The following is a 55,530-nucleotide window of genomic DNA, read 5'->3' as shown; positions in this document are numbered from 1 at the left end:
CCCAGCGCCTCGGCGTGAAGCGTTTCGGCGGTCAGTCCGTCTCGGCCGGCGAGATCCTCATCCGTCAGCGCGGCACCAAGTTCCACCCCGGCGCCAACGTCGGCCGCGGTGGCGACGACACGCTGTTCGCTCTGGTCGCCGGGCAGGTCAAGTTCGGCAACTTCCGCGGCCGCAAGGCCGTGAACATCGTCCCTGTCGCCGCCGAGTAGGTTCGCGCACGGACGTTGTGGTTTCGAGGCGGGCCAGGGAACACTGGCCCGCCTCTCGCGTTGTCACTGAGTGACACGCGTGTTCCACCAGGTCACCCGTACGGGGACCGACAAGCAACGGGGAGAGCTATGCCTGACTTCGTCGACGAGGCGGTCTTGCACGTCAAGGCCGGGAACGGCGGGCATGGCTGCGCCTCCGTGCACCGTGAGAAGTTCAAGCCTCTGGGCGGCCCGGACGGCGGCAACGGCGGCCGGGGCGGCGACATCGTCCTGGAGGTCGACGCGCAGGCCGCCACCCTGCTGGACTACCAGCGCCGCCCGCACCGCAACGCCCAGAACGGCACGCCCGGCCAGGGCGGGCACCGGTCCGGGGCCAACGGGGACGACCTGGTCCTCACCGTCCCCGACGGCACGGTGGTCACCCGCGCGGACGGCGAGTTCATCGCCGACCTCGTGGGACACGGCACCCGCCTGGTCCTCGCCCAGGGGGGCCACGGCGGCCTGGGCAACGCCTCGCTGGCCTCCAAGAAGCGCAAGGCGCCCGGCTTCGCCCTCAAGGGCGAGGAGGGCGAGGCCTTCGACGTGCGCCTGGAGATGAAGACCATCGCCGACGTCGGCCTGGTGGGCTTCCCCAGCGCCGGCAAGTCGTCGCTGATCGCCGCCATGTCGGCGGCCCGGCCCAAGATCGCCGACTACCCCTTCACCACGCTCGTCCCCAACCTGGGAGTGGTGGAGGCGGGCACGACCCAGTACGTGATCGCCGACGTGCCCGGGCTCATCCCCGGGGCGAGCGACGGCAAGGGCCTGGGCCTGGAGTTCCTGCGCCACATCGAGCGGTGCTCGACCCTCCTGCACGTCCTGGACTGCGCCACCTACGAGCCGGGCCGAGACCCCGTGAGCGACCTCGACGCCCTGGAGGCGGAGCTGTCCGCCTACGGCGAGCGCGCCGGGGTGGACCTGTCCGACCGGCCGCGCATCGTCGCCCTGAACAAGGTCGACGTGCCCGAGGCCCGCGAGCTCGCCGAGCTCGTCACCCCGATGCTCGTCGAGCGCGGGTACAAGGTGATGGAGGTCTCCGCCGCCTCCCGTGAGGGCCTGCGCGAGCTGTCCTTCGCCCTGGGCGAGCAGGTCGCGGCCGCACGCGGGGCCGCCCCCGCCGCCGAGCCCACCCGGATCGTGATCCGTCCCAAGATGATCGGGGACACCCCCTTCGAGGTGGTGCCGCTGGGCAACAACGCCTTCCAGGTGCGCGGGGACAAGCCCGCCCGTTGGGTGGCCCAGACGGACTTCAGCAACGACGAGGCGGTCGGCTACCTGGCCGAACGGCTCAACCGCCTCGGCATCGAGGAGCAGCTGGCCAAGGCCGGGGCCACCGAGGGCGCCGAGGTGCACATCGGCACCGAGGAGGACTCCGTGGTCTTCGACTGGGACCCGTCCATGGACGCCGAGGTCGTCCCGTCCGGCCCGCGCGGAAGCGACGCCCGGCTGGGCTGACCCGCGCGGGGACCGACGGCCCGGCCGAACAGGAACGTGCGCGGCGCCCGACCCGGGCGCCGCGCCCTGGATGGAAAGCCCCACACGGTGCACAGCGCAGAACTCGAGAAGTCCGACCGGGCGGAAACCGCAGGACGGGCGGCGGTGGCCTCGGCCCGCAGGGTCGTGGTGAAGGTGGGGTCGTCGTCCTTGACGACCCCCGAGGGCCGGATCGACTCCGGGCGCATCCGCGACCTGGTCGAGGTGCTGGCGGCCCGCCGGGCCCTCGGCCAGGAGGTGATCCTGGTCTCCTCCGGCGCGGTCGCCGCCGGGATGACCCCGCTCGGCATGGCCCGCCGGCCCCGCGACCTCGCCTCCCAGCAGGCCGCGGCGAGCGTCGGCCAGGGGCTGCTGCTCGCCGCGTACACGGCCGAGCTGGCCGGACACGGGCTCAACGCCGCCCAGGTCCTGCTCACGGTCGAGGACATGATGCGCAGGGTCCAGCACCGCAACGCGCAGCGCACGCTGCGCCGCCTGCTGGACATCGGAGCGGTCCCCATCGTCAACGAGAACGACACGGTGGCCACCCACGAACTGCGGTTCGGCGACAACGACCGGCTCGCGGCCCTGGTCGCGCACCTGATGCGCGCAGACGCGCTGGTCCTGCTGTCGGACGTGGACGCCCTCTACGACGGGAACCCGTCCGACCCGGGGGCGTCCGTGGTCAGCCTGGTGCGCGGGCCCGAGGACCTGGACGGCATCGACATCGGCAGCTCCGGCAGGCGCGGCGTGGGCACGGGGGGGATGGTCACCAAGGTCGCCTCCGCGCGGATCGCCACGGAGGCCGGCGTGCACACGATGCTGACCTCCGCGGCCAACGCGCGGGCAGCCCTGGCGGGCGACAGGGTCGGCACCCTGTTCGCCGCGGGGGGCGGGCGCCGTCCCTCGGCCCGCCAGCTGTGGCTGGCGCACGCGACCGCCGGACGGGGCAGCCTGGTGCTGGATCCGGGCGCGGTCGCGGCGGTCGTACGGGAGAAGGCGTCGCTGCTCCCGGCCGGTGTGGTGCGGGTGAGGGGGGAGTTCAGCGCGGGGGACCCCGTCGACCTGTGCGACGAGCAGGGCACCGTGGTCGCGCGCGGGCTGGTCAACTACGACGCGGCCGAGGTGCCCGACCTGATGGGCAGGTCCACGCGCTGGCTCGCCCGTGAGCTGGGGCCCTCCTACGAGCGGGAGCTCGTGCACCGGGACGACCTCGTCGTCCTCTAGGGAGTGCGGCGGAAGGGCCGGGCCGGAGGGCCCTCCCGCGCCGTCCGCACGTTCTGTGAGACCCCTGTGGCAAGGTCGGGGGACATCCCCGAGGAGAGAAGCGAAGACATCCATGCCTAGCCTGGTGGCGAGAATGCTCGCGGTGGCGTTCCGGGTGGCGCGCAAGCGCCCGATGGAGACCGTGGAGGGCGCACGGGAGCGCATCGAGGAGGCCAAGGACGACCCCGAGCCGCCGCACTGGGTCGCCAAGCGGCACGAGATCACCCTGCGCGAGGTGGGGGGGTTCCGGAGTTACACCGTCCTGCCCCGTGAGCGGGAGGACGCACCGGACAAGGCCGTCCTGTACCTGCACGGGGGCTCGTACATCAGCGAGATCTCCCCGTGGCACTGGGTGCTGATCTCCCGCATGGCCGACACGGGGTGCCGGGTCGAGGTGCCCGTCTACGGGTTGGCGCCGGAGCACACCTACCGCGAGGCCTTCGGGTTCCTCCACGCGGTCTACCGCGAACTCCTGGAGCACGCAGACCCGGGGCGGACCGTCTTCGCGGGCGACTCGGCGGGCGCCGGGCTGGCACTGGCCCTCGCCCAGACGCTGCCCGGGGAGGACCTGCCCCGGCCCGCCCGGCTGATCCTCGTCTCACCGTGGGCGGACCTCACCATGTCCAACCCCGACATCGCCGAGGTGGAGGGGAGGGACCCGTGGCTCAGCCCGGTCGGCCTCAGGGAGGCCGCCAAGGCGTGGGCGGGCGGCGACGACCTCTCCGTGCCCAGGCTCAGCCCCATCAACGGGCGGCTGGTCGGGCTTCCCCCCATCGACCTCTACATCGGCACCCGTGACGTGTTCCTGCCCGACACCCGCCGCCTGCGCGACCTCGTCACCGAGGCGGGCGGCGAGGTGGAGCTGCACGAGGAGGCGGGCGCCTTCCACGTGTATCCACTGGTCCCGGTGCCCGAGGGCAGCCGGGCGCGTGCGGCGATCATCGGTACCGTCCAGGACCTGTGAGACCGTCCGCGGGCGCGGACACCCAGGGCCGCCACCCCGCGCGGACGCCGCGGAGCAGACCGTGCCGGAGGGCTCGGGCGAGGTGGAGCCGCCCCCCGCGCGCGGACGCCGCCCCCGGCCCCGCGGGGAGCGCTCAGGCCAGCCTGCTGACGACCGAGAGCGGCAGCACCCGCATCGCGAAGCCGATGGGGACCCAGGGCCAGGCGGGCACGTACGCCTTCACGCGCCGCCGCTCGATGGCGGCCACCATGGAGCGGACGCCGGGCACGGTGTCCACCATGAACCGCGTCCTCTGCTCCACGCGCTCGTTCATACCGGTGCGGATGTAGCCGGGGTGGACGACGGACACGTCCAGGCCGGGCACACGCTCCGCGCGCAGGCCCTCGGCGATGGCGGAGACCCCCGCCTTGGTCGCGGCGTACACGGTCATGGACCTGCGCATGCCGCGCAGGGCCGACATGGACGAGATGAGCACCAGGTGGCCGTGCCCCTGGGCGCGGAAGATCCCCATGGCGGCCTCGGTCTGGGCGAGGGCGCCCATGAAGTTGGTCTCCGCCGTCCGGCGGTTGGCGTCGTGGCGCCCCGTCCCGAGGGCCGCGCCCTTGCCGAGGCCGGCGTTGACGATCACGCGGTCCATACCGCCGAAGGCGTCGGCCAGGTCGCCGAACACCGAGAACACGGCGTCGGCGTCGGTGACGTCGAGGGCGCGCAGTTCGACCCGCCGTCCGGGGTGGGCCGCGGTGATCTCCTCGCGCAGCGCCTCCATCCGGTCGACGCGCCGCGCGCACAGGGCCAGGTCGTAGCCGAGGGCGGCGAACTGGCGCGCCATCTCGGCTCCCAGACCGGCGCTGGCGCCGCTGATCAGGATCGTTCCCTTGCTCATACCTGCTTCTCCGTGGTGTTCGTCGTTCCGGTGTCCCGTGCCCGGCGGGGTGTGGCCGGGCACCGGCCGCCGCGGGGGCCGGAGGGGGCGGGACCGGCCGCGTCGACACTACGGTCCCGTCGGGCGGCGTGCGACGGCGCGGGGCGCCGTCCTCCTGGGCCGACACACCCGTCGCGAGGTCCTAGGATGCGGGGCGTGAGCGAACGAACGATGCGACGCGGCGACGACCACCCCCACCGGGGCGAGGTCCGCGAGATCCCCACCTCAGAGAACGCCACCCGGCTGGCGTACGCCCCCGAGCGCGACGGCCTCGCCGACACGGGCGAGATCGTGTGGACGTGGGTGCCCTACGAGGAGGACCCGAAGCAGGGCAAGGACCGCCCGCTGCTGGTCGTCGGCCGCAGGGGCAGGCGCCTGCACGGCCTGATGCTGTCCTCGCAGCGCCCCGAGGAGTGGGAGCGCCAGGACTGGCTGCCGATCGGCTCGGGGCCCTGGGACCGGGAGGGGCGCGAATCGTTCCTCCGCGCGGACCGGCTCTTCGAGTTCGACGAGGACGACATCCGGCGTGAGGCCGCGGTCATGGACGAGGAGATGTTCTGGCTGGTCGCGGACGTCCTGCGCAGCCGCTACGGCTGGACCTGACCCGCGGGGCCGCCCGGGACCCGGTCCCGGGCGGCCCGCACCGGCGGCGCCCTCAGAGGGCGCTTCCCCCCGTTGCGTCGATGACCTGTCCGGTGGTCCACCCGGCCTCGGGCGAGGCCAGGTAGCGGACCAGGGCCGAGATGTCCTCCGCCTCGCCGACCCTGCCGAAGACGGAGAGGCCGGCCGCCCTCTCCCGGGCCCCGGGTTCGCCGAGCCAGCCCGCGTTCATGTCGGTGTCGACCACCCCGGGCATGACCGCGTTGACCGTGACCCCGCGTGGCCCGAAGGCCGGCGCGAGCGCCAGGGTGAGGGCGTTGAGGGCCGCCTTGGACGCGGAGTAGACGGGGTGGGTCGGGGCGGCGACACGGGTGTATCCGGTGGAGATGTTCACGATGCGACCGTTCCGGCCCATGCTCGGGGCCAGCCGCTGGATGAGGAACAGCGGCGCGGTGAGGTTGACGTCCATGACCCGGTGGTAGGTGGGCGCGTCGATCCTTCCCAGTTCCTGGGGTTCGCCGATGCCCGCGTTGTTGACCAGCACGTCCACCTCCCTCCGGCCCGTGGTTCTCTCGGCCTCTTCCAGGAACGCGCCCGCGGTGGCCTCCACCGCGTCCAGGGTGTCGGCCCCGAAGTCGGCGCGGATCGTGACCGCTCGCGCGCCCCGCTCCTCGATCAGCTCCGCGGTACGGGCGGCGGACTCCCCGTCACCGCGGTACTGCACCCCCACGAGGGCGGCGCCGTCCTCCGCGAGGGCCAGTGCTATCGCCCGTCCGATGCCGCGGGTACCGCCCGTGACCAGTGCTGTCCGGCTCATCCCGTCCTCATTTCATAGTGATCGCTACAGAATGAAGATTACTATAGTGGTCACTATGGAAAAAAGGCGGGCTGAGGGGCGCGGCCGACCGCGCGAGTTCGACGAGGAGCGGGTCCTGGACCGGGCGATGACCGTCTTCTGGCGGCACGGTTTCGAGGGGGCGAGTCTGAGTGAGCTCCAGCGGGCCACGGGGCTGACGCCGCCGAGCCTCTACAACGCGTTCGGGTCCAAGCTGGGGCTGTACGAGGCGTGCTTGGACCACTACGCCCGGGGCGTGGGAGCGGGCACGGCGAAGGTGCTCGACGAACCCGAGGCGTCCCGTGACGGCATGAGGCGGCTGCTGGCGAACGCGGCGCGTGACTTCACCGAGCCGGACCGGCCGCACGGGTGCATGATCTCCACCGCGGCCCTGGCCGTGGGCGAACGGCACGCGGAGGTCGGGCGGGCGGTCGCCGCGCGACGGGCCCGGACGATGGAGGCGGTGGCCGCCTACCTGGGGCGCGCCAAAGACGCGGGGGAGCTGCCGCGGGGAGCCGACACCGCGGCTCTGGCGCGGTACTTCGGCGCCCTCATCCAGGGGATGTCCGTCCAGGCCGGGGACGGGGCGGACCGTGCCGACCTGGAGGCGCTGGTCGGGGTGGCCATGGAGGCGTGGCCCCGGGGGTGAGCGCGCCCTGCGGAGGCCCGGCCCCGGCGCGCGGGCGGGCCGGCCGCCGGAACGCGCGGGGAGACGGGACGCCCCGGGCCGGCGCGCGGGGAGCGGGGCCGGGGCCCGCGGAGGGCCCCGGCGCGGACCGTCGCGTCAGGTGAGGGCCAGCAGGCGGACGGGGCCGCCCGAACCGCCCCTGATGTTGGCGACGCCCACGACCGCCATCGCCCCGTTCTCCGGGGCGGTCTCCAGGTGGGCGACCATCTCCACGGCGTACTTGTTCTCGCCGAGCAGGAACACGTGCCCCTCGGGGTTGGACGCGGAGTCGGGCCCGTAGTCGAAGCTCGGGGTGTCCACGGCGACCCCGGCGATGTCCCGCTCGGACAGCAGCCAGGCGAGCGCCTCGAGCTCGAACCCGGGGAAGTGGGCGATGCCGTCGCTGCCGCGGTTGAGCATCGCCTCCTCGCTCTGGAGGACCCGCGCGCTCCAGCCGGAGTCCATGGCGACCAGGGCCCCCTGGGGGATGCGTCCGTGGCGCCGTTCCCAGCGGCGCAGGTCGGCCACGCCCACCTGCGCGTCGAAGTCCCGTGCGGCGCGGTCGGAGATGCGGATGACGACGAGGGGGCAGACCAGGTCGCGCGGATCGACCTCGTGCGTGTGCAGGGCGTCGGGGCTGTCGTTGAAGTGCCACGGCGCGTCGAAGTGCGTCCCGGTGTGCTCGTCGATCTCCAGCTTGAGCGCGTTGAACCCGTCGTCCGCGATCGACGCGAACTGGAAGATGTTGGGGTCGAGGATGTAGGGCCGGTAGATCGGGAAGTCGTTGTGGAGGACGTGGGTGAGGTCCGTGACCCTCAGCCGCGAGGGGCTGATGTCCGCGATGGTCTGGGCGTGGGCGGACTCCACCGGACCCCCGAGGGCCCCGATCCCCGTCAGCACCGCGCCGACGGCGGCCGATCCGGTCAGCATGCGGCGCCGGTTCACCCCGCTGCTCACCAGGCGTGCGGACGGGTCCGGGCGCTCGGCCGTGATCGTGCCCCCGGGCGTTTCCGGGGTGTGTCCCGAGGCGGTCATGAAAGTCTTTCGGGCCTTGTGGATCACGTGGGGTCCGCACATCGCAGTGTTCCTCTTCCAGGTCTGGCTGATCGAGCTAGGAGGAGTATACGATCTCTTATGCAAAAGAGAAGACTGATTTGCATAAGATATCTTTTGTTGCCGACGGGGTCGCTCCGCGGGGGGGCTGGGCCGGGGCGTTCCCGATGCGGGCGGTGATCCGGCGGACACGCAGACGGAGGGCCGACGGGCCGGGCGGAGCCCCGTCCGGGCGTGCGCGGGCCGCCCGGGAGGGGCGGGTGAGAAGGCGTGAGGGGCGCGGGCGCGGACCTTGCGCGGTTTTCTCCGGACTTTCATGTTCTCGTTCGGAAAAACACCTCGTGCCGTGCGGGCCGGACCGCGGCGTCCGACCCCCGCGCCGAAATGAGGGAATTCCCCTCGCGGGACACCCGGTTCCCCGGGGTATTTCACGGGATTTTCACGCGACCCGCGTCCGGAATTCCCGTGCGACCCCGCCCGCCGGGCCGGACGGCCCGGCGCGGGTCACGCGGAGTGACGGCTCCGGTCCGCGGACCGGACGACCGTCGCCGGGGCCGAGCCGTCCGAGGACTGGTCCAGCAGCCTCCGCGAGACGGTCACCTCGAAGGTCTCGGGTGATTCCGCGAGGACCTCTGACAGGGCCAGGCAGCCGGACACCACGTGGTGCCGTATCCACTCGACGGTGTACAGGTCCGCCTCCGTCCCCGGGCGGAGCCTGACGCGCAGGCGCAGTCGTTCGTCCTTGGTGTGGGGGGAGGTCAGGACCACCTGGGCGGCCTCCACCGAGTCGAGCTGGAGGGCGAGCGACGCCAGGTCGGCGGGGTCGACCAGGCTGCTGAGCGGCCCGTAGGGTGCGTCGATGCGGCTGTGGGTCCGCAGGGCCCGCCCGGGGCGGCCGCAGGAGCAGGACGTCCACTCGGCCCCGGTGCCGGTGTCGTAGCGCAGCAGGGGGACGACCGACTTCCTGTGCGTGACGGTCACGAGCATGCGCCCGCCGACGATCTCCGTGTGCTGGTAGGGGAGCGGGTGGAAGGTGTCGACCGCGCAGTCGGGACCGCTGTGGCCGATGATCCAGGTCTCCGCGGACCCGAACAGCGACCACGTGCGCAGGTGTGGGAAGTACGTGCGGATCAGTGAACGCGTCTCCGCGTCCATCGCGGGTCCGCTCCAGAGCACCTTGCTCAGGAAGTCCAGGCGCCGGCCCGATGCGGCGCAGAAGCGGAGGATGCGCTGGACCGTGTCCAGGGTGGTGGCGACGGCGGTCACGCCGTGCTGCTCGAAGAGGTCGAGGCACGGTTCGATCATCTGGTCCGTCGGGGCGTCGAGCGACAGCGTGGGGATCCCGGCCCGCGCGGCGAGCGCGTTGTGGAGGTCGTGCGACGCGCGCAGGTGGAACGGGGTGCTCAGGCTCGCGAGCAGGTCGCCCGGGGCGAAGGGGCGAAGGTGGGGGAAGATCTCGTCCACGTGCAGGTCGGAGGGGAGAGCGCCCATGCGGCTCGTGGACGTCGTGCCGCCCATGAGGTGGAGCGAGGCGCGGGAGAGCTCGGCCGGGTTCTCCCTCATCATCGCGTCGACGGCCTCGCCGAGCTCCTCGCGGGTGAGGGGCGGCAGGTCGACCAGGCGGGGCCGCCTGCCCAGGCCGAGGTAGCGGCCGTACTTGTGCCGCATGGACGGGATCCTCGTGAGGCGCTGCAGCGCCTGGGCCAGGGGGAGTGGCCCCTCCACCATTCCTCCGATATTCATCGTCATTCTCGTGCTCGCATCTCTGGGTGTTAGGGATTGCGTTCAGCCCGCCGGGGACAGCTGCGGTGACGTAAATGAATCTGAAATTCTTGTTAAGTCTTCTCGGGGGAATGCCTTCGGTGGCGGCATGGCTGGTTCGTGGCCGTTCGGACAGTAAAGCAGATTCCTTCACGGCGGGACATGGCGAAGATTTCCGCCGATAGTGAGCGCGCGATCACCGCAGGTCATGTTCACTTGTTGGGAGATGTCTCGGAGCGTGGTCCCTCCGTGGCCGGATGTGGTCGGGTGATCTTGCTCACCGCGAACGGTCGGAAGGGGAACACCTGTGCGGAGCCGCCCGGTTCCCGGGAGGCCGGCGGACGCCCTCCGGGACCACGCGGAGGGGGTCGGGGGCGCGGCGCGCCGACGGAGGCCGGATCCTCTCCCCGGGGCGGCGAGGGCCGCGCATCCGGTCGGGAGGGGACGGCGGGCCGGTTCCGCACATGCGTCGGCCGGCCTCCGGTGCGAGGAGGAGGGGGCCGCACGCCCGGGCACGGAGGGGCCGGGGCCGCCCGGGACGAGGGGCCCCGGCCCCGGTCCGGCGCCCTGCCCCGGGGCCCTGCCGGTTTCCGGCGGCGCGGGGCGGACGGGGCGCGGGCGGGGCCGCTCGCGCGTTCTGCGTGAACCCGGCGGGACAGGGCGCGCCCTCCGCGCGTCACCGCGCCCGCGGAGGGGCGGGCCGTTCCCGGGCACGGCCGTCACCACCGAGCCGCGCGCCCGCGGGGAGCCGCGGCTTCAGCGAATGCTCGACGCGGCCGGGGAGCACCGAGCCGTGCGCCCGCGGGGAGCCGCCGCCGGGGCGGCGGAGCTCTGGGGGGGCACCGGCGCCCCCGGTGCGCGGTCGGCCGGGGAGCGGCCGGCCGACCGCGCTGGAGGGGGTCCTCAGGCGAGGCTCGGCGCCACCCGTCCGGCGTCCTCGGACGGGCGGAGGCGGCCGCGGGCCCGGCCCAGGTGCGCGGCCAGTTCCACGCGGAGCCGGGCGTGGTCCCCGGCGTGGCCGTGGGCGGCGACGTAGCCGTCCGGGCGGATCAGGTGGTACCCCGGGGCCGAGCACAGGCGGTGCTCCGAGGCCTGTGCGGCCGACAGCGTCACCGTCCGCACCTGCGGCCGGTCGGAGGCGAGCGCGGAGAACGGCTCCCCGGGCCGGGCCCGGGACCGGTCCGGGGTGACGGCGAGCGTCCAGCCGGGCAGCTCCGGCCCGCCGCCGGCCCGCCCGTGCCCCGTCTCCGTGTTCCGCGGCGCGGTGACCCCCAGGGACACCGCGAGGGAGCGGGGGAGGGCGTGCCCGGTGCGGACGGCGCCCGCCAGCCGCCCGGTGAGCCGGCACAGGGACGGCCAGGCGGGGTCCTGTGTGAGCCGTGCGGGTGTGTACCGGAACCGGTATCCGGCCATGACGGGCAGGTATCCGCGCTCCATGACCGGCTCCAGGAGCCGGAAGGCCGCGTCCCGGCCCGCGGTCTGCAGGGGGTGCTGGAGCATCCACCCGCGCGTCTGGATGTCGGTGTCCCGCACGACCTGGCGCGCCACGTCCTTGCGCTCCGGGCCGTAGGTGCCGAGCAGTTCCGGAGGTGCCTCGCCCCCGACCACCGCGGCCAGTTTCCAGGCGAGGTTCTGCGCGTCCTGCATCCCGGTGTTGAGCCCCTGGCCCCCGGCGGGGCTGTGCACGTGCGCGGCGTCCCCCGCGAGGAAGACCCGGCCCCGCTGGAAGTCGTCCGCGTGCCTGCGGTGCACGCGGAACACGGACTCCCACACGGGGTCGACCAGGCGCACGCCGCCCGGCCCCTGCTCGTCGGTGATCCGCTGGAGCAGGTCGACGCCGGCCTTCTCCCCGGGCGGGAGGCTCGCGAAGAACCGGAAGACGCCGTCGGGCAGGGCGACGATCACCAGGGCGCCCTGGGGCGACTGGTAGTAGAGCGCCTCGTCGGTCGGCAGCTCCCCCTCGATGCGGCAGTCCACGAGGGCGAACGCCGACTCGTAGGTGCTTCCGACGAAACCGGTGCCGATCTGGGCGCGCACCGCGCTGCCCGCGCCGTCCGCGCCGATGACGAAGGGCGCGTGGTAGCGCTCGACGGTCCCGTCGGAGTGTTCGAGGATCGCCGTCACCCCCTCGGTCGCGGTGATGTCGCCGGAGAAGTCCAGCCCGTCGAGGGCGAGCAGCCGCACCCCCCGTTCGATGCGTCCGCCCAGGGCGTGCAGCCGCTCGGTGAGCACGCGCTCGGTCTCGTTCTGGGGCAGGCACACGGGGGCCAGGTGCTCGGGGAAGGCGAACGAGGCCAGGGGCTCGCCGGAGGAGAAGTAGCGGAACCTCCGGATGTCGATGCCGGCGTGCCGGGTCGGCTCCAGGGCCCCCAGGTCGTCCAGCAGGTCGAGGGTGCGGGGCCAGAGCAGCAGAGCCTTGGGGAAGGGGGACGCGGTCTCGGCGCGGTCGATGAGCCGGACACGTGTTCCTCGTCTCAGAAGCTCGCACGCGGCGGTCAGGCCGACGGGTCCGGCGCCGACGACGAGCACGTCGGCGGGCGGGGCGGCTGTGCGGGTGGAAGGTGTGTCGTCACTGGTCAACGGCATCTCGGGGAGCTCCGATCGATCCTGTTGCGGTGGTACGTCCCGGGTCCGCCCACCGCGTACCCGGCCAGGTCTATAAGATTGACGATGAGCATAAGATACCTTATGTTCATCCACGAATGGATGATCATAAGAATCCGAATCATGAGGTGTGGGAATGGCGATAGACGCAACGGATCGGCCGGGCGCACAGCTCGCTCCCGCCCCGTTGACCAGAGGGCAGGCGGTGGCCACACTCGTCGCCGTCGCCCTGTCCAGCGTGATGCTGCCGCTCGCCGTCACCGCTCCGGCAGTGGCGCTCACCCAGCTCGCGGCCGACCTGAACGCCACGGTCGGCGAGGCCCAGTGGGTCCAGAACGCCTACAACGTGACCTTCGCGGCGTTCATGCTCGCCGCGGGCGGGCTCGCCGACCGGTTCGGCAGGCGCCGGGTCCTCGTCATCGGCCTCGTCGTCTTCACCGCCATGGCCACGGTGATCGGCCTCTCCTCCAACATCGTCGTCATCGACATCGCCAGGGCGGTCCAGGGCATCGGCGCCGCGGGCATCATGACCAGCGGGTCGGCGATCCTCGCCGACTCCTTCCGCGGCGTGGCCAGGGCCAGGGCCTTCGGCCTCCTGGGCACCTCGTTCGGCTTCGGCCTGGCCATGGGACCGTTCGTCGCCGGACTGATGGTCAACTTCGCGGACTGGCGCATGGTGTTCCTGATGAACATCGCGTTCGCCGCAGTCGTCCTGCTCCTGGTGCGCTCGATCCGGGAGTCGAGCGACCCCAACTCCACCTCGGTGGACTGGGGCGGTGTCATGACCTTCAGCACCAGCCTGTTCCTGCTCTCCCTGGCCTTCGTCCAGGGGGCCGAGGCGGGCTGGCTCAGCCTGAGCGCGATCGGTTCCGCGGTCGGGTTCGTCGTCTTCCTCGCGGCCTTCGTCCTGGTGGAGTCGCGGGTCCGGCGCCCGATGTTCGACCTCTCGCTGTTCAAGCGGCCCACGTTCGTCGTGGTGGTCTGCCAGCCCTTCACCATCACCTTCGGCTTCGTTGTCCTGCTCGTCTACCTGCCGCCCTTCTTCCAGGGCGTGGGAGGGTTCGGCGCGGCCGAGGCCGGAGCCCTGCTCCTTCCCCTGACCCTGCCCGTGCTCGCCCTGCCGATGCTGGCCGGGCAGCTGGCCGCCAGGCTCCCCCTGCGGGTCATGCTCGCCACCAGTTCCCTGCTCATCGCGGGCGGGTCCCTGTGGCTGATGACCCTCCAGCCGGGTCAGCACTGGACGGCGCTGGCCGCGCCCCTGGCGCTGTTCGGCACGGGCGTGGGGAGCGCCTTCGGCGTCATGGACAACGCCGCGCTCAGCTCCGTGGAGGTCGAGCGGGCCGGAATGGCCTCGGGCATCTTCAACACCATGCGCATCACCGGGGAGAGCGTGGCGATCGCCGGCGCCGGATCGGTGCTGGCGACCCTCTCGCTGAGCACGCTCGACCTCTCCTTCGCCAGTCCCGAGCAGGAACGGACCCTGGCGGGTGAGGCCACCCAGGGCCGGCTCGAGACGGCGCTGGGCCAGTTCGCCGCAGGAGACCGCCAGACCGCTCTGGACGCGGTGTCGACCAGCCTCACCTCGGCGATGCACACCACGTTCCTCGGACTGGCGCTCCTCGCCCTGGCCGGCGCGGTGGTCACCTTCCTCGTCGTCAAGGAACGCGAACTCCGCTAGCCGACCCCGGACCGCCCCCACTGGGAGGTCCCCGCCGGACCCCGCCACCAGACCCCCGCCGGCCCCCACCACCGGACCCCGCCCCGTCCGCCGACGCTCCCCGGGAGGCACTCCCCGCTCCGCGGCCTCCCCGCCAGATCAGGTCCCCGAGCCCGAGGAATGCGAGACAGACCATGCAGATGCCCGTGCGCCACCTCCTCAACGGCGACACCGACACCGCGACAGCCCACCCGGACGGTCCGAACCTGGACTACGAGCGGACCCTCGACCGCACCGTCGTCCACCGGGAGTCGCTGGCGGAGGTCTTCGTCACCGACACCCAGCCCCTGGGCGGCGACGCCCACGCGGCCGCCGCCCAGCTCCCCCGGTCGCACGCCTACTACGGCGACCACCTTCTCCGCCCCCGCCTCCACGACCCGGTGCTGCTGCTCGAGGCGTGCCGGCAGGTGGGCCTGGCCATCGCCCACACCCACTACGGGGTCCCCTTCGACCACAAGTTCGTGCTCACCACCCTGGGCATCAACATCACGCGCCCCGAGCGGATGGCGGTGGGGACCGCCCCGTGCGCCCTCCGGATGCTCTGCTCGGTCGAGGACAAGAGGGTCAAGGAAGGCCGCGTCGTCGGCTACGACGCCAGGTTCCGCCTGTTCGTCGACGGCACCGAGGTCGGCAACGCCGTCGTCGGCCTGCGCTTCAAGTCCCCGGCGAGCTACGGGGCGCTGCGCCTGAGCAACCGCTCGGGAGCCCCGGTCCCCTCCACGGAGACCTTCGACTTCGCCGTCACCGGGGAGGTCCCCGCCCCCTACCTCGTCGGCCGGTCCAACGGCGACAACGTGGTCCTGACCGGGCTCGCGGGGGACGGGGACGCGGTGTCGGCCTCCCTGCGCGTGCTCCCGCAGCACCCGAGCCTGTTCGACCACGCCCAGGACCACCTGCCCGGCATGGTCCTGATCGAGGCCGGGCGCCAGCTGGCCCTGAACACGCTCATGGAGGTCCAGGGGACCTCGCCCGCCAAGGCCTACCCGGCCGAGATCACCGCCACCTTCACCAGCTTCGGCGAACTGGAGCCCCGGACCGAGGTGCGGGCCCGCACCGCTCCGGCGACCGCGGAGGAGGGCGAAGGGGTCTACTACACGCAGGGCGGGATCGTGGAGTTCATCGCGCCCACCGGCGGCCCGGAGCAGTCCCCGGCCTCCGTCGAGGTGGACGTGCTCCAGCGGGGCGCGTCGATCTGCCGGATCGACGTCGGCCTGGTCCGCCTCCCCGCATGACGCGGACCCCACGGACCCCCTACAGGCAGGAGACCCCATGACCACCCCGAACGAAGAATCCGGCCCCCGGGGACGCGGCATCGCGTTCTTCGACGTGGACGAGACGCTCATCGGACCGAAGAGCATGTTCTCGTTCCTGGAGTTCCACTTCGGGGACGGCTCCAGGGAACCGGGCTCCTACGAGCGCGCCGTCGCCCACCTGCGGGCGGCGGCGGCCCGGGGAGTGCCCCGCCAGGACGTGAACCGCCTCTACTACCGCCTCATGGCGGGGGAGTCCGTCGAGGGGCTGAGAGCCGCCGGACGGAAGTGGTTCTCCGAGGCCGCGAGGGCGCCGGGCTTCTGGCACACCCCGGTGCTGGAGCGGCTGCGCCGCCACAGGGCCGGGGGCGACCTGGTCGTCCTGCTGTCGGGCTCCTTCTTCGCCTGCCTGGACCCGATCGCCGAGGCGGCCGGAGCCCATTGGGCGCTGGGCACGAGGCCCGTCGTGCGCGACGGGCTCCTGACGGGCGAGGTCCTCGTCCCGATGATCGGAGCGACGAAGGGAGTCGCGGCCAGGGCCGCCGCAGCGGTGAGGGACGTCCCCCTGTCCGACTGCACCGCCTACGGGGACCACTCCAGCGACCTGGCGCTGCTCTCGTCCGTCGGCAGCCCGGTGGTCGTCGGCGAGGACTCCGTGCTCGCGGCGCACGCCGAGGCCCACGGGTGGGAGCGCGTCACCGCCGGCTCCGGGCACCCGGTCCCCGCCTCCCGGGGAGAGGAGCCCCGGCCTTCCCGCCGGTGAACGCGCGAAGCCCGCGGACCGCGCCCGGCGCGCGCAGTCCGCGGCAGGGGCCGGCGCCCCCTCCGGGGCCCGCGGCCCCGGGCGACTCCGGAAAGCGCCTCCGCCCGGAGCGGCGGCGGCCCCGAACCCCTCCCGCAGTCCAGCAAGAAGGAGACAGCACGATGACCATCGCCATCCTCGGCACGGGCTCGTACCTGCCGGCCGAAGTGGTCGGCAACGACCCGATCGCCCAGACCGCCGGTGTCACCGACGAGTGGATCCGCCGCAAGACCGGGATCCGTGAGCGCAGACGCGCGGCACCGGACCAGGCCACCTCCGACCTCGCGGCCGAGGCCGGCCGCCGGGCCCTGGCCCAGGCGGGCGTCCCCGCGGACCGCCTGGCCTACGTCATCGTCGCCACGTCCACCCCGGACCACCCCCAGCCCGCCACGGCGAGCATCACCCAGCACCTGCTGGGCGCCTCCTCCGCGGCGGCGTTCGACGTCAACGCCGTGTGCAGCGGGTTCGTCTACGCGCTCTCCGTGGCCGAGCACCTGCTGCGACCCCACGGAGAGGCCTACGCGCTGGTCATCGGCGCCGACATCTACTCCCGCATCCTCGACTACGGCGACCGCAAGACGGCGGTCCTGTTCGGCGACGGCGCGGGGGCGGTCCTCCTGGGGCCCGCCCGGGACCGCGGCGGGGTCGTCGGGACCCAGCTGCTCACGGACGGGGACCACCACCACCTGATCAAGGTCCCGGCCGGCGGGTCGCGGCTGCCCGCGTCCCCGGCGACCCTGGAGCAGGGCGAGCACTTCTTCACGATGGAGGGGCGCGGCGTGCGGGAGTACGTCACCCGGCGCCTGCCCGAGGCGATCCACCGGATGCTCGACGGGATGGGCGTGGGACGGGAGGAGATCCGCCACTTCGTGCCCCACCAGGCCAACGGCGCGATGCTCGCCGACGTCTGGCCTTCCCTGGGCCTGGACCGCGCCCGCCTCCACCTCACGGTGGAGACCCAGGGCAACACCGGGTCGGGGTCGGTGCCCGTCGCCCTCGACACCGTGCACCGGGCGGGCCTGCTCGAACGGGACGACCTCGTCCTGCTCGCGGGGTTCGGCGGCGGCATGAGCGTGGGGCTGGCACTCGTGAGGTGGAGCCCCGTGGCCGCGCAGGCGTCCTCCGTCCTGGCTCCGGCCCGTTCCGGAGGGGCGGTCCCGGTGCACGTCCCGGCGTGACGCCGTCGCCCCCGGGGGGCGGAGACGGAGTCGTGCGACCCGCCGGTGGAGACCGGCCGGCCTTCCGCGCCCGACGGGTGCGGGAGGCCGCCGTCGTGGGCGGCCGAACCGGGGGGCGGCCTGCGGGAACCGTGGTGGTACCGCGTCACCGCGTCGCTTCATGCGCGGGGCCGGCCGCGCCGGGCCTGGTCGGGTTCATCTGGTTCACCGCGTCGCTTCGCGCGCGGGGCCGGCGGACGCGCCCGGCACCGTCTCCGGCGGCGCGCTGTCAGGGGCGGGGGCTCCGGGACGCGGACCCCCGCCGCGCCGGCCCGCCGGGAGCTCCCGGGGAGCGGGCGGCGGACCGCTCCGACCCGGGGCCGGCGGCTCCCGCACGCCCGGCCCGCGCCGGACGGGATGCCCAGGGGGCGCCGGCGGGGACCGGCCTCACTCCTCGCCCAGGTCCGACAGTTCGGTACGGCTCTCGGCCGAGACCTCCGCGCACCGGCTGAGGAAGCGTACGAACTCGCCCTCCTCCTCGCGGCTGAAGGCCTCGCTCAGACGCATCTCCACCCGGATCGCGACCTCGTCCGCCTTGGCGAGCAGCTCCCGCCCGCTGGGCGAGAGCCGTGTCTCCAGGATGTGGGAGTGCAGCGGATGGGGCTTGCGCTCGATGAGTTCGCGCCTGCTCAGGGTCGCGAGCACGGAGGACATCGTCTGGGGGGTCACCAGGCACCGGCGGGCCAGGATCGCGCCTGAGGCCCCCGGCTCCTCGGAGAGTACGAGGAGCACCGTGTACTGGGGGACCGAGAGGTTGAACTGCCGCAGAACGGCGTGCTTCGCAGAGATCAGCTCCTGCTCGGCGCGCTTCAGGTGATGACCGATCCGCTGGTCCATGGGAAGCTGGGTCATCTGGGAATCGTATCTCAGGGCGCTCGTCCCTCCGTGCTCGTCGGCCGTTCGTCAGGTCGGCGTCGGGGCGGCGCCGGGAGCGGCCCAGGGCCACCCCCGGCTGGGGGAGGATCAGTACCGCGCGCCCGCGGTGGCGTCGGCGATGGTGTCGAGTTCGGCGATGTCCTCCGGGGAGAGCACCAGGTCCGCGCCGCCGACGTTCTCGTCCAGGCGTTCGCGCCTCTTGGTCCCCGGGATGGGGACGACGGGCAGTCCCCAGCGCCCGGCCTGGGCGTGGACCCAGGCCAGGGCCACCTGTCCCGGGGTCGCTCCGTGCGCGTCGGCCACGCGCCGCACGATGGCGAGCAGCTCCTGGTTGCGCACGGCGTTCTCGCCGGAGAAGCGCGGCTTGCCGCGGCGGAAGTCGTCGGCGGGCAGCTCGTCCACCGGGGGCAGCGCCCCGGTGAGGAAGCCCCTGCCCAGGGGGGAGTAGGGGACGAAGCCCACGCCGAGCCGCGCGCACTCGCCGATCACGGACTCCTCCACGTCGCGGCTCCAGAGCGACCACTCCGTCTGCACCGCGGCGATCGGGTGCACGGCGTGGGCGGCGCGCAGCTCGTCGGCGCTCACCTCGGACAGCCCGAGGTGGCGCACCTTGCCCTGGGCGACCAGCTCGGCCATGGCCCCGACCGTCTCCTCGACGGGGACGGAGGCGTCGCGCCGGTGCATGTAGTAGAGGTCGATCGTCTCGATGCCGAGGCGGGAGAGGCTGGCGTCGCACGCCGCGCGGACGTATTCCGGGTCCCCGCGGTGGCTGCGCGCGCCGGTGGCCCTGTCGCGGACGATCCCGAACTTGGTGGCGAGGACGACCTCCTCCCGCCGTTCCCGGACGACCTTGCCCACCAGCTCCTCGTTGGCACCGTGTCCGTACATGTCCGCGGTGTCCAGGAAGTTGAGGCCCAGGTCGAGGGCGTGGTGCAGGGTGGCGAGGGAGTCGGCCTCGTCCCCCGGGCCGTAGAACTCGCTCATCCCCATGCAGCCCAGTCCCTGGGCGGAGACGGTGGGTCCGTCGGTGGTCAGCGGAACAGTCCGCATGCGCACTCCTGTGGTCGGTGCTCGTGCTCGACGCGACTCAGGGACGGTGCCACTCGGGGATACGACCGGGGTGCCGCGGACGGCGCGTGCGACCTGTCCCCCTGAATCTATGTCGAGAAGGTATCATAAGATCCCTGATCCTGAATCGATATCGATGGGGTCTGGAGGCGTCCCCCTTCGCGCACCAGGAAGTCGGGGGCCGTGCCGTCCGGACGTTCCCGCAGCATGTGCCGGGAGACGATGACCTCGAAGGACTCGGGCGCCTCCTCCGTGGCCTCGGAGAGGCCCAGGGACTCGGACAGCACGTGCTGCCGGATCCACTCGCCGGTGTAGAGGTCGGGCTGGGTCTCCGGGCGGAGCCTGACGCGCAGGTGGAGCCGCTCGTCCTCGGTGTGGGGGTCGACGAGGACGACCTGGGCCGCCTCGACCGAGTCGAGCCGCAGGGCCAGCGGCACGAGGTCGAGGGGGGAGACCACGCGGCTGAGCGGTCCCATCGGGGCGTCTATACGGCTGTGGGTGCGCACCGCGGGGCCGGGCAGTCCGCAGGCGCAGGCCGCCCACTCGGCCTCCACGCCGGTCTCGTAGCGCAGCAGCGGGACGACCGCCTTCTCGTGGACGACGGTCACCAGCATCCGCCCGTCCACGATCTCCGTGAACTGGTGGGGAAGCGGGTGGAGGGTGTCGTTGGCGCAGTCCGGGCCGCTGTGCCCGATGATCCAGGTCTCCGATGAGCCGAAGAGCGACCACGTGCGCAGGTGGGGGAAGTACGTACGGATCAGCGAGCGGGTGGCCGCGTCCATGGCCGGTCCGCTCCACAGCACCTTGTGCAGGAAGCCCAGGTCACGCCCGGACGCGGCGCAGTAGCGCAGCAGGCTCCGGAAGGTGTCGAGCGTGGTGCCCAGGGCGTTGACCCCGTGGCGCTCGAACAGTTCGAGGTAGGCGTCGATCATCTGGTCGGTCGGCGCGTCCATGGAGAGGGTGGGCACCCCGGCCCTGGCGGCGAGTCCGTTGTGCAGGTCCTGGCAGGCCCGCATGTGGAAGGGGGTGCCGAGGGTGGTGAACAGGTCGCCCGGCTCGAAGGGGCGCACGTGCGGCGCGATCTCGTCCAGGTACAGGTCCGCCGGCACCGCTCCCATGCGCATGGTCGACCGCGTGCCGCCCATGACGTGCAGGGAGGCCCGGGTGAGGGCGGACGGGTCGGTGCGCACCAGGGTGTCGATCGCCCTGCCCAGTTCGTCCCTGCCCAGGGTGGGGAGGTCGAACAGGTCCGGCGCGGAGCCCCCCGCGGTGTGGCCGAGGTACTTCTCCCGCAGCACCGGGATCCTGGACAGCTTGTCCAGCGCCCGCGCCGGGGACGGCGCCTCGCCGTGAGACGTCCGTGAACCGAAATTCGTCGTCATTGTCGCACTCGCGTTCCTGGTGTATTCGGGTGCGGTCGAACATGTGCGTCCGTGCGGCGGCGGTGCCGTTGAAGAACCCGAAGAAGTGAGAAGTGTTCTGGATTTGTCGTCCAGTCGCCGGCGGTGCGGGGCACGGCTACCTTCGCAGGGCATCCAGTCAGGAGAATGCGACGATATCCCGGGGACTGCCGGAGACCCCTGTGACCGGGCGGACACCATTGGTCATCGTGCGTCGTCGGGGCCGTTTCCGGAGTCGGACGATTACTTTCCCGTGCAAGGTGACCTTCGTCACTCACCCCCCTTGTGGGGGTCACCCTCGGTGACCGGGGCGGGGCCCGGGCCCGGGCCCCGCCCCGGACACGCCGAGGTGGCGGACCGGACCGGGCGCGCGCGGCCCGCACGGCCGACTGCGGCCTGTGGACGGCCCGCCGGAGGGCGGGCCCGCGCTATACGCTGGAGGGGTTCACCCCGGACGGCGCCCCACGCTCCCTTCGACGCGGCAGGGCGGGGCGCTCCCCGGGCTGGTCTCCCAACCAAGAGAGAGCACCATGAGTGACATCGAGCGCGAGGTCCACGCGGTAGCCGAGCGGGCCGGGGACGCGGCGGCCGAGCTCGCCCCGCTCAGCCGCGCGGTCAAGGACGCCGCTCTGGTGGCGATCGCCGACGCGCTGGTCAAACGGGCCGGCGAGATCACGGCGGCCAACGCCGAGGACGTCGAGCGGGCGCGCCGGGACGGCACCTCTCCCGCCATGGTCGACCGGCTCACCCTCACACCGGAGCGGATCGAGGCGATCGCCGACGCCGTCCGCGAGATCGTCGAGCTCCCCGACCCGGTGGGCGAGTCCGTGCGGGGCGGGGTGCTGCCCAACGGCCTCGACCTGCGCCAGATCAGGGTTCCGCTCGGTGTCATCGGCATCATCTACGAGGGCCGCCCCAACGTCACCGTGGACGCCGCGGCCCTGTGCCTCAAGAGCGGCAACGCCGCGCTGCTGAGGGGCTCGTCCTCCGCCTACGCCTCCAACACCGCCATCGTCGGCGTCCTGCGTGACGCCCTGGCGGGGACCGGGGTCCCGCAGGACGCCGTCCAGATGGTGCCCGGCCGCACCCGCGAGTCCTCCACCGCGCTCATGCGGGCGCGCGGGCTGGTGGACGTGCTCATCCCGCGCGGCGGCGGCTCCCTGATCCGGGCCGTGGTCCGCGACTCCACCGTTCCCGTGATCGAGACCGGCGAGGGACTGTGCCACGTCTACGTGGACGCCGACGCCGACCTCGCCAAGGCGGTGGCCATCGCCACCAACGCCAAGGCGCAGCGCTGCTCGGTGTGCAACTCCGCCGAGACCCTCCTGGTGCACGAGGCCGTGGCCGACGCCTTCCTGCCCCGGGTGCTGGACGCCCTGGGCGGGGCCGGGGTCACCGTGCACGGCGACCGGCGGGTGCTGGAGGCCGCGGCTGCCCACGGCGCCGGCGCGGACGTGGTCGAGGCCACGGAGGAGGACTGGGCCACCGAGTACCTGTCCATGGACCTCGCCGTGCGCGTCGTACCCACCATCGACGAGGCGATCGCGCACATCCGCCGGTACTCCACCCGGCACACCGAGGCGATCGTCACCGACTCGCTGAAGGCCTCCCGGTACTTCGTGTCCCGGGTCGACTCCGCCGCGGTCATGGTCAACGCCTCCACGCGGTTCACCGACGGGGGGGAGTTCGGCTTCGGCGCCGAGATCGGCATCTCCACGCAGAAGCTGCACGCCAGAGGGCCCATGGGCCTGACCGAGATGACCTCCACCAAGTACGTGGTCACCGGCGACGGCCACCTGAAGTAGCCGGGGGACTCCGAAGGGCCGCCCGGCGAACGGGCGGCCCTTCCGTGTTCGCTCGGAAACCATGCGTGACCGCACATGGTCCGGAACCCATTGGCATCTGGAATGTTTTCCCGCTGGAAACCTGGACAGAAGCGAATCTTCTCAAAGGAAGTATTCCCAAAGCGACGGCAGGTCGGTAATTTCACAGTGGTGTCTCACGGCGCTCTCCCCGCTCTCCTCACGGAGCGCCGCCCCCACGGTCACGACGAAAGGAATCCCCCGCATGAAGCTCCGGAGCAAGGTCGCGGTCCTCGCCACGACAGCCCTGGCCGTCGGCGGCGTCACCCTGATGGCCTCACCGGCCCAGGCTGACCTGGTCACCCTCTGCTCGGGTCACGGCGGTGCGGTCACCCTGCCGACGGACCTCGCGGTCCCGGCCGGCAAGAACTGCTTCCTGGACGGCACCGTCATCCAGGGCGACATCACCGTCCGGCAGGGCGCCAACCTCCACATCGTCGGCGGGGAGGTCGAAGGAGAGGTGATCGTCCAGAAGAACGCCTACTTCGACGCCTCCGACACCACCGTCGGCGACCGCGTGGTCAACCGCGGTTCCTTCGGCACCTACCTCGAGGAGAGCTCCACGGGCGCCGCCCTGCGCACCGTCCCGGTCGAGGGCGGCAACACCGACGGCTTCGCCTTCGTCGTCGACTCCTCCGTGAAGAGCGTCAACGCCGAGGTCGGGGCCGTCTACGTCTCCGGTTCCCGGATCGGCGGCGCGGTCACGGCCGACGGCGTCGAGTACGCCGACATCTACGACTCGGTGGTGCGCGGAGCGCTGACCGTCACCGGCCCGACCGCCGGCGGCATCCTCTGCGACAGCGAGGTCATCGGCGCGGCCACCTACACCGGCGGGACCGGCCCCGTCGCGGTCGGCGCCGGTGAGACCGGGGGCTTCTGCTCCTCGGTCAACTACATCGACGGCGACCTGAGCGTCACCGGTGTGGGCGGCGGCGTCTACGTCGACAACAACATCGTCGGCGGCGACCTGGTCACCTCCGACAACTCCCCGACCGCCCAGGTCGGCGACAACAACCGCGTCCGCGGCGGCATCGTCACGGAGGAGGTCGCCCTGCGCAGCCTCGCCGCAGCCGTGACCGAGGAGTTCGAGGCGCACGAGGAGAACCTGGTCGAGGAGGTCGAGACGGCCCGCGCCGAGACGATCGACGAGGCCATGGCGGCCGGACCCGCCTTCTAGGGCGGCATACGCCACGCAGGTACCGCGACGGCGCCGACGGCCCAGGGCCGTCGGCGCCGTCCCGTGCCCGGGCCGGGTCCCGCGCGGGGTTCGACCTGCCCGAACCGCTGTGCGATCCGGACGCCGACGCCGCACGGCACCGCCGCCGGAGGCCCGGGGCCCGCAGCCGGTGGGCGCGGTCGGCGGCCCGGGCCCGGGCCGCACGCGCGGCGGCCCCGGGGCGCGGGTGCGCCGGGCGGGGCAGGACGCCCGTTTGCCGGCGTCCGGGAGCGACCACCCCGACAGCGAGGAGCAGCGCGTGCCCACCACCGTGTCCTACGGCGACCACCCCAGCCGGAGCGTCCACCGCTGGGAGCCGGAGGGTGCCGGCGGACCCGCGCCCGTCGCCGTCCTGCTGCACGGCGGCTGGTGGCGCGACAGGCACGACGCCGCCCTGATGGATCCGCCGGCCCGCGACCTCGCCTCCGCCGGGTGGGCGGTGTGGAACATCGAGTACCGGCGTACCGGGGACGACGGCGGCGGCTGGCCGCAGACCCTCGACGACGTCGGCGACGCCCTGGCGTACCTCGCCGACGCGGCCGCACGCGAGCCCGAGCGGTACGACCTCGGACGCGTGGTGTGCGTGGGGCACTCCGCCGGAGCACATCTCGCCCTGCTCAACGGCCTCGCGGAGGGTGGGACCCCGGTGACCTCGGTGGTCGCCCTGGCCCCCGTCACCGACCTGGAGCGGTCCGCCCTGGCGGGGCTCGGCGAGGGCGCCGTCGTCCCGTTCCTCGGGCCGGACCCCACCGCGGAGCTCTACCGGGTCAGCTCGCCGGTACGGCGCCCGCTGACCGGCCTGCCGCAGCTGGTGGTGCACGGGGACGCCGACCAGCGCGTCCCGGTCGAGCACAGCCGCGCCTACGCGGACGCGGTGCGCGCGGCGGGCGGCACCGTGGAGTACCACGAGGTCGCCGGGGCCGACCACTTCGCCGTCATCGACCCGCGGGGGCCCGCCTGGGAGGTGGTCCGCGCGTACCTGGCGCGGACGGGCTGATCCGGGCCGGCGGGCGGCCCGCCGCCCGCGGACGCGGGAGGGGGCGGCCCGGCACGGACCGCCCCCTCCCGTCCGTCGTCCCGCCTCCCCGCGCGGGTCCCGGGCGCGGGGCACAGGGTCAGGAGGACCCGTTCGCCCCGTTCGTCCCGCTCGTGCCCTGGTCGGACCGGGCGGAGCCGTTGCGCCACCGGTCGGCGACGTTGTCGAAGATCTTGCCGCCCGCGCTGGCCGCGCTTCCGGCCACGTCGCGCAGGGTGCCCAGGAGCGGGTCCCCCGAGCGCTCCCACGACTCCTTGTAGGACTTGGCGGCGCTGCGGGCCTCCGCGCCGACCCTCGCCTCGCGGTCGGAGGAGCGGCGGGGGTAGTCGCCGCCGAGGATCCGCTGGTAGGAGCCCTCCTCGATCCACCGGTGCAGCTCGGCCAGGCGGACCACCGCGAACGGGTGGGTCTGTCCCATCAGGCTGATCAGCTTGAGGAAGCTGTCGCGGGCGTCGCCGCCGGACTCGTACTCGCGCGCCTGCTCCAGGAACGCGTCGGGGTTCATCTCGACCAGGGTCGAGCCGCCCGCGAGCTTCATCAGCGCGCGCTTGGCGGCCTCGGGGTTCTGGGAGGCCAGGACGCCCGCGCGGTCGCAGGAGAGCTCGGACTTGCGGTACCACTCCTCCAGCGCGGCGACGATGGCCTGGAGGCCGATGTAGCCCAGGGGCACCCACGCCACGCGGGTCGCCAGCCTGATCAGGGCCAGCAGCATGGTGCGGTACACGGCGTGGCCGCTGAGGATGTGCCCGACCTCGTGGCCGATGACGAAGCGCTGCTCCTCGTCGTCCAGCAGGTCGAACAGGCCCGTGGTCATCACGATGAAGGGCCGCTGGCTGCCGATCGCCATGGCGTTGGGCTTGGGGTTCATCTGGATGTAGAGCTCGGGGACCTCGTCCATGTCCAGGACGTAGGCGGCGTCGCGGACGTAGTCGTGGACGTGGGGGAACTGGGTGGGGCCGACCCGGACGGCGCTGGACAGGAACATCAGTCTGAGGGCGCGTTCGTTGAACAGCCCCGACATGCGCTTGAACACCTCGTCGAACCCGCGCAGCGAGCGCAGCGCCACCAGGGCCCCACGGTCGGCGGGGTGCTCGTAGGCGCGGGGTGAGATCTCGGAGAGCCGGACGCGGACGCGGTCTGGTGTGTTGGCCATATCGGCATGCTATGCGGCCCGATGGCGCTTGGCCACGGTTTCGGCCTTCGAGATATGACGCGATTGCCGGGGTGCTCCGACACGCCCGGGAAGCAGACCGAGAAGGTCGCGGTTGTTCCGTTGAAGGGAACAAAACGGGAGGAAGAGGCCGCCGAAGGTGCCCGTTGTCGGCTAACCTCGGTTGGCCGATCCCGGCAAACACGACCCACGTCCACGGCGAAACGGAGCGCACAGTGGCGCACGAGGCTCCAGGCGTCCTCCCAGGTGAAGGCCTCCCTCCACGGCGGAGCGGCGCCGGCCCCACCAAGGTCGGCATCATGGGCGGCACCTTCGACCCCATCCACCACGGGCACCTCGTGGCCGCCAGTGAGGTCGCCCACCTCTTCGGCCTCGACGAGGTGGTGTTCGTGCCCACGGGGCAGCCCTGGCAGAAGGACCCGGCCAAGGTGACCCCCTCCGAGGACCGCTACCTGATGACGGTCATCGCGACCGCGGAGAACCCCCAGTTCCGCGTGGACCGTGTCGAGATCGACCGCTCGGGGCCCACCTACACCCTCGACACCCTCCGCGAGATGCGCTGCAAGTACGGTCCCGAGGTGGAGCTGTACTTCATCACCGGGGCCGACGCGCTGGGCGCCATTCTCAGCTGGCACAACGTCGACGAACTTTTCGATCTCGCGCATTTCGTAGGCTGTAACCGTCCCGGTCACCATCTCAGTGACTCAGGACTGCCCGAGGGCAAGGTCTCCCTGGTGGAGGTCCCCGCGCTGGCGATCTCCTCGACCGAGTGCCGGGAGCGGGTCCGCAAGGGCGAACCCATCTGGTACCTGGTCCCCGACGGCATCGTTCGCTACATCCACAAGACCGGGCTCTACCGGGACAGCTGAAAGGCAGCAAGTACAACGTGACAGCCACCGACAGGGCTCTTGAGCTCGTCAGGGTGGCGGCCGAGGCCGCCTCCGACAAGCTCGCCCAGGAGATCATCGCCTACGACGTCAGCGAGCAGCTGGTCATCACCGAGGCGTTCGTGCTCTGCTCGGCCCCCAACGACCGCCAGGTGCGCTCGATCGTCGACGAGGTCGAGGACCAGCTCCGCCTGAAGGGCGGCGTCAAGCCGCTCCGGCGCGAGGGCGAGCGGGACGGCCGCTGGGTGCTCCTGGACTACGCCGACATCGTCGTGCACGTCCAGCACGAGGAGGAGCGCGGCTACTACGGCCTCGAACGGCTGTGGAAGGACTGCCCCGAGATCGAGCTCCCCGAAGGGGCGCGCGGAGCCGAGCGCACCGCCCTCGACGAGCAGTAACCCTTTCGGACCCACCCCGAGCGGAGAGAAACACCCTGTGAGCGACACCCCTCGCGTGCTGTTCTGGCGGCACGGACGCACGGCCTGGAACGTGGAGAACCGCTTCCAGGGTCAGACCGACATCGAACTCGACCAGGTCGGCCACGCCCAGGCCCGGCGGGCGGGCGGCCTGCTCGCCTCGCTCGGCCCCGACGTCATCGTCGCCTCCGACCTGAAGAGGGCCGCCGACACGGCCGGGTACCTCAGCCGCGCCACAGGGGTGCCCATCGAGTTCGACAAGGGACTGCGCGAGCGGTTCGGGGGGTCCTGGGAGGGGCGGACGGGGGCGGAGCTGTCCGCGCGCTGGCCGTCCGAGCACGCTCGGATGGCCATCCCGGACGGGGAGCCCATCTCCGAGGTCGGCGACCGCATGCGGGCGGCCGTCGACCGGGGACTGGCCAGAACCCCGGCCGGGGGACTGCTCGCGGTGGTCAGCCACGGTGCGGCCGTACGCATCGGGATCGCCCGCATGCTCGGCATCCCCGACGAGCAGCGCGAGATCCTGGGCCCCCTCAGCAACTGCTCCTGGTCGGTGCTCCAGGAGCGCCGGGGGCAGTGGCGGCTCATGGAGCACAACGCGGCGAGCCTGCCCGAACCCGTGGTCCTCAGCGACGACGCCTGAAACCGTTTCGACGTTCTCGCCGGATTCCGCTATGGTTCTGGGAGTCGTGAGGGCGAAAGCCCCCCGACTCCCACACGGGGCTATGGCGCAGTTGGTAGCGCGCCTCCATGGCATGGAGGAGGTCTGGGGTTCGAATCCCCATAGCTCCACGCGACTCTGGGACGACCCTGCTCGGAGGCCTTCGGCCTCCTCGCGGGGTCGTCTTCGTCATGTCTGCCGGGGGGAGACCCCCCGAACCCCCCGAGGTGACCCCCTGGGGTTGGGGCCGCGGTGATCGACGGGGCGGCGGTACCGCGCCTGTCGACGGGGATGCCACCCGTCCGGTCGTGGCGGTTTCCCGTACGGGCTGCTTGTGTCCCGTGTTCTCCGGGACGATCCTGCTCGCGCGTGACCGCGCTCGCCGGGTCATCCTTCGTGTTTGCCGGGGGGAGACCCCCCGAACCCCCCGAGGTGACCCCCTGGGGTTGGGGTCGCGGTGATCGACGGGGCGGCGGCGCCGGGCCTGCCGGCGGTGACGCCCCGTCCGGCCGTGGCGGGTCCCCTCGGGGCCGCGGGAAGCGGCCCCGGGGGGACCGGGGTCAGGGCAGCGCCCGGAAGAACGCGCGGACGTCCTCGACCAGGAGCTCCGGCTCCTCCATGGACAGGAAGTGGCCGCCCCGGCCGAGCTCGGTCCACCGCACCACGTGGTGGTCCCGCTCCGCCCAGCGCCGCACGGTCACGTCCTGCGCGGAGACCAGCACCCCCGTCGGCACCGTCCCCCGCTCGGGGGCCCAGCCGCCGGCCTCCCAGCCCCCGTCCGTCCCCCCGTCCGCCGTCTCCCCGCTGTCCCATCCGCTCGCGGAGTCCTCACTCCAGGAGCTCGCGGACATCTCCTCGTAGTAGATCTGCGCGGACGAGCCCGCCGTGCCGGTCAGCCAGTAGAGCGACACGCACGTGAGCATCCGGTCGCGGTCGAGGGCGGCCTCGGGCAGTGCCTCCTCCGGCTCGCTGAGCTCCTTGAACTTCTCCACCATCCAGGCGAGCTGACCGACGGGCGAGTCGTTGAGCCCGTAGGCCACCGTCTGGGGGCGCTTCGCGTTGCACTGGAGGTAGCCGTCGTTGTAGTCCTGCATCGACTTCCACCGCTCCTCCTCCACCCCCGTCAGGCCCTCGGTGTCGCCCTCCGCGACGGGGAACGTGATCATGGCGTTGAGGTGCACCCCGAGGACCCGCTCCGGCGCCTGCCTCCCCACCTCGGGGGCGACCCACGAGCCCGTGTCGTAGCCATGGACGCCGTAGCGCTCGTAGCCGAGCCGCGACATCAGACCGACCATGACCCCGGCCATCCTGGCCGCCCCCATCCCGGGACCGGCCAGCGGCGTGGAGGGGCCGAACCCCGGCAGGGACGGGACGACCAGGTGGAAGGCCTCCGCCGGGTCGCCCCCGTGGGTGCGCGGGTCGGTGAGCGGACCGATGACGTCCAGGAAGTCGGTGACCGCCCCGGGCCAGCCGTGCAGCATGAGCAGCGGCGTGGCGCCGGGCTCCGGCGAGCGCACGTGCAGGAAGTGGAGGTTCTGCCCGTCGACGACGGTGGTGAACTGGGGGTGGGCGTTGAGCTCCGCCTCGCAGGCCCGCCAGTCGTAGGCCGAACGCCAGTACTCGGCCAGCTCCCTCAGGTATCCCACCGGGACGCCGCGGTCCCAGCCCACCCCCGGGACCTCGTCCGGCCACCGTGTGTTGCCCAGCCTCTCCGCGAGGTCGGTCAGCTGCTCCTGCGGAACCTCCATGCGGAAGGGCCGGATCTCCTGCTGGTCCTGCTCCGTGTTCGTCATGGGTGGAAGCCTAGGAACCGGTTAGGTCGGATCCGTTCCCAACCGGAGGGGAGAATCGGATCCATGGCAGAAACCTCGACGCGCCTGCTCGCGCTGCTCTCGCTGTTGCAGGCCCACCGCGTGCGGTCCGGCGCCGAGCTGGCGGAGCGGCTCGGCGTCACCGCGCGCACGATCCGCCGCGACGTGGACCGCCTGCGGGGGCTCGGCTACCCGGTGCACGCGACCAGGGGCACCGCCGGGTACCGGCTGGGGGCCGGCGCCGCGATGCCGCCGCTGCTGCTCGACGACGAGGAGGCCGTCGCCGTGGTGGTGGGCCTGCGCACCGCCGCCGACGGCTCCGTCAGCGGCGGCGAGGAGGCCTCGCTGCGCGCGCTCGCCAAGCTCGAACAGGTCCTGCCCCCGCGTCTGCGCAGCCGGGTCGACACCCTGCACGGCGCCACCCTGCGGGCCGGGGCGGAACCTGGGCCGACCGTGTCACACGAGACGCTGATGGCCGTCGCCGAGGCCTGCCGGCGCAGGGAGCTCCTGCGCTTCGGCTACACGAGTCCGCGCGGGGGTCCGACGGTCCGGACGGTCGAACCGCACAACCTGGTCAGCTTCGGCCGGCGCTGGTACCTGGTCGCCTTCGACACCGACAGGCAGGACTGGCGAAGCTTCCGCGTGGACCGGCTCACCCCCCGGACCCCCACGGGCCCCCGGTTCGTCCCCCGCGAGCCTCCCCACGGCGACGCGGCCGCCTACCTCGCCCGTCAGCTGTCCTCGGAGACCTGGCCCTTCCGCGCCGTCGTCAGGCTGCACGCCTCCTCCGAGACCGCCGCCGACCGCGTGTGGCCGGGCATGGGTGTCCTGGAGGCCGTCGACGAGCACAGCTGCCTGTTCCACGTGGGCTCGGAATCCCCCTCCGACCTGGTCTGGATGATCACGTCGGTGGGATTGGACTTCACCCTGGTCAGCGGACCGGACGGACTCGCCGACGCCTTCCGCGACCAGGCCGCCCGCTGCACGGCCGCGGTGGAGGACGGCCCGTCCCGGGCGCGGTGAGGCCCCCGGGGCAGGGGTCTCCAGGCGCCGGCGGGCCCCCGCCCGAGGCGCCGGGGGCGGCCTCCGTGTCGTCCCCTTCGGCATGTCGGGGCCCTGACCGGCGGAACGGCGTCATGATGGAGACGGGAACGGGGGCCGGTCGGCGGGACAGGAGAGACCATGGAACTCAGCGTCAACACCTTGCTCAGCCTCGACGGCGTGATGCAGGGGCCGGGTGCGCCGGACGAGGACACCAGCGGCGGCTTCACCAGGGGAGGCTGGCTGGTTCCCCACGCCGACGAGGACATGGGCCGGATCGTGGACGGGTGGTTCGCCGCGGGGGAGGCGCTGCTGTTCGGCCGCTCCACCTACGCCATGATGCGCGACTACTGGCGGGAGGTCACCGACCCCGGGGACCGGGTGGCCACGGCGCTCAACAGCCGTCCCAAGTACCTGGTCTCGACCACCGCGGGCCGGACGGGCGCGGACTGGGGCGACACCACGCTCATCGCCGAGGACGTCCTCGGGAGCGTGCGTGCGCTCAAGGAGCGCCCGGGCGGCGAGATCCAGGTCCACGGCAGCTGGCGGCTCGCCCGGGCCCTCCACGCGGCCGGGCTGGTCGACGTGTTCCGCCTGCTGATCTTCCCGACGGTCGTGGGAGACGGCAAGCGGCTGTTCGACGAGAGGACGGAGCCGCTCGGCTTCACCGTCGAGGGGAGCGCCGCCACGCCCGCCGGGCTCCTCTCGCTCACCCTGCGCCCCGCGCCCTTCACCACCGGCGGCTTCGGGGTCGTGGACGGGCGTGAGACGGTCCTCTGACGGGGGCCGCCGCGTGCGGCGCCCGCACCGGCCGGGGGCGGGTTCCGCGGGCGCCCGCCCCTCAGACCCGGCGCAGCCAGACCGCGGCGTCCCCGGGAAGCCGCCCGTCCAGTTCCGTGCTGGCCACCAGCACCTCGCCGGGCGGCAGCTCCACGGGCTCCCGGCCCGTGTTGACCAGGACCAGTACCCCGGGCCCCCTCCAGAAGGCCAGCACCGGGCCCAGGTTCAGCGTGTCGTCCCAGACCAGGGTCCGGTCCGCGCAGAAGTCCGGGCGGTGCGCCAGAGCCCTCCGGTACAGGTTGAGCACCGAACCGGGGTCCCCGGACTCGGCCTCCACGGACCACCGTCCCCAGCCCTCGGGCTGGGGGAGCCAGGAGCCGCCCGCACCGAACCCGTACGAGGGGCCGTCCGGGGTCCACGGCAACGGTACCCGGCACCCGTCGCGCCCCTTGTCGGTGCGGCCGCTGCGCTCCCAGCGGGGATCCTCCAGGGCCTCGGCGGGCAGGCCGGCCGCCTCGGGCAGGCCCAGCTCCTCGCCCTGGTAGACGTACGCGGACCCGGGCAGCGCCAGCTCCAGCAGCGCGAGCGCCCGGGCCCGCCGGGTCCCCAGCTCCAGGTCGGGCTCGGGGTCGCGCCCGTCCGAGAGCAGCCACGTCCCCTGGTCGGTCCCGCGGGGCAGCCCCAGCACCGACACCGGGCGCACGACGTCGTGGTTGCCCACCACCCACGTGGGCGCCGTGCCGACGTGCGCGGCGTCCGCGATCGACGCGTCGATCACGCGGCGGTAGGAGTCGGCGTCCCACTCCGTCCTCAGGAAGTCGAAGTTGAACGCCTGGTCGAGCTCGTCCGGCCGGGTGTACAGCCGCCGCCGGTCGCCGGGCAGCCACACCTCGCCCACCGTGGCCCGGGGCGGGTCGAACTCCGCCAGCACGCGGCGCCAGTCCCGGTACACCTCGTGGACCCCGGGCCGGTCGAGGAGCGGGTGGTCGGGGTTGGCCGCGATGTCCTCGAACCGGCCGCCGTCCACCAGGACCAGGTCGCGCAGCGGCTCACGCAGGTCCTTGACCAGTGCGTAGGCGACGTCGATGCGGAACCCGTCCACCCCGCGACCGCTCCAGAACCGCAGGATGCCCCGGAACTCCTCGCGCACCCTCGGCTCGTCCCAGTTCAGGTCGGGCTGCTCGCGCGCGAACAGGTGCAGGTACCACTGGCCGTCCTCCACGCGCGTCCACGCCGGTCCGCCGAACGTCGACCGCCAGTTGGTCGGGGGGAGCCCGCCGTCCTCGCCCCTGCCGTCGCGGAAGACGTACAGGTCGCGCTCGGGCGAGCCGGGGCCGGCGGCCAGGGCGTCCCGGAACCACGGGTGCTCCTCGGAGGTGTGGTTGGGCACGATGTCGACCATCACGCGCAGGCCGAGTCCGTGCGCGGCCGCCACCATCGCGTCGAAGTCCTCCAGGGTGCCCAGCCGCGGGTCCACGGCCCGGAAGTCGGACACGTCGTACCCGCCGTCCGCCCACGGGGAGGCGTAGAACGGCGACAGCCAGATCCCGTCCGCGCCCAGGTCGGCGATGTGACCGAGCCGGGCGGTGATGCCGGGGAGGTCACCGACCCCGTCCCCGTCGGAGTCCGCGAAACTGCGCGGGTAGATCTGGTAAAGGACCGCGTCGCGCCACCACTGCTGCATGGTTCCCCTTCGCTGATCGGGTGTTCGGGCCGTCGTGCGGGTCGTCGGCGGGCCGTGCGGGCGCCCCGCCCCGGCGCGCTCACGCCGTTGCCCCGTCCCCGGGGACCGGGGTCAGGTGGACAGCCCGCGCGCGCCCCGGGGGGCCGCGGTGGACTGCCGGAGGATGATCTGGGTGGGCATCTCCACGTGCGTGTCGGTCCGGGCCTTCCCGTCGAGGATGCCCACGGTGAGCCGTCCGGCGGCCAGGCCGGTGTCGTAGGGGGCCTGGTCCACGGTCGTCAGGTCCAGGACGGCGGCGGCGTCGTGGTTGTCGAACCCCATGAGGGAGATGGAGCCGGGCACGCGGACCCCCGAGCGCCGCAGGATCCGGTGCGCGCCCATCGCGATGTCGTCGAACTCGGCGAGCACCGCCGTGGGCGGGTCCTGGTCGGACAGGAGCTCTCCCATGGCGAGCTCGCCCCCCGCGTGGCCGGTCGCCTTGCCGACGCTCCAGGGCGCCAGGCCCGCCGTGGCCATCGCCGCCCCGTACCCCTCGAGCCGGTGTCGGGAGCTGGTGCTGGACCACTCCTCCCGCCGGGCTCCGATGTAGGCGATACGGGTGTGCCCCAGGTTCAGCAGGTGCCGGGTGGCTCCGGCGGCGCCCGCGCGGTCGTCGATGTACACGCTTGCCCGCCCCGGGACGCACTGGCCCACGAGCACCACGGGCACCCCGACGTCGTCCAGGCGGTGGCACTCGTCCTCGGACAGGTCCATCGACACCGTGACGACGGCGTCGGAGTTGCGCCGGAGGGGGAGCGCGCGCGTCCAGCCCTCGCGGGCCCGGGTCTCGCCGACCTGGTACACGAGCATGTCGAGGTCCGCCTCGCGCAGCGCGTCGCTGACCCCCGACAGGACCACCCCGAAGAACCACGGCTGGAGGAAGGGGACGACCACCGCGACCCGGCCCGTGCGGCCGGTGACCAGGCCCGAAGCGTTCCGAGAGACCACGTAGGAGAGTTCGTCCGCGGCGCGCTGGACGCGCAGGCGCACGTCGGGGGCGACACCGGGGGCGCCGCGCAGGACACGGGAGACCGTCGAGAGCGAGACGCCCGCCCGGTGGGCGACGTCCCGCATGCTCGCGGGTTGGCTGGACATGCTGCCTACGTTAAGAGTGTGGCCCGTGTCATGGCAACGTTTTCAACGAGTCTGCCGACACGAGGAACGCCATTCCCCCTGTAGCAGGCAGATCCGGATAAGTTTTGTGTTGACTGGATCACATGGCGGTGGCATCGTTTTCGCACGACCCCGGGGGGATGACCCAGGACACACTCGACGGCGCGCGCCCGGCCACCGCCCGGCGCGGAAGGAGAGAGTCATGTCAGAGCTTTCACGCCACAAGAGGTACGCGGTGCGCACCGGTGCGGCGGGCCTGGCCGCACTCGGCCTGACACTGGCCACCGCGTGCGGAACGCCTCCGGGGGAGGGGTCGGAAGAGGAGGGGGAGAGCGCGGGACTCGCCGAGGACCCGCAGTTCGTGTGGGCGGTCACCGGCGCCGACCGGCAGGTCCACGAGGAGGTCGCCCGCCTCTGGAACGAGAGGAACCCCGACCGGCAGGTCGACATCTTCTTCCTGGCGCCGACCGCGGACGAACAGCGGCAGGCCATGTTCCAGGACCTCCAGAGCCAGGCCGGGGAGTTCGACGTCCTCGGCCTCGACGTCATCTGGACCGGCGAGTTCGCCGACTACGGGTACATCGAGAGCCTGGAGGACCTGAGATCCGAGGTCGACGGCGTCAGCCTGGACGGCGCCGTCGACAGCGCGCAGTGGCAGCAGGAGCTGTACGCGCTCCCGTACTCCTCCAACGGAGCGTTCCTCTACTACCGCACCGACCTCGTCGACGAGCCCCCCGCCACGTGGGAGGAGCTGTACGAGACCGGCACCGAGGCCGCCGAGGAGGCCGGCATCTCCGGCTACGTCGGCCAGGGCGACCAGTACGAGGGGCTCGTCGTCAACTTCCTCGAGCTGTACTGGTCCGCGGGAGGGGAGCTGTTCGACGACGCCCAGTCGCAGAGCACCTTCCTGGAGGGCGACGCCGCCACCACGGCGCTGGACTTCATGACCGAGGCCTACGACAGCGGCTTCTACGCCGAGGGGTTCGACTCCATGGTCGAGGACGACGCACGCGCCCTCTTCCAGGCCGGCGAGGCCGTGTACATGCGCAACTGGCCCTACGCCATCCCGCTCCTGGAGGGCGAGGGAGGCGAGGAGAGCGCGGTCGCCGACGACTTCGCCGTGGCGCCGCTGCCCACCTTCACGGGCGAGGGCACGACCAGCGCGCTCGGCGGGCTCAACAACGCGGTCAGCACCCTGAGCGAGAACAAGGACCTGGCCCGCGAGTTCGTCCTGTGGGCGGCCACCGATCCCGAGGCCCAGGACATCCTGGCCACCAACAGCCTGCCGCCGACCATGCAGAGCGCCTACGAGGACACGGAGGACCCCCACCTGGAGGTGCTCGGCGAGATCCTCGGCGACGCGCACGCGCGTCCGCCGGTGCCGGGATACAACTCGATGTCGCTGGTCATGCAGGAGAACCTGCACGCCGCCTACCTGGGGCAGGAGGACCCGGCCGCGGCCCTGGAGGCCGTGGACCGGTCGGCCGACGAAGCCCTAGAGCAAGAGTAGGTCCGATGGCGAAGACCCAGAGCGTCAGTACGCGCCGCGGCCTGGGCGAGCGGGCGATGGGCAGGATCTTCCTCGCCCCGTCGTTCGCGTTCATGGCCGTCATCGCCCTCTTCCCGGTGTTCTACGCGATCGGGATGAGCCTCTACAGCATCCGCGGATTCCACCAGGAGTTCACCGGGTTCGACAACTACGCGCGGGTCCTGACCGACGCGGGGTTCTTCAACGCGGTCGGGAACACCCTGGTCTTCACCGTCGCCTCGGTGTCGTTGGAGTTCGTCGTCGGTATGGCGTTCGCGCTGATCATGCACCAGGCGTTCGTCGGCCGCGGCCTGACCCGCGCGGTCATCCTCGTGCCGTGGGTGATCCCGACGGCCGTCGCCGCCCAGGTGTGGCGGTACATGTTCGACCACAACCCGGGCTTCGTGAACTCGGTCCTGGGCACGGACGTCAACTGGCTGCGCGACCCCGCGTGGTCCATGGTCGGCATCATCAGCGCCGACGTGTGGAAGACCGCCCCGTTCGTCGCCCTGCTGCTCCTGGCCGGGCTGCAGACCATCCCGAAGGACTACTACGAGGCGGCCAGGGTCGACGGCGCCACCGTGGTCCAGCGGTTCTGGTTCATCACCCTGCCCCTGCTGAGGCCGGCGATCGTCGTGGCCCTGCTGTTCCGCACGGTGGACGCGCTGCGCATGTTCGACTTCGCGTACGTGTTCGCCGGGTACTCGAACTCGCTCGCCACCCTGTCCGTGTACGCCCAGCGCTTCCTGGTCGCCGAACCGGAGCTGGGCTACGCCAACGCCCTGTCCACCGTCACGTTCGTCATCGTCATGATCGTCGGCCTGGCCTTCATCAGCCGCATGGGCCGCCACATGGTCGGCGACGTGGCGCGGAAGGAGAAGTGATGACGGCCGAGACGGTGAAGCCGAGCGGGCCGGTCCACCGGCCGCGCCGCAGGACACACCCGGCGGTGGTCAACGCGCTCAAGCTGCTGGGCCTGCTCCTGGTGCTGGGCTGGTGCCTGTTCCCGTTCCTGTGGATGGGGCTGACCAGCCTCCGGTCGGGGTCGGTGGCGCTCACGGACCCGAACATCTTCCAGGGGCCGTTCAGCCTGTCCAACTACGAGCAGGTCTTCGACCTCGGGTTCCAGTTCGCCCTGCGCAACTCGCTCATCGTGGCGGCGGTGACCACGGCGATCTGCATCCCGGTCGCGTCCCTCGCCGGCTACGCGCTGGCGCGCCTGCCCATGGCGGGCAAGTTCGCGCTGCTGGCGGCCACCCTGGTGGCCACGCTGTTCCCGCCTGTGGCACTGGTCAACCCGCTGTACCAGGTGTACCTGAAGCTCAACCAGTGGACCGGGATCAACCTGCTCAACTCCTACGCGGGCATGATCATCCCGTACGTGGCGCTGACCCTGCCGCTGGCGATCTTCATCCTCGCCACCTTCTTCGCGGGCATCCCCCGGGAGATCGAGGAGTCGGCGAAGGTGGACGGGGCCACCCCGTTCCAGGCGTTCCTGCGCGTGGTGGCGCCGCTGGCGGCGCCGGGCGTGGGCGCTGCCGCCATCCTGACGTTCGTGTACTCCACGAACGAGTTCCTGCTGGCCTTCTCCTTCGCGCCGCGCGACCTGAACGTCCAGACCGTGCCGGTGTTCGTGGGAACGTTCGAGCGGGTCGGCTACGAGAATCCGATCGGCCAGATCATGGCGGCGTCGGTGCTGGTCTCGGTACCGCTCATCCTGTTCGCCCTGGTCCTGCAGCGCCGGATCGTGGCGGGCCTGACCTCGGGGGCCGTCAAGGGCTGACGGCGGCGGGGAGGGGCCCGGGGAGCAGTCCAGGACCCCGGTCCCCTCCCGCCGCCAGGCCCTCCGGGGGAGGGGCGGGAGGCCGACCGCCACGGCGCCGCCGCGGTCGGTCGGAGCCGGGACGTGCCCTCCGCACCACTCCGTCGGCGCCCCTCCCGGACCCGCACCGCCCGTCCGGGGCCGGGACTCACCGGCGGGTGACGTCGTCGCGGTCCAGGTCGGCGGCGTCCCTGCCCATCAGCTCGGCCGTGATCTGCAACTCGGCCAGGACCGCGCGCAGCACGTGCTCGACCCCCGCCGCCCCGTCCACGGCCAGGCCGTAGACCCAGGGGCGTCCCAGCAGCACCGCCCGGGCGCCCAGCGCCATCGCCACGGCCACGTCCGCGCCCGATCGCACCCCCGAGTCGAACAGCACCGCGGCCCGGTCGCCGACCGCCTCCACCACCTCGGGCAGGGCGTCCAGGGCCGCCACCGCGTTGTCGACCTGGCGGCCCCCGTGGTTGCTCACCACGAGGCCGTCCACGCCCGCCTCCACCAGCTCGATCGCCTCGTCGCCGCGGACGACGCCCTTGACCAGGACCGGCAGGTCGGTCCAGTCGCGGATGCGGGCGATGTTGTCCGTGCTCAAGGACCTGCTCGCGAACGCCCCGAGGAAGTGGAACACCGCTTCCGTGAACACCCCGCCGGGCTCCGGGTCGGCCTTGAGCCGGGAGCGGAACTCAGGGTCGCTGAAGTAGTTCGCCATGCCCTGGCTGCGCAGGAACGGCAGGTGGCCCAGGGCCAGGTCGCGCGGCCTCCACCCCAGCCTCTTGGTGTCGGCGGTGACCACGATCGCCTTCGCGCCCGCCGCGGTCGCCCGTCGCACGAACGACTCCGCGAGCGCGTCGTCGCCGGGCCAGTACAGCTGGTACCACCACGTGTCGGCCGCCTCCGCGACCTCCTCCATGGGCGTGGACGCGGCCGTGGACAGGACCATCGGCACGCCCAGGGCGTTCGCGCCCCTGGCCACGGCCAGTTCCGCCTCCCCGTGGACCTGCTCCAGGACCCCGACCGGGGCGGTGAGCAGCGGGGTCGGGTAGCGCTCCCCGAACAGGGTGACGCCCAGGTCCCCGGCGTTCTCCGCGCCCGGCCGCAGGCTGCGCGGGCGGAGCGCGTACCGGGCGAACGCCGCCACGTTGGCGTCGGCGGTGCGCTCCCGGCCGGCGCTCCCCTCCACGTAGCCGAAGGGCCCCGGCTCCATGGCCTTCTCGGCCAGGTCGCGCAGGGCCTCGTGGTGGTAGGGCAGGTGCGGCAGGTCGCCGTTGGTCGCGTCGGCGTAGACGCCGTCCTGGTACTGGGCGAAGTGGCTCATCGTTCCCTCGCTGGCGCCGGGGGCGCCCGGTGCGCGCGCCGCGGTCGGCGCACGGGACGGACAGGGAGGCCCGGGCCGTGGGAGAGGGCCCGCGGCCCCGGGCGGTCGAACCGTTCGCGCCGTCCGGCTCACGGAGGATGCTACCGGGCGCCCGGGTGACGCACATCACCCGGGCGCCCGGTGTTCACCGCTCCGCGCCGAACCCGCGCGGCGCCGCCGCCCGTCCGGAGCCCCACCCGGTGCCCGTGGCGGGACCGGCCGCGCGGCTCAGGACGAGCCGACCGGGAGCCCCTCGTCCAGGACTCCGCCGTCCCCCGCCTCGGAGATGTGCAGCGCGGCGACCAGCTCCCGGTAGAGGGGGTCCCGGTCCAGCAGCTCGCGGTGCGTGCCCCGGGAGCGGACACGGCCGTCCTCCATCAGGACGATGCTGTCGGCGTGGATCACCGTCGACAGCCGGTGGGCGATGGTGACCACGGCCTTCCGGTCGGCGTGGCGGCGCAGGCTCTCCGTGATCGCCGCCTCCGTGATCGCGTCCACCTGCGAGGTGGCCTCGTCCAGCAGCAGCACGTCCGGGGAGCACAGCAGGGCGCGTGCCAGGGCGATGCGCTGCCGCTGCCCGCCCGAGAACGACGTGGCGTCGAGCTGGGTGTCCAGGCCCTCCTCCAGGGCGTCGACCTTGTCCGCCAACCCGACCTCGTCCAGGACCCGGCGCACGTCCTCCTCCGAGGCGTCGGGCCTGCTGAACAGCAGGTTCTCGCGGACGGTCCCGGGGATCACCGGGGTGTCCTGCTCGACGTACGCGAAGTGGCCGCGCACCTGCCTGGGGGTGAGCGACGGGTAGGGCGTCCCGGCCAGCGCGAGCTCCCCCTCCACCGGTTCGAGGAAGCGCAGCAGCAGCGAGAACACGGTGGTCTTGCCCGCGCCCGACGGTCCGACGATGGCGGTGTGCCCCCGCCGGGGGATGCTCAGGTCGACCCGGTCCAGCGCGGCCTCGGCTCCGGGGGCGTACCGGGCGGTGACCCCGCGCAGCTCCAGCAGCGCGTCCCCGGCGCCGTCGGGGTCGGCGAGCGGGACGTCGGGTCCGTCGGAGGACGGCTCGAGGGGGATGGCCTCGACCTCGCGGATGCGCCTGGCCGCGGCCACGCCGGACTGGAGGGTGGTGACGCTCTGGGAGAGCTCCATGACCGGGTTCATCAGCGTGAACGCGTAGAGCAGGAACGCGATGAGGGAGGACACCTCCATCGCGCCGGAGGTCACCCGCAGGGCGCCCACCCCCAGGATGGCGATGATCGAGATCTGGATGCCGCCGTAGGCGATCGTCCAGGCCACGGCCTCGCGCCTCACCGACCGCACCCCGTGGTGCGCGGCCTGCCGTGCGTGCTCCAGGATCTGGCCGCCGAGCCGGTCCTCGGCGCGGCTCACCTTGACCGTGCGCACGGCGCGCAGGGCGCCGTCCAGGACGCCGCCCATGAGTCCCAGCGAGTTCTGCGCCTTCTCCTGGGCCTTGGCGATGGCGGGCATCAGGGTGAGGAACAGGATCGTGACGACGAGCACGGCGGTGAACGTGACGGCGAGCAGGACCAGGTCGAGCACCCCCATCATCACCAGGGTCCCGACCAGCAGGACACCGCCGTTGACGAGGCTGATGATGCTGCTGGAGGCGGCCTCGCGCAGGAGCACCGTGTCGGAGGTGGCCCGTGTGACGAGTTCGCCCGAAGGGCGCCGGGACATCGGGATGAGGGCGGCCCGGAAGTAGCGGCGCACCAGGGAGGTGCGGGCGTCGAGGACGACCTTCTCGGCGACGGTGCCGAGGAGGATCCAGTGCCACAGGCCGAACCCGATGCCCAGGGCGAACAGCCCGAGCAGGAGCGAGATGGGCACCACGAGGCTGCCCGCGTCGGCGACGGTGTCCAGGACGAGCTTGATCACCATCGGGTTGGCGAGTTCGAGCGCCGACCCGAGCAGTGCGAGCACCAGTCCGAGGGCGAGCTTCCGCCGGTGCGGGTGCACGAACGACCACAGCACCCGCAGCTGGGCGAAGCGGGGCTCTTGCGTCCCCGGTGAGGAGTCGGTTAATACCGTAGATCGTTCAGTCATGCTCTAAATTAGGTCATATGTGACCGATTATTGTCAACCAAGTACCGACAAGCCTAGGATGTTGGCATGGTGAACAGCGCTCCCTCAGAGGAAGAGACGAGGACACGCGCGCGCACCCGGCGCGCGATCCTCGAAGCGGCCGTCCAGGTCCTCGGCGAGAACTCCGCGGCCCCCCTGTCGCAGGTCGCCAGAGTCGCGGGGGTCGCCCGCAGCACCCTCCAGCGCTACTTCCCCGAACGCGCCGACCTGACGAGCGCCCTGGGGGAGTACGCCGACGAGCTGATCACCGAGGCCATGCAGAGGGCGCGCACCACCGAGGGGACCGGCCTGGAGGCCTTCCTGCGCCTCGTGCCGGAGTACTTCGCGCTCCAGAAGGTGATCATGCTGGCGTTCGGGCAGGAGGAGGATCTCACCGAGGGTTCCGAGGAGGAGTGCGGGGAGGCCGACCTCGCGCTCACCGCCCTCATCGAACGCGGGCACGCCGACGGCAGCATCGACCCCGCGATCTCCGCGAGCTGGATGCAGCAGTTCCTGTGGGCGGGGCTCTACTCCGGGTGGTCCTACGTCAACACCGGGGAGGTCTCCGCGTACGAGGCGCTCAACCTCTGCGTGCTCTCCCTGGAGAAGGTGGCCGCGAACCCGGCCGCGAACGGCGGGCGCGGCTGACGCCCGCCGTTCGGGCGGCCCCGGCGCTCCCCGCGGGCCGGGCCCTCGGCGCCGGTGCGGGGACGGGAGGACGGGTCAGAGGTACAGGCCGGTGCCCCGCTCCGGGGCCTCGTTGGCGACGGCGTGCACGTCGCGCTCGCGCAGGATCACGTAGCGCTCGCCGTTCAGCTCGACCTCGCCCTGCTCCTCCGGGTCGAAGAGCACGCGGTCCCCGGTCTTCACGTGCCGGGCGCCGGTCCCGGCGCCGACGACCTCACCCCACGCGAGCCTGGTCGCCAGCTTCACCGTGTCCGGGATGACCAGACCGGCACTGCTGCGCCGCTCGCTCCGGTCCACGACCGTCCGCACGAGGAGGCGGTCGTGGAGCATCTGGATCTCAAGCTTTGATTCGGCCACGACCCCAGGGTATTCGGCTCCGCACACGGCCATCCACCGGCCGCCCGCCCGCCCCGGCGTCCCGACCTGCCCCGGACCTCCGGTACAGTACTTCTATCGCCGAGCGGGGAAACCGCCCGGCACACCAGGGGCTATGGCGCAGTTGGTAGCGCGCCTCCATGGCATGGAGGAGGTCTGGGGTTCGAATCCCCATAGCTCCACGCGACTCTGGGACGACCCTGCTCGGAGGCCTTCGGCCTCCTCGCGGGGTCGTCTTCGTCGTGTCTGCCGGGGGGAGACCCCCCGATCCCCCCGAGGCACCCGAGGCACCCCCCTGTGGTTGGGGCCGCGGTGATCGGCGGGGCGGCGGTGCCGGGCCTGTCGACGGGGACGCCCGGCCGCTTGGCGAAGGCGTTCCGCCCGGACGGCCCCGCGCCGCCCGATGCGCCCCCGGGGCGCTGGGCCGCCGACCCGCGGGCCTCCCGTCGGCGCATGTGCTGTGGGCGACCCCGCATCCCGCGTTCGCCGCAGACGTTCCTGCTCGACGCACCTCGTCCCCCACCGCGCATCCGGCCACGGTTCCGCCGACGTGGCGGGGCCCGGCACGGCCCCCCGGAGCCCCTCCCGTACGGTGGTGAGCCTTCCGGAGAGAGGGGCGGTCGATGGACGGTGGACACGACGTCGCGGACGACGTCGCCCGGGCCATGGCGACGGACATCCTGGACTCGGGCCGGTGTCCCCCGGGCGCGGGACTGACGTTCACGGGAACGGGCGCACTCCCCTCGGCCTTTCCCGTCACGGAGTTCGCCGCCGCTTCCGTCGGTGCGGCCGGTGTCGCCGCCGCCGACCTGGCCTCGGCGGGCGACGGGCGCCGCCGGGACGTCCGCGTCGACCGGCGCCTGGCCTCGATGTGGTTCGCGTGGTCCCTCCGCCCCACGGGATGGCGGCCCCCCTCCCCGTGGGACGACGTCGCGGGCGACTACCGGACCTCCGACGGGTGGATCAGGCTCCACACCAACGCCGCCGCCCACCGTGCGGCGGCCCTGCGGGTCCTCGGCGTCCCCGGAGGGCGGGACCGGGCGCAGCGGGCCGTCGCCGAGTGGGACGGGGTCGAACTGGAGTCCCGTGTCGTCGGGGCCGGGGGCTGTGCGGCCGTGATGCGCTCGACGTCCGAGTGGGCCTCCGGTGAGCAGGGACGGAGCGTGGCCTGCGAACCGCTCATCGCCTGGGAGGACGGCGACAGGTCCGAGACGGGGCCGGTCCTCGCGGGCGGGGCGCGCCCGCTGGAGGGCGTGCGCGTCCTCGACCTCACCCGGGTCCTGGCGGGCCCCGTGGCGACGAGGTTCCTGGCGCTGCTCGGGGCCGACGTCCTACGCGTCGACCCGCCCTGGTGGGACGAGCCCGGACTGGTCCCCGAGGTCATGCTCGGCAAGAGGTCCGCCCGGCTCGACCTGCGGGGGGCGGGCCCGCGCGGGCGCCTGCTGGAACTGCTGGGGCGGTGCGACGTCCTCGTGCACGGCTACCGACCCGGCGCCCTCGACCGGTTGGGCCTCGGCGCGGACGTCCGTCACGGGGTGCGCCCGGGACTGGTCGAGGTCGGCCTCGACGCCTACGGCTGGACCGGTCCCTGGAGGACGAGGCGCGGCTTCGACAGCCTGGTGCAGATGAGCACCGGCATCGCCGACGCCGCCATGCGCGAAGGAGGGCTGGACGCTCCGAAGCCGCTGCCGGTCCAGGCGCTGGACCACGGGACCGGGTACCTGATGGCCTACGCCGCCCTGGAGGGGCTGAGGCGGCGGGTCGACACCGGTCAGGGCTCCCTCGCCCGGCTGTCCCTGGCTCGTACGGCCCTCCTCCTCGCCGGGCGCCGGGGTACGGGCGACCCCGGCCCGCTCGATCCGGAGGGCGACGGCGACCTCGCCCCGGGTGTCGAGGACACGTCGTGGGGGCCGGCCCGTCGGCTCCGAATGCCGCTGGAGGTGGAGGGCGTGGTCCTCGCGGCGCCGCGGCCGGCGGGGGCTCTGGGGGCGAGTAAGGCGCGGTGGTGACCGCCCCGCCCGCGGACGCGTCCCGGCCGACCGCCGTCCCGGGGCCGTCCGAGGCGGTCTCCGACATCAGGGAGATCGCGGAGTCCTGACCCGTTCGTCGACGAAGGCGAGGAGGTCCGGATCGTCGGAGACCAGGCGGTCCACCTCCTCGCCCCCGTCGCACCTGCACAGGGCCACCGTCACCCGCGAGGCGGAGCGGTCCACCACGCGCCACACGGCGCCGTGGTCCTCCCACCGGGTCAGGACCTCCACCGGGTTCCGTTCGTCGCTCATGGTGCCATGATGCCCGGAACGCGGGGTCCGCCCCTCCCGCACGCCCAGCTTCCCGGGGCGGCGGGGCGCTCCGGGCGGCCGGAGGCCGGGCGGGCTCCCGTGACGCGCCGTGTGGGCCGCCCGACACCCCGCATGTTCACCCCACCCTTCCGCGTCCGATAGAATCGAACCGTTGCCGTACGGCACACGGGGCTATGGCGCAGTTGGTAGCGCGCCTCCATGGCATGGAGGAGGTCTGGGGTTCGAATCCCCATAGCTCCACGCGACTCTGGGACGACCCTGCTCGGAGGCCTTCGGCCTCCTCGCGGGGTCGTCTTCGTCATGTCTGTCGGGGGGAGACCCCCCGAACCCCCCGAGGTGACCCCCTGGGGTTGGGGTCGCGGTGATCGACGGGGCGGCGGCGCCGGGCCTGCCGACGGGGATGTCGTCCGTCCGGTCGTGGCGGTTTCCCGTACGGGCTGCTTGTGTCCCGTGTTCTCCGGGGCGATCCTGACCGCGCTCGCGGGGGCGCCTTCATCGTGTCTGCCGGGGGGAGACCCCCCGACCCCCCCGAGACATCCTCCGGGGCGGGTTCCTGTCGCCCGGCGGCCCTCTGGGAGCTCTCCCACCCCTTGACCCGGGATGTGGCGTGGGTCATAATCAACATAACGGTTGATCAACGAGAAAGTTGAATGCGCAGATGGCGAGCGACCCCCTGAGCCTCACATTCGCGGCGCTGGCGGATCCGACCCGCCGGGCTCTGCTGGCGAGGCTCGCGGAGGGCGAGGCGACCGTCAACGACCTGGCGGAGCCGTTCCCCATCAGCCTCCAGGCGGTGTCCAGACACCTGAAGGTCCTGGAGCGGGCCGGCCTGATCAGCCGCGGCCGCGACGCGCAGTGGCGTCCCTGCCGGCTGGAGACCGCGCCTCTGGAGCAGGCGTCGGTGTGGATCGGGCGGTACCACGACCAGTGGGAGGAGCGCTTCGACCGGCTGGACGAGGAGATCCGCCGCATCCAGGACGCGCGGGGAACCGGAGACCGCAGCACCGAGGGAGAGAAGACCCATGAGTGACCTCACCGTGACCGTCGAGCCCGGTCGCCAGGACATCGTCATCACCCGCACCTTCGACGCGCCCAGGGACGTGGTGTTCAGGGCCATGACCGAGCCGGAGCACCTGGCCCGGTGGTGGGGGCTGGACGAGACCGACACGGTCGTCGACCGGGCCGAGGTGCGGCCCGGCGGCACCTGGCGGTTCGTCGAGAAGGCCGCCGACGGCGAGGAGTACGCCTTCCACGGGGTCTTCCACGACGTGGTCGCCCCCGAGCGCATCGTGCAGACCTTCGAGTTCGAGGGGATGCCGGGCCACGTGGCGATGGACACCCACATGCTGGAGGAGAAGGACGGCCGCACCCTCTACCGGGCGATCTCCGTGTTCCAGACGGTCGAGGACCGCGACGGCATGGTCAGCTCCGGCATGGAGGAAGGGCTGGCCCAGTCGCTGGACGCCCTGGAGAGGCTCGCCCGCGGCCTCGCCTGACGCCCGCCGGGCCGATCGGCCGGGCCCCGGAGGGCCCGGCCGATCCCGCCTGTGGACGGAGCCCGTCCTGTCCCCACGGGCCGGTACTGTCGATCCGTGGCAGATCTTCCCGACGTTCCGACCCTGCTCGACGCCGCCGTCACCGCTCTCGGCGGCAGCCGCCGCGAGGGCCAGACGGCCATGGCCGACGCCGTGGCCGCGGCGGTCGACGAACGCGAGCACCTGGTGGTCCAGGCCGGTACCGGCACCGGCAAGTCCCTGGCGTACCTGGTACCCGCGGTCAGACACGCGATGGACCGGAAGAACACCGTGGTGGTCTCCACCGCCACCATCGCCCTCCAGAACCAGCTCATCGACCGGGACCTGCCGCGCCTGGCCGGGGCGCTGTCCTCGCTGCTGCCGCGCGAGCCCACGTTCGCCGTGCTGAAGGGCCGCCGCAACTACCTGTGCCGCAACCGGCTCCAGACCGCGGACGAGGACGCGGAGGACGCCGAGCTGTTCGACCCCCGGCAGCTCTCCTCCCTCGGCCGCCAGGTGGCCCGCCTGCACGAGTGGGCGGAGGAGACCGTCACCGGCGACCGCGACGAGCTCGTCCCCGGCGTCAGCGACCTCGCCTGGCGGCAGGTGTCCGTGGGCGCCAACGAGTGCATGGGGGCCCGCATCTGCCCCTTCGGACAGGAGTGCTTCGCGGAGTTCGCACGCGAGGCCACCCAGGGAGTGGACGTGGTGGTCACCAACCACGCGATGCTCTCCATCGACATGGCGCAGGGCCGGCACATCCTGCCCGAGCACGACACGATCATGATCGACGAGGCGCACGAGCTCGTGGACCGGGCGACCTCCGTGTCCACCGGCAGCCTGAGCGAGCGCGTCGTCAACACCGCGGCCAAGCGCGCCGCCCGCCTGGTCGAGCCCGGGATCAGCGAGCGCCTCACGGAGTGCGCCGACGGGCTCGCCCTGATGTTCACCGAGTCGCCCGACGGCCGCCTGGACCACATCGACGACGCCCTGGCCAACGCGGTCGCGGCCACCCGCGACGCCGCCTCCGCCTGCGTCACGGCCATCGGCCCCTCGCCCGGCGAGCTCGACCCCGACGGCGCCAGCGACCGCCGCCTGGCCCTGGCCGCTCTCGAAGAGGTGCGCGAGACCGCCGTGCGCGTGCTGGAGTCCTACGAACCCGCCCTGCGCGACCGCACCGAGGTCGTGTGGCTCACCAGGGCCCCGGGCCGCCAGCCCGCCCTCAACGTCGCCCCGCTCGCCGTCGGCGGGCTGCTGCGGGAGAAGCTCTTCGGGGACCGCACCGTCGTGCTGACCTCGGCCACCCTCACCCTCGGCGGTTCCTTCACCTCCCTGGCCAACCAGTGGGGCCTGGGCCGCGAGGTCACCCGGGAGGCCGCGGAACGGGCCGCCGCGGGCGCCCCCGGGACGACGCGGGCGCAGACCGGGGACGGGGACACCCCGGCCGCCGGCCCGGACGAGGACGACGACGGCCCCCACCGCGCGGCGGGGGAGCCCCGCTGGCGCGCGCTGGACGTCGGGTCGCCCTTCGAGCACGCCCGCAGCGGCATCCTGTACGTGGCCACCCACCTGCCGCCGCCCGGGCGCGACGGGCTCGCGCCCTCCTACCTCGACGAGATCGCCGAGCTCATCGAGGCCGCCGACGGCCGGGCCCTGGGCCTCTTCTCCTCCATGCGGGCCGCCCAGCAGGCCGGCGACGAGCTCCGGGACCGGCTCGACCAGCCGATCCTGTGCCAGGGCGAGGACTCCACCGGCCAGCTGGTCCGGCGGTTCGCCGAGGACGAGAGGTCCTGCCTGTTCGGCACCCTGTCGCTGTGGCAGGGCGTGGACGTGCCGGGCCCCTCCCTGTCGCTGGTGATCGTGGACCGCATCCCGTTCCCCCGTCCGGACGACCCCCTCGCCTCCGCCCGCCAGCGGGCCGTGGCCGCGCACGGCGGCAACGGGTTCCTGTCGGTGGCGGCCACCCACGCCGCGCTGCTGCTCGCCCAGGGCACCGGCCGGCTGCTGCGCTCCACCGACGACCGCGGGGTCATCGCGGTCCTGGACCCGCGCCTGGCCACCGCCCGCTACGGCGGCTTCCTGCGCGCCTCGCTGCCGCCCTACTGGGGCACCACGGACCCCGAGGTGGCCCGGTCGGCGCTGCGCCGGCTGTCCCGGCGGGCGGCACCCGAGCCGGCCGCGGGCTGAGGGCCGCCGACCGTGCCCGCCCCGGGACGCGCGGCGGCCGGGCGCCCGTCACGGGCGCCCGGCCGCAGGCCGTGGGCGGTGCCGGGGGCGTTCGCGCTCCGGCGGTGGGACCGGACCGGTCAGCCCCGGGTGCGGTAGCCGAAGAGGCGGACCGCGTACGCGGGGGACTCGTCGTCCTCGGACTCCTGGATGAACCAGCGGTCGTCGTGCTCGCCGACCAGGAGCTCGTTCCACATCATGTCGATGAGCTTCAGGCGTGACACCACGGACGACTCGGGGTCCAGGACGATGGAGTAGGCGTGGTCGGTCAGCCGCTGGGTGACCATGCCGACCGACTGGCCGTCCCAGATGGCGGGGACGGGGGCGTGGCCGACCTCGATCCCGCACAGCCGCAGCTGCTCCATCTCCTCGTCGAGGGCCTCCGCCGCGAGGGCGCCGTCCAGCCTGAGGGCGTCCTCCAGCTCGTCGCGGTCCTCGTCGGTGCGCAGATAGGCGTGGTAGGTGCGGTAGCCGCAGGTGCGGCACTTGCGCCAGACGACGCAGCGGGCCAGTCCGTAGGCCGACTGGGCCTCGCCCACACTCTGGTAGTCGCTCACCTCGCGAATCATGCCGCATTCGCAACACAGGGCCGTGAGATCCTGCTTCATCAGAGTCCCCCCTCCCAGGCGAGTATGCGACGAACGGAGCCCGTTAGGGAACCCGTTCGGAGAGGAAGTCGCGGCAAGGCCTCGTCATCAATGCCCAAAATGACCGGGTAGAGGGTTTCGGACACGTCCTCCCCGATGCGTCGGTGTGGCAAGTCCTCCTCCGCCGGGTCGGCGCTACTCGTCCATCGACAGGCCGCGCTTGTTGCGCGCGCTCCAGTCGCGCATGCGCTGGGGGTAACCGACGATCTGCACGTCGTAGGCGGGGGCGGCCAGGTCACGGGCGACCTTGCGGATCACCTCGGGGGAGCCGCAGCGGCGCCGGATCCACTCGCCGTCGGTGGCCACGGCGACGGCCGTGGTCCGGGTGGCGAACGTTTCGGGCTCGACGAAGAACTCCACGCCCACCCTGCTCTTCGAGAACTCGATCAGCGCCTTGATGTCCGAATCCTCGGAGGCCCGGTCGAAACGGGCCTTGCCCTTGCGGTTGGCCTTGCGGAGTCCGAAGCGGTCTCGCCATCCCATCGGCGCTCTGTCCCCTCAGGTACTGCTGCGGGTGGTGTGCGGAGCGGGGGTCCGTGTCCGGATCCCCCGGGGCCGCGGTGCCCCAGAGTCTATCCCGCCCAAACCACACGGATCGGGCGTGCAGGCCCCGCCCGGCACCGGTCTCACGCGTTTCCCGGACAGTCCTGTCACCGCGCTGCTACGTTCTGTTGTCACGCGGCACCATCAGGGGGAGAAGAGCATGCCGATGTGGACGTGGGCAGGGGAGACCTCCCGCCGGCTCAGGGCGGCGGGGCAGGACGAGCTGGCGGACGGGGTCACGGCGCTGCCCGTGCTCTGCGAGGCGGGGGACGCGGTACGGGTGGAGGCCGTGGCCAGGTCGGCGATGCGCACCGCGCGCCGGCTGGTCGCCGAGGCGGGGAGCGCGCAGGCCGCGGTGCCGGGGGTCTTCGGGCCGCCGACGCTGTTCTTCCTCGCGCACTGGCCCCTGGCCGTGCGGGTCGGGGTGCTCGCCGAGGGCAGGCGCGCCCTGGCCCAGGTGACGGCGGCCGCCGCCGACGAGCCGGCGCCGCACGAGCACGGCCCGCTGCCGGTGTCCCTCCAGGAGACGCTCGTGCGCTGCCACGCGAACGTGGACGCCAGGGGGACCACCGACCTGCGCCGCGATCTGCTGTCCACCCGCAGCCTGGCCGGCTGGGAGCGCACCCCGGCCTGGCCCGCCCTCACCCTGGCCCGTGTCAACCTGCTGATCGACGAGGACCTGGCCGACCGGGCGGAGACGGAGCTGCGGCGCTACGAGCACACCGCCACCGGACCGGCGGTGCTCGGCGCCGACGGCGTCTTCACCCTCGTGCGCGCGCTGCGCCACCAGGACAAGCACACGCAGGCCCTGGAGGTCCTCGACCGGATGGAGGCGGAGCTCGCCCTCGACGAGGCGAACCCGCGCCGCGACGCCCTGCGCCGCCGCATCCGCTTCGAGCGGGCGCGGCTCCTCTCCTGGCTCACCAGGCTCGGCCAGTGCGCGCCCCGCGAGGCCATCGCCCCGCTCCCGACGGTCGAGGAGGCGGAGGCCCACCCGAGTCTGCGGCCCGCCTGGGTGGAGGCCGTCGAGAACCTCGTCTGCCAGGGCGCCGTCCGCAACGACTGGCGGCTCGGGGTCCGTGTGACCACCTGGTCCCGCTACTTCGAGAGGGTCGGGGCGCCCCGCCGCGGCGCGGAGCTGGCCCTGGCCGCCGCCCGCCTGGCCGCCGGCCGCGGGGCCCGCTGGGTGGCGACCTGCTCCGCCCAGCGCGCGGAGAGGCTGATCGGGGAGCTGGGCCGCACCGACGAGATCCTGGGGGACCTGGTCGAGGCCCGCGCGATGATCGGCGGGATCCCCCCGATCGCCCCGGCGGCGCCCGCCGAGCGGATCCTGGCGTTCCTCCGCGCACAGCCCGCCGAGCAGGTCGATCCCGAGTTCCAGGCCGAGCAGGTCAACGCGGCCCTGGAGAGGATCCCCCACGACACGCCGCTCCTCAGCGCGCTCGGCCAGGTCGGGCGCACCCTCATGCTGTCGGACGCCGCCACCGAGCCGCAGTGGAGGCACGTGCGCGAACAGCCCGGTGACCAGCGGGCGGCACTGTCCCTCCTGGAGACGCTGCTCCACGACAACGACACCGCCGGCGTGCGCGACCTGGTGCGCACCCTCGCCGCCGGCGCCCTCAACGGCGGTCCCGAGGCGGAGGCCGGGTTCGGTCCGGGCGCGGAGCCCCCGGTCCTGGCCACCGCTCCGGGGGCGGCCTTCTAGGCGCTGCCGGGAACGGCCCCCCGGCCGGTGACCCCGGCGCGGAGGTCAGGCGGGCGCCGACCGGCCCGCGACCCCGGCCGCGGCGGGCTGGGCCCCGGCGATCGCGCGCCCGGCCGGGTAGGCGAGGGCGGCGGAGGGCAGCCGGGCGGGTCGTCCGCTGGCCAGTACCCGCACCAGGCCGGCACGGTTGCGACCGCCGTCCGCGAGGGCGGGCCGGGCCGCCGCGTCGGCGACGCGCCGCAGTGTCTGCGCGGCCACCGCCCCGGCGGCGGTGAAGAGCTCGGCCCGGCCGCCCAGCGCGGCGGAGATCCGTTCGCCCACGAGGTCGTAGTGGGTGCAGCCCAGCACGACGCCGCGCACGTCCCCCGGTGTGAGGTCGGCGGCGTGGGCGACGGCGTCGTCGATGAGCCGGGGATCCGCGGACTCCACGGCCTCGGCGAGCCCGACGCAGGCGACCGGCGTCACGTCCACGCCGCCCGCGAAGGTCTCGATCAGCCGGCGCTGGTAGGCGCTGCGCGTGGTCGCCACGGTGGACCAGACGGCGATGGGCCCTCCGGCCGCGGCGGCGGGTTTGATCGCGGGGACCGTCCCGACCACCGGCACGTCCGGCTCGAACTCGGCGCGGAGCTCGGCGAGGCCGTGGACCGAGGCCGTGTTGCACGGTACGACCACCGCGTCCAGCCCCCGGCCGCCCGCGGCGCCCGACGCCGCGCGGGCCCCGGCCAGCGCGCGGGCGATCACCTCGTCCGGCGTCCGCCGCCCCCAGGGCATGTGGTCCGGATCCATGGCCAGGAACAGGTCGGCGTCCGGCCTGGCGGCGTGCAGCGCCGCCGCGGTCGAGAGCATGCCGATGCCGGAGTCTACGAGAGCGATACGCACGAACCCAGATCCTACGTCGTGCCCGCCTCCGGCCGCCCACACCGGTTCGGTGACCCCGGTGAACACGTGACCCGGGCAACACCCCAGGTAGACGGACTTCTGGGAAGACACGGCACAAATGGGGTGGCACAAGACCGTTACCGGTAGGTAGAACTGAGGAGATCGGCCCATCCCAGCCGCTCCCGGCGGCCAGGGCCGATCCGACCCACACTGTGCGTCGCCGACACCGGAACGGGAACTGGGATGACTCCTCAACAGCAGGGAACGGGCAGCGGCACCGCGGCCGGACGGCGGACGGGGTTCGCCGAGCACATAGCGGCGGTCCAGCGGGTCCGCCGCGACTACCGGGCGCTTCCGCAGGACGCGCCGGTCCGGCTGGCCAAACCCACCTCCAACCTGTTCCGTTTCCGGGAGCCCTCCTCCGGCCCCGCCCTGGACGTCTCCGGCTTCACCGGCGTCATCGCCATCGACCCGGTCGAGCGCCTCGCCGACGTCGGCGGCATGACCACCTACGAGGACCTCGTCGCGGCGACCCTCCCGCACGGGCTGATGCCGACCGTCGTCCCCCAGCTGCGTACCATCACCCTGGGGGGCGCCGTCACCGGTATGGGGATCGAGTCCTCCTCCTTCCGCAACGGCCTCCCGCACGAGGGCGTCCAGGAGATGGAGATCCTCACCGCCACGGGCGACGTCGTCACCGCCACCCGGGACAACGAGCACAGCGACCTCTTCCACGGCTTCCCCAACTCCTACGGCACACTCGGCTACAGCCTGCGCCTGCGCATCGAGCTCGAACCCGCGTCCCCCTACGTGCACCTGCGCCACCTGCGCTTCCACGGAGCCGCCGAGGCCATGGACGCGCTCGCCCGGATCTGCGAGGACCTCGAGCACGAGGGGCAGCCGGTCGACTTCGTGGACGGGGTGGCCTTCGGGCCCGGTGAGCTGTACCTCACCCTGGCCCGGTTCACCGACCAGGCGCCCTGGACCAGCGACTACACCGGGAACGACATCTACTACCGGTCCATCCGGCGCCACGCGGGCCGCGGCCCGGGCGACTACCTCACCCTCCACGACTACCTGTGGCGCTGGGACACCGACTGGTTCTGGTGCTCGCGCGCCTTCGGCGCCCAGCACCCGCTCGTGCGCCCCCTGTGGCCGCGCTCCCTGAAGCGCTCCGACGTGTACCGCAGGCTGGTCGCCTGGGACCGGCGGACCGACTTCTTCCGCCTCCTCACCCACTACCGGGGCAAGCGCCCCCAGGAACCCCTGATCCAGGACGTCGAGGTCGGCGTCGAGAGGGGGGCCGAGTTCCTGGACTTCTTCCACTCCGAGATCGGCATGGCCCCGGTCTGGATGTGCCCCCTCCGGCTCCGCGAGCCCCGGCGGCCCGAGCTGGGGGAGGGCGAGCACATCTGGCCGCTCTACCCCCTGGAGGACGGCCGCCTCTACGTGAACTTCGGTTTCTGGGGGCTCGTCGACATGAAACCGAACCAGCGCCGCGCCCACCACAACCGGCTCGTCGAGGAGCGCGTCGCCGACCTGGGCGGACACAAGTCCCTGTACTCGGACTCCTTCTACGGCGAGGACGAGTTCTGGCGGCTCTACAACGGTCCCGCGTACTCCGCGCTCAAGGAGGCGTACGACCCCGGGGGGCGGCTGCTGGACCTGTACGCCAAGTGCGTGCGAAACCGCTGACACCACAGGGAGGCGGGCCGCGGGGACGGACCGCCTCCGAGAGAGGTAAGGACAGAGAGCATGCGTCTTGCCGAGATCTTCGAGCGCGTCGTCGGGCCTGACGCGCCCCTCCGGTTCACCGCCTACGACGGCAGCAGCGCAGGGGACCCGGACAGCGACGTCGCCCTGCACGTGCGGACACCGGTCGCCGTCAACTACCTGGCCCAGTCCCCGAACGGGCTCGGGCTCACCCGCGCGTACGTCTCCGGTCACCTGGAGCTGGAGGGCGACATGTACACCGCCCTCAGACACATGGCGGACTTCGCCTTCGCCGAGGGGATCAACGTGTCCGCCCGCGACCTCGCCGAGATCGTCCGCTCCGTGGGCTGGGTCAAGTTCGTCAACCGGGTGGCCCCGCCGCCGGAGGAGATGACCCGCGGCCGGCTGGCGACCCGGGGCTGGCGCCACTCCAAGCAGCGGGACGCCGAGGCGATCCACCACCACTACGACGTCTCCAACGCGTTCTACGAACTGGTGCTGGGCCCGTCCATGACCTACACCTGCGCGGTCTTCGACGACGCCGACGGCGCCCTGGACAGGGTGGGCCGGGAGGACGGCGCGCTGGAGAGCGCCCAGTTCCGCAAGTACGCACTGGTCTCGCGCAAGCTCGGCCTGGAGCCGGGCATGCGCCTGCTCGACGTGGGCTGCGGCTGGGGAGGCATGGTCATGCACGCCGCCCGGGAGCACGGGGTCCGCGCCCTCGGCGTCACCCTGTCCAAGGAGCAGGCCGAGTGGGCGGGCAAGAAGATCGCCCAGGAGGGGCTGTCGGAGCTCGCCGAGGTCCGGCACATGGACTACCGGGACGTGCCCGACGGCAGCTACGACCGGATCAGCTCCATCGGCCTGACCGAGCACATCGGCGCCAGGAACCTGGACGCCTACTTCGCCTCGCTGTACGCCAAGCTGGTCCCCGGGGGCCGGCTGCTCAACCACTCCATCACCCGGCCGCGCAACAACCTCAGGCCGATGGACACCGGCGGCGTCATCAACCGGTACGTGTTCCCCGACGGGGAGCTGGAGGGGGCGGGCCGGATCCAGACCGCGATGAACGACGCGGGCTTCGAGATCCGCCACCAGGAGAACCTGCGCGAGCACTACGCGCTCACCCTCCGCCACTGGGGCGCCAACCTGGAGCGCAACTGGGACGAGGCGGTCGCCGAGGTCGGAGAGGGCACGGCCCGGGTCTGGCGGCTCTACATGGCCGGGTCCGTGCTGGGGTTCGAGCGGGACGTGGTGCAGCTGCACCAGATCCTCGGGGTGAAACTGGACGGCACCGCCGCCCACATGCCCCTGCGCCCGGTGTTCTGACGCCGGCGCGGCCCCCGGCGCCCCGGGGCCCGCGCCGGCGGGGGCCCGCCGGCCCCTGTTCGCCGGAAGGGGATCCCGGCCTGTCCGGGGCTCCGCCGGGACCCGTTCGCGGCATCATGGACCCGAGCCCCACCATCCAGAAGGGACCACCACCGTGTCCTCAGAGTCATTCTCCGGACCATCCCACGATCCCCGCGACGGCAGGACGCCGCCGCCGGAGACGCCGGACCGCGTCCGGCGGACCGCGATCGAGCTGATCGAGGCCTACGCGGACCGGGACCGGGAGGCGCTCGACGCGGTCGTCCCGCGCGCCGCCGACGACGTGGACGAGGTCCTGTCGGAACTGAAGGTCGTCGCCGCCTTCCTCGGCCGCAGGGTGCAGCAGACCGGTG

Annotated in this window: 49 protein-coding genes and 3 tRNA genes (2 of these 52 cut by a window edge); 33 read left to right on the top strand and 19 right to left on the bottom strand. The window is 73.0% G+C overall.

Annotation, left to right across the window (positions count from 1 at the left end; translation table 11 throughout):
• From rpmA to ACFQBR_RS12440, 4 genes are all read left to right on the top strand, one after another.
• Positions 1-209 carry the 3' portion of a 50S ribosomal protein L27 gene (gene rpmA / locus ACFQBR_RS12455; protein ID WP_150253013.1) on the top strand. It extends 52 nt beyond the left edge of the window, so only the last 209 of its 261 coding nucleotides appear in the window; its start codon lies beyond the left edge, outside the window; the stop codon is at positions 207-209.
• Between the two features lie 129 nt (positions 210-338).
• Positions 339-1,703: a GTPase ObgE gene (gene obgE / locus ACFQBR_RS12450; RefSeq protein WP_344183051.1), complete on the top strand. Its 1,365-nt coding sequence runs from the start codon at positions 339-341 to the stop codon at positions 1,701-1,703.
• A gap of 87 nt (positions 1,704-1,790) precedes the next feature.
• Positions 1,791-2,948, top strand: a complete 1,158-nt coding sequence (gene proB, locus ACFQBR_RS12445; protein WP_267948608.1) for a glutamate 5-kinase — start codon at positions 1,791-1,793, stop codon at positions 2,946-2,948.
• A 112-nt stretch (positions 2,949-3,060) separates the two neighbouring features.
• On the top strand, positions 3,061-3,951 hold the full coding sequence (locus tag ACFQBR_RS12440; protein ID WP_344183048.1) for an alpha/beta hydrolase: 891 nt from the start codon (positions 3,061-3,063) through the stop codon (positions 3,949-3,951).
• 133 nt (positions 3,952-4,084) lie between these two features.
• Here the strand turns inward: ACFQBR_RS12440 and ACFQBR_RS12435 are convergent, their stop codons facing one another.
• Complete coding sequence (locus ACFQBR_RS12435; RefSeq protein WP_267948610.1) at positions 4,085-4,834, bottom strand: SDR family oxidoreductase; 750 nt, start codon at positions 4,832-4,834, stop codon at positions 4,085-4,087.
• Positions 4,835-5,029: 195 nt separating this feature from the next.
• Here ACFQBR_RS12435 and ACFQBR_RS12430 point away from each other — a divergent pair, with 195 nt between their 5' ends.
• Positions 5,030-5,476, top strand: a complete 447-nt coding sequence (locus ACFQBR_RS12430; protein WP_330161921.1) for a type II toxin-antitoxin system PemK/MazF family toxin — start codon at positions 5,030-5,032, stop codon at positions 5,474-5,476.
• A 52-nt stretch (positions 5,477-5,528) separates the two neighbouring features.
• Here ACFQBR_RS12430 and ACFQBR_RS12425 read toward each other — a convergent pair whose 3' ends face one another.
• Positions 5,529-6,290 (bottom strand): SDR family NAD(P)-dependent oxidoreductase, encoded by a 762-nt coding sequence (locus tag ACFQBR_RS12425; protein ID WP_267948612.1) that lies wholly within the window; start codon positions 6,288-6,290, stop codon positions 5,529-5,531.
• A gap of 55 nt (positions 6,291-6,345) precedes the next feature.
• Here ACFQBR_RS12425 and ACFQBR_RS12420 point away from each other — a divergent pair, with 55 nt between their 5' ends.
• Positions 6,346-6,957, top strand: a complete 612-nt coding sequence (locus ACFQBR_RS12420) for a TetR/AcrR family transcriptional regulator (protein ID WP_344183046.1) — start codon at positions 6,346-6,348, stop codon at positions 6,955-6,957.
• 135 nt (positions 6,958-7,092) lie between these two features.
• Here ACFQBR_RS12420 and ACFQBR_RS12415 read toward each other — a convergent pair whose 3' ends face one another.
• From ACFQBR_RS12415 to ACFQBR_RS12405, 3 genes are all read right to left on the bottom strand, one after another.
• Positions 7,093-8,010, bottom strand: coding sequence for a cyclase family protein (locus ACFQBR_RS12415; RefSeq protein ID WP_344183043.1), 918 nt, complete (start codon positions 8,008-8,010; stop codon positions 7,093-7,095).
• Positions 8,011-8,532: 522 nt separating this feature from the next.
• Entirely contained in the window at positions 8,533-9,771 is a 1,239-nt protein-coding gene (locus ACFQBR_RS12410) for a phenylacetate--CoA ligase family protein (RefSeq protein WP_344183041.1), read from the bottom strand.
• Between the two features lie 921 nt (positions 9,772-10,692).
• Entirely contained in the window at positions 10,693-12,375 is a 1,683-nt protein-coding gene (locus tag ACFQBR_RS12405; RefSeq protein ID WP_344185040.1) for an FAD-dependent monooxygenase, read from the bottom strand.
• 223 nt (positions 12,376-12,598) lie between these two features.
• Between ACFQBR_RS12405 and ACFQBR_RS12400 the strand changes: the two genes are divergently transcribed.
• The 4 genes from ACFQBR_RS12400 (at position 12,599) to ACFQBR_RS12385 (ending at position 17,340) form a co-directional block, all read left to right on the top strand.
• On the top strand, positions 12,599-14,071 hold the full coding sequence (locus ACFQBR_RS12400) for an MFS transporter (protein WP_267948617.1): 1,473 nt from the start codon (positions 12,599-12,601) through the stop codon (positions 14,069-14,071).
• Positions 14,072-14,244: 173 nt separating this feature from the next.
• The gene (locus ACFQBR_RS12395; protein WP_267948618.1) at positions 14,245-15,342 is read left to right on the top strand and encodes a ScbA/BarX family gamma-butyrolactone biosynthesis protein; all 1,098 of its coding nucleotides are present in this window, start codon (positions 14,245-14,247) and stop codon (positions 15,340-15,342) included.
• A gap of 37 nt (positions 15,343-15,379) precedes the next feature.
• Positions 15,380-16,123: an HAD family hydrolase gene (locus ACFQBR_RS12390; RefSeq protein ID WP_344185041.1), complete on the top strand. Its 744-nt coding sequence runs from the start codon at positions 15,380-15,382 to the stop codon at positions 16,121-16,123.
• Positions 16,124-16,284: 161 nt separating this feature from the next.
• Positions 16,285-17,340 carry a 3-oxoacyl-ACP synthase III family protein gene (locus tag ACFQBR_RS12385; protein ID WP_267948620.1) on the top strand — a complete coding sequence of 352 codons (1,056 nt, stop codon included), beginning with the start codon at positions 16,285-16,287 and terminating at the stop codon, positions 17,338-17,340.
• Between the two features lie 426 nt (positions 17,341-17,766).
• On the opposite strand, the gene ACFQBR_RS12380 is transcribed toward ACFQBR_RS12385, so the two are convergent.
• The 3 genes from ACFQBR_RS12380 to ACFQBR_RS12370 form a co-directional block, all read right to left on the bottom strand.
• The gene (locus tag ACFQBR_RS12380) at positions 17,767-18,231 is read right to left on the bottom strand and encodes a MarR family winged helix-turn-helix transcriptional regulator (protein WP_344185042.1); all 465 of its coding nucleotides are present in this window, start codon (positions 18,229-18,231) and stop codon (positions 17,767-17,769) included.
• Between the two features lie 111 nt (positions 18,232-18,342).
• The gene (locus tag ACFQBR_RS12375) at positions 18,343-19,305 is read right to left on the bottom strand and encodes an aldo/keto reductase (RefSeq protein ID WP_330159102.1); all 963 of its coding nucleotides are present in this window, start codon (positions 19,303-19,305) and stop codon (positions 18,343-18,345) included.
• A 107-nt stretch (positions 19,306-19,412) separates the two neighbouring features.
• On the bottom strand, positions 19,413-20,705 hold the full coding sequence (locus ACFQBR_RS12370; protein ID WP_344185043.1) for a phenylacetate--CoA ligase family protein: 1,293 nt from the start codon (positions 20,703-20,705) through the stop codon (positions 19,413-19,415).
• 548 nt (positions 20,706-21,253) lie between these two features.
• On the opposite strand from ACFQBR_RS12370, the gene ACFQBR_RS12365 reads away from it, so the two are divergent.
• From ACFQBR_RS12365 to ACFQBR_RS12355, 3 genes are all read left to right on the top strand, one after another.
• Entirely contained in the window at positions 21,254-22,528 is a 1,275-nt protein-coding gene (locus tag ACFQBR_RS12365; RefSeq protein WP_267948624.1) for a glutamate-5-semialdehyde dehydrogenase, read from the top strand.
• Positions 22,529-22,790: 262 nt separating this feature from the next.
• Complete coding sequence (locus ACFQBR_RS12360; protein WP_267948625.1) at positions 22,791-23,762, top strand: hypothetical protein; 972 nt, start codon at positions 22,791-22,793, stop codon at positions 23,760-23,762.
• Positions 23,763-24,060: 298 nt separating this feature from the next.
• Positions 24,061-24,798 carry an alpha/beta hydrolase family protein gene (locus ACFQBR_RS12355; protein WP_267948626.1) on the top strand — a complete coding sequence of 246 codons (738 nt, stop codon included), beginning with the start codon at positions 24,061-24,063 and terminating at the stop codon, positions 24,796-24,798.
• Positions 24,799-24,916: 118 nt separating this feature from the next.
• Here the strand turns inward: ACFQBR_RS12355 and ACFQBR_RS12350 are convergent, their stop codons facing one another.
• Positions 24,917-25,990 carry a M48 family metallopeptidase gene (locus ACFQBR_RS12350; protein ID WP_344184025.1) on the bottom strand — a complete coding sequence of 358 codons (1,074 nt, stop codon included), beginning with the start codon at positions 25,988-25,990 and terminating at the stop codon, positions 24,917-24,919.
• Positions 25,991-26,223: 233 nt separating this feature from the next.
• Here ACFQBR_RS12350 and nadD point away from each other — a divergent pair, with 233 nt between their 5' ends.
• The 4 genes from nadD (at position 26,224) to ACFQBR_RS12330 (ending at position 28,103) form a co-directional block, all read left to right on the top strand.
• The gene (gene nadD, locus ACFQBR_RS12345; RefSeq protein ID WP_267948628.1) at positions 26,224-26,877 is read left to right on the top strand and encodes a nicotinate-nucleotide adenylyltransferase; all 654 of its coding nucleotides are present in this window, start codon (positions 26,224-26,226) and stop codon (positions 26,875-26,877) included.
• Between the two features lie 17 nt (positions 26,878-26,894).
• Positions 26,895-27,293, top strand: a complete 399-nt coding sequence (gene rsfS, locus ACFQBR_RS12340; protein WP_267948629.1) for a ribosome silencing factor — start codon at positions 26,895-26,897, stop codon at positions 27,291-27,293.
• Positions 27,294-27,330: 37 nt separating this feature from the next.
• On the top strand, positions 27,331-27,954 hold the full coding sequence (locus ACFQBR_RS12335; protein WP_344184026.1) for a histidine phosphatase family protein: 624 nt from the start codon (positions 27,331-27,333) through the stop codon (positions 27,952-27,954).
• A gap of 76 nt (positions 27,955-28,030) precedes the next feature.
• Positions 28,031-28,103: transfer RNA gene (locus ACFQBR_RS12330), tRNA-Ala, on the top strand.
• A 429-nt stretch (positions 28,104-28,532) separates the two neighbouring features.
• Here ACFQBR_RS12330 and ACFQBR_RS12325 read toward each other — a convergent pair.
• A complete protein-coding gene (locus tag ACFQBR_RS12325; RefSeq protein WP_344184027.1) occupies positions 28,533-29,765 on the bottom strand; it encodes an epoxide hydrolase family protein in 1,233 nt (410 codons plus the stop codon).
• A gap of 63 nt (positions 29,766-29,828) precedes the next feature.
• Here ACFQBR_RS12325 and ACFQBR_RS12320 point away from each other — a divergent pair, with 63 nt between their 5' ends.
• Together ACFQBR_RS12320 and ACFQBR_RS12315 are read left to right on the top strand one after the other, a co-directional pair.
• On the top strand, positions 29,829-30,806 hold the full coding sequence (locus ACFQBR_RS12320; protein WP_344184028.1) for a helix-turn-helix transcriptional regulator: 978 nt from the start codon (positions 29,829-29,831) through the stop codon (positions 30,804-30,806).
• 159 nt (positions 30,807-30,965) lie between these two features.
• Entirely contained in the window at positions 30,966-31,604 is a 639-nt protein-coding gene (locus ACFQBR_RS12315; RefSeq protein ID WP_344184029.1) for a dihydrofolate reductase family protein, read from the top strand.
• Positions 31,605-31,665: 61 nt separating this feature from the next.
• Here ACFQBR_RS12315 and ACFQBR_RS12310 read toward each other — a convergent pair whose 3' ends face one another.
• Both ACFQBR_RS12310 and ACFQBR_RS12305 read right to left on the bottom strand, forming a co-directional pair.
• Entirely contained in the window at positions 31,666-33,288 is a 1,623-nt protein-coding gene (locus ACFQBR_RS12310) for a glycoside hydrolase family 13 protein (RefSeq protein ID WP_344184030.1), read from the bottom strand.
• A 111-nt stretch (positions 33,289-33,399) separates the two neighbouring features.
• Entirely contained in the window at positions 33,400-34,422 is a 1,023-nt protein-coding gene (locus ACFQBR_RS12305; RefSeq protein WP_267948635.1) for a LacI family DNA-binding transcriptional regulator, read from the bottom strand.
• Between the two features lie 220 nt (positions 34,423-34,642).
• On the opposite strand from ACFQBR_RS12305, the gene ACFQBR_RS12300 reads away from it, so the two are divergent.
• The 3 genes from ACFQBR_RS12300 to ACFQBR_RS12290 are packed head-to-tail and all read left to right on the top strand — an operon-like array spanning position 34,643 to position 37,751.
• A complete protein-coding gene (locus ACFQBR_RS12300) occupies positions 34,643-35,950 on the top strand; it encodes an ABC transporter substrate-binding protein (protein WP_267948636.1) in 1,308 nt (435 codons plus the stop codon).
• Between the two features lie 56 nt (positions 35,951-36,006).
• On the top strand, positions 36,007-36,852 hold the full coding sequence (locus ACFQBR_RS12295; protein WP_267950281.1) for a carbohydrate ABC transporter permease: 846 nt from the start codon (positions 36,007-36,009) through the stop codon (positions 36,850-36,852).
• A complete protein-coding gene (locus ACFQBR_RS12290; RefSeq protein WP_344184031.1) occupies positions 36,852-37,751 on the top strand; it encodes a carbohydrate ABC transporter permease in 900 nt (299 codons plus the stop codon). Before ACFQBR_RS12295 ends, ACFQBR_RS12290 begins: the two co-directional genes overlap by 1 nt.
• A gap of 187 nt (positions 37,752-37,938) precedes the next feature.
• Here the strand turns inward: ACFQBR_RS12290 and ACFQBR_RS12285 are convergent, their stop codons facing one another.
• The gene (locus ACFQBR_RS12285; protein WP_344184032.1) at positions 37,939-39,102 is read right to left on the bottom strand and encodes an alpha-hydroxy-acid oxidizing protein; all 1,164 of its coding nucleotides are present in this window, start codon (positions 39,100-39,102) and stop codon (positions 37,939-37,941) included.
• Positions 39,103-39,369: 267 nt separating this feature from the next.
• Positions 39,370-41,127, bottom strand: coding sequence for an ABC transporter ATP-binding protein (locus ACFQBR_RS12280; RefSeq protein WP_267950282.1), 1,758 nt, complete (start codon positions 41,125-41,127; stop codon positions 39,370-39,372).
• A gap of 138 nt (positions 41,128-41,265) precedes the next feature.
• Here ACFQBR_RS12280 and ACFQBR_RS12275 point away from each other — a divergent pair, with 138 nt between their 5' ends.
• Positions 41,266-41,865, top strand: a complete 600-nt coding sequence (locus tag ACFQBR_RS12275; protein ID WP_344184033.1) for a TetR/AcrR family transcriptional regulator — start codon at positions 41,266-41,268, stop codon at positions 41,863-41,865.
• A 75-nt stretch (positions 41,866-41,940) separates the two neighbouring features.
• Here ACFQBR_RS12275 and ACFQBR_RS12270 read toward each other — a convergent pair whose 3' ends face one another.
• Entirely contained in the window at positions 41,941-42,234 is a 294-nt protein-coding gene (locus ACFQBR_RS12270) for a GroES family chaperonin (protein ID WP_267950283.1), read from the bottom strand.
• Positions 42,235-42,388: 154 nt separating this feature from the next.
• Here ACFQBR_RS12270 and ACFQBR_RS12265 point away from each other — a divergent pair.
• A tRNA-Ala gene (locus ACFQBR_RS12265) sits at positions 42,389-42,461 on the top strand.
• A 441-nt stretch (positions 42,462-42,902) separates the two neighbouring features.
• Positions 42,903-44,288 (top strand): CoA transferase, encoded by a 1,386-nt coding sequence (locus ACFQBR_RS12260; RefSeq protein ID WP_344184034.1) that lies wholly within the window; start codon positions 42,903-42,905, stop codon positions 44,286-44,288.
• 66 nt (positions 44,289-44,354) lie between these two features.
• Here the strand turns inward: ACFQBR_RS12260 and ACFQBR_RS12255 are convergent, their stop codons facing one another.
• Positions 44,355-44,561: a hypothetical protein gene (locus ACFQBR_RS12255; protein WP_267948641.1), complete on the bottom strand. Its 207-nt coding sequence runs from the start codon at positions 44,559-44,561 to the stop codon at positions 44,355-44,357.
• 188 nt (positions 44,562-44,749) lie between these two features.
• Here ACFQBR_RS12255 and ACFQBR_RS12250 point away from each other — a divergent pair.
• From ACFQBR_RS12250 to ACFQBR_RS12235, 4 genes are all read left to right on the top strand, one after another.
• Positions 44,750-44,822, top strand: a tRNA-Ala gene (locus tag ACFQBR_RS12250).
• A gap of 418 nt (positions 44,823-45,240) precedes the next feature.
• A complete protein-coding gene (locus ACFQBR_RS12245; protein WP_344184035.1) occupies positions 45,241-45,612 on the top strand; it encodes an ArsR/SmtB family transcription factor in 372 nt (123 codons plus the stop codon).
• Positions 45,605-46,078, top strand: coding sequence for an SRPBCC family protein (locus tag ACFQBR_RS12240; RefSeq protein ID WP_344184036.1), 474 nt, complete (start codon positions 45,605-45,607; stop codon positions 46,076-46,078). The genes ACFQBR_RS12245 and ACFQBR_RS12240 overlap by 8 nt, the downstream gene beginning before the upstream one ends.
• A gap of 96 nt (positions 46,079-46,174) precedes the next feature.
• A complete protein-coding gene (locus ACFQBR_RS12235; RefSeq protein WP_344184037.1) occupies positions 46,175-48,283 on the top strand; it encodes an ATP-dependent DNA helicase in 2,109 nt (702 codons plus the stop codon).
• Between the two features lie 119 nt (positions 48,284-48,402).
• Here ACFQBR_RS12235 and ACFQBR_RS12230 read toward each other — a convergent pair whose 3' ends face one another.
• Both ACFQBR_RS12230 and ACFQBR_RS12225 read right to left on the bottom strand, forming a co-directional pair.
• Positions 48,403-48,930, bottom strand: coding sequence for a DUF6315 family protein (locus ACFQBR_RS12230; protein ID WP_267948645.1), 528 nt, complete (start codon positions 48,928-48,930; stop codon positions 48,403-48,405).
• A 174-nt stretch (positions 48,931-49,104) separates the two neighbouring features.
• Entirely contained in the window at positions 49,105-49,452 is a 348-nt protein-coding gene (locus ACFQBR_RS12225) for a hypothetical protein (RefSeq protein WP_267948646.1), read from the bottom strand.
• 220 nt (positions 49,453-49,672) lie between these two features.
• Between ACFQBR_RS12225 and ACFQBR_RS12220 the strand changes: the two genes are divergently transcribed.
• Positions 49,673-51,217, top strand: a complete 1,545-nt coding sequence (locus tag ACFQBR_RS12220) for a hypothetical protein (protein WP_344184038.1) — start codon at positions 49,673-49,675, stop codon at positions 51,215-51,217.
• A 45-nt stretch (positions 51,218-51,262) separates the two neighbouring features.
• Here the strand turns inward: ACFQBR_RS12220 and ACFQBR_RS12215 are convergent, their stop codons facing one another.
• Positions 51,263-52,096 (bottom strand): glutamate racemase, encoded by an 834-nt coding sequence (locus ACFQBR_RS12215; protein WP_267948648.1) that lies wholly within the window; start codon positions 52,094-52,096, stop codon positions 51,263-51,265.
• Positions 52,097-52,339: 243 nt separating this feature from the next.
• On the opposite strand from ACFQBR_RS12215, the gene ACFQBR_RS12210 reads away from it, so the two are divergent.
• The 3 genes from ACFQBR_RS12210 to ACFQBR_RS12200 form a co-directional block, all read left to right on the top strand.
• Positions 52,340-53,791 carry an FAD-binding oxidoreductase gene (locus ACFQBR_RS12210; RefSeq protein ID WP_267948649.1) on the top strand — a complete coding sequence of 484 codons (1,452 nt, stop codon included), beginning with the start codon at positions 52,340-52,342 and terminating at the stop codon, positions 53,789-53,791.
• Positions 53,792-53,851: 60 nt separating this feature from the next.
• Entirely contained in the window at positions 53,852-55,138 is a 1,287-nt protein-coding gene (locus tag ACFQBR_RS12205; RefSeq protein ID WP_330159068.1) for a cyclopropane-fatty-acyl-phospholipid synthase family protein, read from the top strand.
• 154 nt (positions 55,139-55,292) lie between these two features.
• Positions 55,293-55,530 carry the beginning of a hypothetical protein gene (locus ACFQBR_RS12200; RefSeq protein ID WP_267948651.1) on the top strand. The gene runs 263 nt beyond the window's last position, so only the first 238 of its 501 coding nucleotides appear in the window; the start codon lies at positions 55,293-55,295; its stop codon lies beyond the right edge, outside the window.

Origin of the sequence: Nocardiopsis tropica (assembly GCF_042660575.1) — a bacterium.
GTDB lineage: Bacteria > Actinomycetota > Actinomycetes > Streptosporangiales > Streptosporangiaceae > Nocardiopsis > Nocardiopsis tropica.
Note: the sequence above shows the minus strand (reverse complement) of the source record. Positions and strands in the feature narration are given on the sequence as shown.

Excerpts from the sequence above, each read along its gene's own strand:
- obgE (WP_344183051.1), top strand. The coding sequence starts at position 339 with ATGCCTGACTTCGTCGACGAGGCGGTCTTGCACGTCAAGGCCGGGAAC.
- ACFQBR_RS12440 (WP_344183048.1), top strand. The coding sequence starts at position 3,061 with ATGCCTAGCCTGGTGGCGAGAATGCTCGCGGTGGCGTTCCGGGTGGCG.
- ACFQBR_RS12435 (WP_267948610.1), bottom strand. The coding sequence starts at position 4,834 with ATGAGCAAGGGAACGATCCTGATCAGCGGCGCCAGCGCCGGTCTGGGA.
- ACFQBR_RS12425 (WP_267948612.1), bottom strand. The coding sequence starts at position 6,290 with ATGAGCCGGACAGCACTGGTCACGGGCGGTACCCGCGGCATCGGACGG.
- ACFQBR_RS12420 (WP_344183046.1), top strand. The coding sequence starts at position 6,346 with ATGGAAAAAAGGCGGGCTGAGGGGCGCGGCCGACCGCGCGAGTTCGAC.
- ACFQBR_RS12415 (WP_344183043.1), bottom strand. The coding sequence starts at position 8,010 with ATGACCGCCTCGGGACACACCCCGGAAACGCCCGGGGGCACGATCACG.
- ACFQBR_RS12410 (WP_344183041.1), bottom strand. The coding sequence starts at position 9,771 with ATGAATATCGGAGGAATGGTGGAGGGGCCACTCCCCCTGGCCCAGGCG.
- ACFQBR_RS12405 (WP_344185040.1), bottom strand. The coding sequence starts at position 12,375 with ATGCCGTTGACCAGTGACGACACACCTTCCACCCGCACAGCCGCCCCG.
- ACFQBR_RS12395 (WP_267948618.1), top strand. The coding sequence starts at position 14,245 with ATGCAGATGCCCGTGCGCCACCTCCTCAACGGCGACACCGACACCGCG.
- ACFQBR_RS12390 (WP_344185041.1), top strand. The coding sequence starts at position 15,380 with ATGACCACCCCGAACGAAGAATCCGGCCCCCGGGGACGCGGCATCGCG.
- ACFQBR_RS12385 (WP_267948620.1), top strand. The coding sequence starts at position 16,285 with ATGACCATCGCCATCCTCGGCACGGGCTCGTACCTGCCGGCCGAAGTG.
- ACFQBR_RS12380 (WP_344185042.1), bottom strand. The coding sequence starts at position 18,231 with ATGACCCAGCTTCCCATGGACCAGCGGATCGGTCATCACCTGAAGCGC.
- ACFQBR_RS12375 (WP_330159102.1), bottom strand. The coding sequence starts at position 19,305 with ATGCGGACTGTTCCGCTGACCACCGACGGACCCACCGTCTCCGCCCAG.
- ACFQBR_RS12370 (WP_344185043.1), bottom strand. The coding sequence starts at position 20,705 with ATGACGACGAATTTCGGTTCACGGACGTCTCACGGCGAGGCGCCGTCC.
- ACFQBR_RS12365 (WP_267948624.1), top strand. The coding sequence starts at position 21,254 with ATGAGTGACATCGAGCGCGAGGTCCACGCGGTAGCCGAGCGGGCCGGG.
- ACFQBR_RS12360 (WP_267948625.1), top strand. The coding sequence starts at position 22,791 with ATGAAGCTCCGGAGCAAGGTCGCGGTCCTCGCCACGACAGCCCTGGCC.
- ACFQBR_RS12350 (WP_344184025.1), bottom strand. The coding sequence starts at position 25,990 with ATGGCCAACACACCAGACCGCGTCCGCGTCCGGCTCTCCGAGATCTCA.
- ACFQBR_RS12325 (WP_344184027.1), bottom strand. The coding sequence starts at position 29,765 with ATGACGAACACGGAGCAGGACCAGCAGGAGATCCGGCCCTTCCGCATG.
- ACFQBR_RS12320 (WP_344184028.1), top strand. The coding sequence starts at position 29,829 with ATGGCAGAAACCTCGACGCGCCTGCTCGCGCTGCTCTCGCTGTTGCAG.
- ACFQBR_RS12315 (WP_344184029.1), top strand. The coding sequence starts at position 30,966 with ATGGAACTCAGCGTCAACACCTTGCTCAGCCTCGACGGCGTGATGCAG.
- ACFQBR_RS12310 (WP_344184030.1), bottom strand. The coding sequence starts at position 33,288 with ATGCAGCAGTGGTGGCGCGACGCGGTCCTTTACCAGATCTACCCGCGC.
- ACFQBR_RS12305 (WP_267948635.1), bottom strand. The coding sequence starts at position 34,422 with ATGTCCAGCCAACCCGCGAGCATGCGGGACGTCGCCCACCGGGCGGGC.
- ACFQBR_RS12300 (WP_267948636.1), top strand. The coding sequence starts at position 34,643 with ATGTCAGAGCTTTCACGCCACAAGAGGTACGCGGTGCGCACCGGTGCG.
- ACFQBR_RS12295 (WP_267950281.1), top strand. The coding sequence starts at position 36,007 with ATGGGCAGGATCTTCCTCGCCCCGTCGTTCGCGTTCATGGCCGTCATC.
- ACFQBR_RS12290 (WP_344184031.1), top strand. The coding sequence starts at position 36,852 with ATGACGGCCGAGACGGTGAAGCCGAGCGGGCCGGTCCACCGGCCGCGC.
- ACFQBR_RS12285 (WP_344184032.1), bottom strand. The coding sequence starts at position 39,102 with ATGAGCCACTTCGCCCAGTACCAGGACGGCGTCTACGCCGACGCGACC.
- ACFQBR_RS12275 (WP_344184033.1), top strand. The coding sequence starts at position 41,266 with ATGGTGAACAGCGCTCCCTCAGAGGAAGAGACGAGGACACGCGCGCGC.
- ACFQBR_RS12270 (WP_267950283.1), bottom strand. The coding sequence starts at position 42,234 with ATGCTCCACGACCGCCTCCTCGTGCGGACGGTCGTGGACCGGAGCGAG.
- ACFQBR_RS12260 (WP_344184034.1), top strand. The coding sequence starts at position 42,903 with ATGGACGGTGGACACGACGTCGCGGACGACGTCGCCCGGGCCATGGCG.
- ACFQBR_RS12255 (WP_267948641.1), bottom strand. The coding sequence starts at position 44,561 with ATGAGCGACGAACGGAACCCGGTGGAGGTCCTGACCCGGTGGGAGGAC.
- ACFQBR_RS12245 (WP_344184035.1), top strand. The coding sequence starts at position 45,241 with ATGGCGAGCGACCCCCTGAGCCTCACATTCGCGGCGCTGGCGGATCCG.
- ACFQBR_RS12240 (WP_344184036.1), top strand. The coding sequence starts at position 45,605 with ATGAGTGACCTCACCGTGACCGTCGAGCCCGGTCGCCAGGACATCGTC.
- ACFQBR_RS12230 (WP_267948645.1), bottom strand. The coding sequence starts at position 48,930 with ATGAAGCAGGATCTCACGGCCCTGTGTTGCGAATGCGGCATGATTCGC.
- ACFQBR_RS12225 (WP_267948646.1), bottom strand. The coding sequence starts at position 49,452 with ATGGGATGGCGAGACCGCTTCGGACTCCGCAAGGCCAACCGCAAGGGC.
- ACFQBR_RS12220 (WP_344184038.1), top strand. The coding sequence starts at position 49,673 with ATGCCGATGTGGACGTGGGCAGGGGAGACCTCCCGCCGGCTCAGGGCG.
- ACFQBR_RS12210 (WP_267948649.1), top strand. The coding sequence starts at position 52,340 with ATGACTCCTCAACAGCAGGGAACGGGCAGCGGCACCGCGGCCGGACGG.
- ACFQBR_RS12205 (WP_330159068.1), top strand. The coding sequence starts at position 53,852 with ATGCGTCTTGCCGAGATCTTCGAGCGCGTCGTCGGGCCTGACGCGCCC.